Genomic DNA, 55,461 nt, shown 5'->3' with positions numbered 1-55,461 from the left:
TCTTCATCCGCTCCTTTGACTGACTCGTTTAGGAGCAGTATAGACAAGAATACAGGTTGATTAAACGTGTCGGAATTTCAAACTGAATTTATATACAAGCAATCACTGAACTTGTCGGTTACCGTGACACCACACGGAAATTTGATGTTCGGACGCTTATCCACTTTTTAGTGATAGCAGCTGTGAACGAATGGAAAAGCTTTCGACATGGAGCAGATGCGGCTGTTTCTTATAGGCTTCCAGCAATCGATCACTCGAACGTTGCCAATAAAGCCAAGAACGTTCCATATAAAGTGATGAAACGTCTCTTTTCCTTGATCGTTTCCAATGTAATCGTAAAACCCGTCGACCCTTAGATTTCCAAAGTCCCTCCGTATCGTGGATTCTACCACGATGACGGTTGGATAAACGTGTCTTCCATGGGCGGCTTACCATAGGAAACGCTTGGGTATGAAACTTCATATAGTGTACTCGCTTGGACTTGGATTGCCGATGGACGTCATCGAAACAATTGGGCTTCAACACGATGCCCTGCTGGAGAAGTGCTCACAGACAAACGCTACATTCTTGTCGAAGACCGAACCTATTTCAAAATCGAACGATTGGACAGTTTGTGGAGAACGGACAATATTTTATCAGTTGAATGAAAGACAATGTAGACCTTCATCGTCGTTACAGTTTGCGACGCTTGTCTTATTCTTCGTCTTCAGTCATCGAAGATCTCACACGTCAACTCGAAACACCGCAATGTTGTTCACAAAAACTGCATCGGGTCGTGGTTTTTCGAGATCATGAAGAGTGTTCTTCCGTTGGATCAAGCAATATCTCAACGTCCCTACGCTGTTTGAAACAACAGAAAATGCGGCATATAAGAGCCTTGTTAAAAAATCGTTCAAATTTATTCACGTATTCACGATTTTCCTGCTTTTTTATTGCGCATCATTATGAAAACGTTTTATAATGTAGTTGTCAGACTTCTGACCAATGAACAATTGGTGTGTTCGAAAAAAAATAAGGAAATGATAAAAAGAAACGCTATTTTGCGAAAATAGGAGGAATGTACGTGGCTCATACATATAAGCGTGTATTTTTAATCGTGATGGACTCTGTTGGCATTGGCGAAGCGCCGGATGCGGAAAAATATAACGACAAAGGCGCCGATACGCTCGGGCATATCGCTGAACATCGCGGCGGCTTGAACATGCCGAACATGGCGAAGCTTGGGTTAAGCAACATTCGCGAAATTAAAGGAATTCCAAAAGCGGAAAAACCGCTTGCGTACTATACAAAAATGCAAGAAGCATCCGCTGGGAAAGACACGATGACTGGTCACTGGGAGTTAATGGGGCTGCGCATCGATACGCCGTTTCAAGTATTTCCAGACGGATTTCCAAAGGAATTAATTGAGGAATTAGAAAAGCGGACAGGGCGGAAAGTAATTGGCAATAAACCGGCAAGCGGAACGGCAATTATCGAAGAACTCGGCAAAGAGCATATGGAAACAGGAGCATTGATCGTTTACACGTCTGCAGATTCCGTGTTGCAAATTGCCGCGCATGAAGAGGTCATTCCACTTGACGAGCTATACAACATTTGTAAAATCGCCCGTGAGTTGACGCTTGATGAAAAATATATGGTTGGCCGCGTCATCGCGCGACCGTTCATCGGCACACCAGGAAATTTCCAACGTACGGCAAACCGCCATGACTATGCGCTAAAACCGTTCGGGCGCACGGTCATGAACGAATTACAAGATGCGGGCTATGAGGTGATTGCGATCGGGAAAATTTCCGATATTTACGATAAAGAAGGCGTGACGAAATCGCTTCGCACAAAGTCTAATATGGACGGCATGGATAAGCTTGTCGATACGTTACGGATGGATTTTACTGGCCTTAGTTTTGTTAACCTTGTCGATTTTGATGCGTTATACGGTCACCGTCGCGACCCGAAAGGTTATGGCGATGCGCTCGAAGCGTTTGACGCACGCCTTGCGGACGTGTTGCCGCTTTTAAAAGAAGACGATTTATTAATCATTACCGCAGACCACGGCAACGACCCGGTGCATCACGGAACGGACCATACGCGTGAATATGTGCCGCTTCTTGTATATAGTCCAAGCATGAATGGCGGAAAAGAATTGCCGCTTCGCCAAACGTTTGCCGATGTCGGTGCGACGATTGCGGAAAACTTTCATGTCAACATGCCAAAATACGGAACAAGTTTTTTAGCGGAATTGAAGTAAGGGGGAACATTCGTGAATCGAGCAGCGATTGAACAAGCCGCACAATTTTTAAACGAAAAATTTTCAACACCGCCGCAAATTGGGCTCATTCTCGGTTCTGGCCTTGGCGTGTTGGCTGATGAAATCGAGAGTGCCGTGAAAATTCCGTATAGCGAGATCCCGCAATTTCCAGTTTCCACGGTGGAAGGCCATGCCGGACAATTAGTGTACGGCCAATTGGAAGGTGCGACCGTGCTGGCGATGCAAGGCCGTTTTCATTACTATGAAGGGTACAGCTTGGACAAAGTCACGTTCCCTGTTCGCGTCATGAAGGCGCTTGGCGTGGAGCAATTAATCGTCACAAACGCTGCCGGCGGTGTGAATGAATCATTTGCGCCTGGCGACTTAATGATTATTTCCGATCATATCAATAATATGGGAACGAACCCGCTCATCGGACCAAACGATTCGGCGCTTGGCGTCCGTTTTCCGGATATGACAGAAGCCTACAGCAAACGGTTGCGGAAGCTTGCGAAAGACGTTGCTGCCCGCTTAGGAATTCGCGTGCAAGAAGGAGTATACGTCGCAAATACGGGTCCGTCCTATGAAACGCCAGCAGAAATCCGCATGATTCGCGCGCTCGGCGGCGATGCGGTCGGCATGTCCACCGTTCCGGAAGTCATTGTTGCCCGCCATGCGAACATGGAAGTGTTAGGCATTTCTTGCATTTCCAATATGGCGGCCGGAATGCTCGATCAGCCGCTGACGCACGACGAAGTGATCGAAACGACGGAAAAAGTAAAAGCAGATTTTTTACGGTTTGTGAAAGCCATTGTGCGCGAAATGGCGCAAAACGAATGAGGTGAAAAGCGATGAGAATGGTCGATTTAATTGAAAAAAAGCGCGACGGTTATGCGTTAACGAAAGAAGAAATTCAATTTATTATTCAAGGCTATACAACCGGGGAGATTCCCGACTATCAAATGAGCGCGTTTGCGATGGCAGTATTTTTCCGCGGCATGACGGAAGAAGAAACGGCTGCGCTTACGATGGCGATGGTTCATTCCGGTGACACGATCGACCTGTCCGAAATTGAAGGCATTAAAGTCGATAAGCATTCAACAGGCGGCGTAGGCGATACGACGACGCTTGTGCTCGGTCCGCTTGTCGCTTCGGTCGGTGTGCCAGTGGCGAAAATGTCTGGTCGCGGTCTTGGGCATACAGGTGGAACGATTGACAAGCTAGAATCGGTGCCTGGTTTCCACGTTGAAATTAGCAATGAGGAATTTATTGAGCTAGTAAACAAAAATAAACTTGCCGTTGTCGGTCAGTCTGGTAACTTAACGCCGGCAGACAAAAAATTGTATGCATTGCGCGACGTGACGGCAACGGTTAATAGTATTCCATTAATCGCTTCTTCGATCATGAGCAAAAAAATTGCTGCCGGTGCCGATGCGATTGTGCTGGATGTGAAAACAGGAGCCGGTGCATTTATGAAAGAGCTCGATGATGCAAAAGCGCTAGCCAAGGCGATGGTCGAAATCGGAAAACGCGTCGGCAGGAAAACGATGGCGATTATTTCTGATATGAGCCAACCGCTCGGTTACGCGGTCGGCAACGCGCTTGAAGTAAAAGAAGCGATCGATACGTTAAGAGGAGAAGGACCAGCCGATTTGCAAGAGCTTTGCTTAGTGCTCGGCAGCCATATGGTCTATTTAGCAGAAAAAGCGTCATCGCTTGAAGAGGCGCGGCATCTATTAGAAAATGCGATCAAAGATGGTTCCGCGCTCGAAACGTTTAAGCGTTTTTTAACTGCGCAAGGCGGCGACGCGTCTGTTGTCGATGATCCATCGAAATTGCCGCAAGCGAAATATCAAATCGAACTCGAAGCAAAAGAAGATGGCTACGTGTCGAAAATTGTCGCTGATGAAGTCGGCACAGCAGCGATGCTTCTCGGTGCTGGCCGGGCGACGAAAGAATCGACGATCGATTTAGCTGTCGGCTTAGTGTTGCGGAAAAAAGTCGGCGATGCGGTGAAAAAAGGCGAATCGCTCGTTACCATTTATAGCAATACCGAACAAATTGACGAAGTGAAGCAACTATTAACAGAAAGCATTAAAATCTCATCAAACCGCGTGACACCACCGACACTCATTTACGACAAAATTTCGTAATAAAGAGGCTGATAAAGGCCTCTTTTTTTATGTCGCAAAACGCTGTGAAATTCTTTTATTTATTGTATAAAAACGTACAATTTGGAAAAAATGTCATGTATAAAGATTGGAGGGGTGGGAATGAAGAAAGCGATTGTGTATGTATGTGTACTAGTGTTCGCATGGACATTGCCGATATATGCAAATGTTCGTGCGGAAGTGAAAACGGTGAAATCAAACATTGAACTCGTTGACCAAGCGAGATCGGCAATTTTGATCGAGCGTGATACAGGGACGATTTTGTATGCCAAAAATGCTCACGAAAAATTGCCGCCTGCAAGCATGACGAAAATTATGACGATGTTATTAATTATGGAAGCAATCGATCAAGGACAGCTCAAGTGGAATGAAAAAGTGCGAACAAGCGAATACGCGGCATCAATGGGCGGATCGCAAATTTTTTTAGAGCCGGGTGAAGAAATGACAGTCGATGAACTGATGCGCGGCATCGCGATCGGTTCTGGCAACGATGCGTCTGTCGCGATGGCCGAACGAATTGCGGGTTCAGAAGAAGCGTTTGTGGAAATGATGAATAAAAAAGCAAAACAGCTTGGCTTAAAAGATACGGTCTTTAAAAATGCTACCGGTCTTCCTGCTGAAGGGCATTATAGCAGCGCCTATGATATGGCGATGATGGCCAAGGAACTATTAAAATATGACGAAATTACAAAATATACGGGAAAATATGAGGATTATTTGCGGGAAAACACCGATAAAAAATTTTGGCTTGTGAACACGAACCGACTTGTCAAATTTTATCCGGGGGTAGATGGAGTCAAAACAGGCTTTACCGCTGAGGCGAAGTATTGTTTAACCGCGACAGCGAAAAAGAATGGCATGCGCGTCATTGCTGTCGTGTTCGGGGCGCCGACGCCGAAAGACCGCAACGCGCAAATTACGAAATTGTTGGATTACGCATTTAGCCAATATCAAACACATCCGGTTTATAAGAAAAATGAAGTCATCGCAACCGCCAAAGTAAGTAAAGGGAAAAAGAAAGAAGTTGAACTTGTCACAGCGGAACCGATTTCGGTGTTAACGAAAAAAGGAGTTTCTATGAACGAGATGAAAAAGGTCGTGAAAATAAAAGAAGTAAAAGCGCCGATTCAAAAAGGAAAAGTGCTCGGAACGCTCATTTTAAAGCAAGACGGCAAAGAACTATTGCGCCGTCCGCTTGTGGCGAAACAGTCGGTTGCGGAAGCAAGCTGGTGGGATTTATTTAAGCAAACGCTACAAACGTTGACAAAATCAGCGTAGAGAGCCGTCAGTTTTTGTAGACTTCGTTCTATTTTTTTTGAATTGGCACTAGTTTTGTCAGATGGCAGGACTTCCCCTTCATTTTAGAGAAATAGTTCCCTATCTGAAATGACAAGGGGGAAAGTGCAGTGAGTTTGGCTATGGACTTTGAAGTGAGACAAAATGTGTTGCTCATCCGCCTTTCAGGGGAGCTTGATCATCATACGGCGGAAGAGCTTCGCGAAAAAGTGACCGATATGTTAGAAACGAAATCGATTCGTCATATCGTGTTCAATTTAGAACAGTTAACCTTTATGGACAGCTCCGGTCTCGGAGTGATTTTAGGGCGGTATAAGCAAATTAAAAACTTGGGCGGAGAAATGATCGTTTGCGCAATTTCTCCGACGGTGAAACGATTATTTGATATGTCCGGCTTGTTTAAAATTATCCGGCTTGAAGCGGATGAACAGTTTGCATTACAAACATTGGGGGTGGCGTGAATGAGAAATGAAATGCACCTCCAATTTTCCGCGTTAAGCCAAAATGAATCGTTCGCCCGGGTGTCGGTAGCCGCATTTGTGGCGCAGCTCGACCCGACGATGGACGAATTGACAGAAATTAAAACGGTCGTGTCCGAAGCGGTGACGAATGCGATTATTCACGGCTACAATAACGACCCGAACGGAATGGTGTACATTTCGGTTGTGATTGAGGATGGCGTTGTCCACATTACGATTAAAGATGAAGGCGTGGGGATTGTGGACATTGAAGAAGCGCGGCAACCATTGTTTACGACGAAACCGGAATTAGAACGGTCAGGAATGGGATTTACGATTATGGAAAATTTCATGGACGAAGTCACGATCCACTCAGAAGTGAATAAAGGCACGACGGTACATTTAACGAAATATATCACAAAGAGTAAAGCGCTATGCAATTAAGGGAGACATGCCTATGGATGTCGATGTCAAGCAAGAGCAGACGCCAATGAAAGATCATGAACTGAAAGAGCTCATCCGGCGCAGTCAACAAGGCGACCAAGACGCGCGTGATGAAATCATTGAAAAAAATATGCGGCTTGTTTGGTCTGTTGTCCAGCGGTTTCTCAATCGCGGCTATGAGCCGGACGATTTGTTTCAAATCGGCTGCATCGGCTTGTTGAAATCGGTCGATAAATTTGATCTATCGTACGACGTGAAGTTTTCGACGTATGCGGTGCCGATGATTATCGGTGAAATTCAGCGGTTTATCCGCGATGACGGAACGGTCAAAGTGAGCCGTTCGTTAAAAGAAACGGGCAACAAAATTCGCAAGGTGAAAGATGAGTTGTCGAAACAGTATGGTCGTGCGCCGACGGTGACGGAAATCGCTGATTATTTACAAATTTCACCGGAAGACGTCGTGCTCGCTCAAGAAGCAGCCCGCTCCCCGGCTTCCATTCATGAAACGGTGTACGAAAATGATGGCGATCCAATTACGCTTCTTGATCAAATCGCCGACCAAGGTGAAGAGTCATGGTTCGATAAAATTGTTTTGAAAAAAGCGATGGAAGAACTCGACGAACGGGAACGGCTCATCGTGTATTTGCGCTATTATAAAGATCAAACACAATCAGAAGTGGCATCTAGATTAGGCATCTCTCAAGTGCAAGTATCACGGTTGGAAAAAAAGATTTTACAGCAAATCAAACAAAGAATGGGTGAATGACATCCATTCTTTTTCTTTTTTATAGAATTGATGGTAATTGCGATGAAACCGCATGATTCCTTTTTTGTCCAAACATACTATTCATAAGAAAAAATTGATGTTCAAGGTGTGAGGTTAATGAAAAAAATTGTGTTCATAAAACTTCGCCATCGCATTCAAGTGAAGCCAAACGATGTTGTGTTCGTAGGTGATGTGGTCCAGATGATCGCGAACGATGATTATTTGCTTGAGCAGCTACAAAAGATTCCGCTATATCGCATCCAATCAAGCGATAAAAATATTGTCATTATAGATGCGATGAAAGTTGTCGAGGCGATCATGCGCTTCAATCCTGCGATAGAAGTGCAAACGATCGGTTCAGCGCAAACGATCGTAGAAATCATATATCGAAAGCGAAACGTTTCGTTTGCCTATTTTTTGCTCGTTTGGCTTCTTCTTTTTATCGGATCAGCGATCGCGATTATGAATTTCCATGAAGATGTCAGCATGAAAGAAACGCATCAACATCTTTATGCGATGATCACTGGTGAAAAAGTGGAGAAGCCGTTATTGTTTCAAATTCCGTATTCGCTTGGATTAGGGTTAGGCATGATTTTATTTTTTAACCATGTATTTCGCAAGCGATTGAATGAAGAACCGAGCCCTCTCGAAGTCGAAATGTTCAACTACCAGCAATCGCTTGACCAATACGTGATTTTACATGAAAACAAAGAAAGTATGAAGCGAATTGACGACGATTGACGTAATGCTTGTCATCATGTTCGGCTTTGCGGGAGGGCTGGCGGTCGGAACAGGCTTTGTCGCCTTTTTAGTCGTTCTTGGTGTCATCCCAAGGCTGACGCAATTAACGAAAACAATGAGATGGATTCATGTGTACGAATGGGGTGCAGTGTTCGGTGCAGTCGCTGGCGGGTGGATGAGCCTTCGCTCTACCGTTTTATATGCGTCTAAATATTGGCTCATTCCAATGGGATTGTTTAGCGGAGTGTTTATCGGAATGCTCGCGGCCGCGTTAACGGAAGTGTTGAACGTCTGGCCAATTTTAGCGAAGCGAATGGGAATGGCCGATAAAATCGTCTTATTATTAATGGCGATTGTATTCGGAAAAGTGTTTGGTTCGTTATTTTATTGGATTTATTTTGTGGAGGGGAGATCACCATGAGGTTACGCGACAACTATCAAAAGGCGGTGAAACAGTTTCAGCCAAAACCGCCGTATGTAGTGAACAGCTTGAAAGCATTTGTCAGCGGCGGCTTGTTGTGCGTTTTAGGAGAAGCGCTGAAAAAATGGTATATAAATGGGTTCGGTGTTTCACAGGAGGTTGCTGAACATTGGATGATGTTAACAGTGATCAGTTTGGCGATTTTGCTGACAGGCATCGGCATGTACGACACGTTTAGCCAGTTTGCCGGCGCCGGAGCCACTGCTTTGCTGAGCGGATTTGCCAACTCGCTTGTCAGCGCAGCGATGGAGCATCGCAGCGAAGGATGGGTCAGCGGTGTAGCGAACCATATGTTTAAAATTGGTGGCGCCGCGATCGTATACGGAATCGTGGTCGCTTACGTTTTAGGAGTGGTGTATTACATCATGTAAAGGGGGGGTTCTGTGAAACTTGTTGGCAAGCAAACATGGGTGTTTGAAGACGTCTATCTCCAAGCAACTGGAACGGCAGTAGGCCCTTTCGAAGCGGATGGACCGCTCGGCGAGCATTTTGATGTCGCATACCGCAATTTATATTGTGGCGAAAAAACGTGGGAGTTGGCGGAACGACGCTTAATGAAAGAAGCGATTGAAGTTTGCCTGCAAAAAGGCAACATAACGATGGATGAGATGGATGTTTTTTTGGCAGGAGATTTATTGAACCAAAATGTGACAGCTAACTATACAGCCCGTGAACTTCCGTTTCCGTTTTTATGCATGTTTGGTGCTTGCTCGACATCGATGGAAACGCTCGCGGTCGGTGCGGCGCTTGTTGATGGCGGCTTTGCAAGGCGAGCACTTACCGCGACAAGCAGCCATAACGCAACGGCTGAGCGGCAGTTTCGCTATCCGACAGAGCTAGGTGTGCAAAAACCGAAAAGCGCGACGTTTACAGTCACGGGGGCAGGAGCGGCGCTGATCGGCCGCAAAAAAGGCCGCTTTCGCGTTGCAGCGGCGACGATCGGAAGAGTGATTGATGCGGGGTTGAAAAATCTGCTCGACATGGGATCTGCGATGGCGCCGGCAGCCGCTCATACGATCGAGCAGCATTTTTTAGATTTACACCGCACGCCAGTGGATTACGACTTAATTGTCACCGGCGATTTGTCACGGGTCGGCAGCATCATTCTCAAGGAGTTGCTAATGGAAGCGGGGTACGATGTGACAACGAATTATAACGATTGCGGGTTGATGGTGTATCGACCGGATCAAGCGACGTTTGCCGGCGGGAGCGGTTGCGCTTGCTGTGCGGTCGTCACGTACGGCTATTTGTTGAAAGAGATGGAAAAAGGAACGATTCAGAGGATGCTAGTCGTTGCGACCGGCGCCTTATTAAGTTCGACAATGATTCAACAAAACGAATCAATTCCGGCAATCGCCCATGCAGTTGTGATCGAAGCGGTAAGGGGGTAACACGCGATGGAGTATTGGATAGCGTTTTTAGTCGGCGGTTTCGTTTGTGGGATCGCGCAACTGATGATTGACCGTACAAACTTTTCACAAATTCATGTGATCGCGGGGCTTGTCAGCGCCGGCGCAATATTGGGTGCGCTGGGATGGTATGACCGGTTGGTTGACATCGCCGGAGCCGGCGCTTTGTTGCCGATGAGCGGATTTGGGTTTTTGCTTGTGAAAGGAATATGGTCATATGGAGCGGAACACGGGTGGATGGGTATCGGTACAGGCATTTTTCAATTTGTAGGGCTTGAGCTTTCCTTTGCGATCGTCCTTTCGTTTTTTACTGCTCTCATTTGTAAACCGAGAGGGTAATGGAGATGAAAAAAAGACGAGTCATTGTCGTGACAGATGGAGATGAGTTTGCGTGGCGGACGATTCAACAGATCGCAAAAGAAGTGGGCGGCCGTTGCATTAGCCGCTCCCGCGGAAATCCGTCGGCGCTAACGGGAAAACAGCTCGTGTCTATCATTTTGCAAACGCCTCATGATCCTGTGTTTGTAATGTTCGATGATTGTGGTGCGATCGGGGAAGGAGCGGGAGAACAAGCATTAAAATATGTAGCGACACATGAGCAAATTGACGTGATTGGTGCGATTGCCGTTGCTTCGAACACGCATCAACGCGAATGGACAAAAGTTGATGTGTGCATTGATCGCGACGGGCAGTTGACGGAATATGGAGTGGATAAAGAGGGGATACGGGAATTAGAGATAGGACGTATAAACGGGGATACGGTGTATTGTTTAGAGCAGTTAAACATTCCGATTGTTGTTGGAATCGGCGACATCGGGAAAATGGGGTATCGTGATCATATTAAATACGGTTCGCCGATTACGAAAAAAGCGGTCGAGTTGATTTTAGAAAGGAGTGGGGAATTTGGCAGCGAAAACGAACGCCGTGCCGATTTTTGAAAAACTAGTCGATAATGAAGCATATTTGAAAGAGAAAATTGGGGTCGGAACGAGTTTTGATTTAGGAATACGGAAAGTCCATATATTAAAAAAGGAAGTGCATATTTATTACTGTAACGGTCTTTGCGATACGCAATATTTAATCGAATTGTTAAAGCAAATTGTGCAAATTAATGATAAGGAGCGGCAAACGGCACAGGCGAAGCAAATTCTCGAAAATCGCCTCGTTCATCAACAAGTAAGCCTCGTTGACAATTTAGACGAAGCGATCGATAAATTGTTGTCGGGACTCATTATTATTTTAATGGAAGGGGAAACGAACGGATTTGTCGTCGATGTGCGCAGCTATCCTGGTCGGCAGCCGCAAGAGCCGGATACGGAAAAAGTCGTTCGCGGGGCGCGTGACGGATATGTGGAAAACATCATCGTCAATACGGCGCTGACAAGGCGGCGCATTCGTGATGAGCGCTTGCGGTTTGAAATCATTCAAGTCGGCGAGCGCTCGAAAACGGACGTATGCATCGCCTACATTAAAGACGTGGCTGATCCAGGGCTTGTCAAACTTGTGAAAAAAGAAATTCAGCAAATTAAAATTGACGGGCTCACAATGGGGGACAAAACGGTCGAAGAATTTTTAGTGAAACAAGGATATAATCCGTATCCGCTCGTTCGTTATACGGAACGTCCCGATGTAGCTGCTACGCACTTGTTAGAAGGGCATGTGATCATTATGGTGGACACTTCGCCAAGCGTGATCATCACGCCGACGACGTTTTTCCATCACGTGCAACATGCGGAAGAATACCGACAAAATCCGGCGGTTGGAACGTTTGTGCGCTGGGTGCGTTTTTTAGGTATTTTATCGTCGTTGTTTTTGCTGCCGCTTTGGATTTTATTTGTTCTTGATCCGTCGCTATTGCCGGAAAAGTTGTCGTTTATCGGACCGAATAAGCATACACATATTCCAGTGATTGTGCAAATTTTTATCGCTGATTTTGGGATCGAGTTTTTGCGGATGGCCGCCATTCATACGCCGACGCCGCTATCGACGGCGATGGGGTTAATTGCGGCGGTGTTAATCGGGCAAATTGCGATCGATGTCGGCTTGTTTGTTCCGGAAGTCATTTTGTACGTATCTGTCGCGGCGATCGGATCGTTTGCGACACCGAGCTATGAGCTAAGCATCGCCAATAAAATTGCTCGGCTATTGCTCGTATTAGCAGTAGCTTTGTTTAAAGTGCCGGGACTTGTGATTGGCACGACGATTTATATGCTTTTATTAGTGCGCATTCGCTCGCTCAATACGCCGTATTTATGGCCATTTATTCCGTTTGACCCAGCCGCGTTTATGCAAATTGTCGTCCGCCGTTCCGTTGCTGGGGCGAAAGTGCGGCCGAGCATCGTTCATCCGCAAAACCGGCAAAAGCAGCCAACGTAAAAAGACGATCCAAGCAATAAAAAATTGTGGAAAACAATAAAAATATCAGGCGTGTTGATTAACCAATAAAAACGAGTTGACATCGCTCTATTCCTAGCTTTTCTGCCGTTGTCGACAAACGAACCGTTTGCCGACTGGGCATGCTGTAAACATGCCCTCCTCGAACAAAGAACGCTTTGCGGGCAAATGACATTTGCCCGCCGGCGTTCTTGTTCGAGGGATGTGGCAGAAAAGTTTGTGTTCAGCCATATGATTCTATGTTTTTTAGTAAATGGATAATCAACACCCGTGCAAAAATATTTATGTTGCAACTTTCTTTAAATTATGGTACGTTATACGTAATCTTTTTCCGCAGAAAGGGCAGTTAATATCATTTTGTTAACTGTCTTTTTTGCTTTCGGAACGAATAAAAATCAACGTTTTTGGATGGTTAATCTTTTGGAATGAGGGATCGGCATGTTTTTTCACGGAACGAGTCGTGTCAATGAGAGAGGACATTTAGAAATTGGTGGCGTTGACGTCGTGGATCTCGCTAAAGAATATGGAACGCCGTTGTATATTTATGATGTTGCATTAATTCGCACCCGCGCGCGCGCGTTTAAAGAAGCGTTTAAAAAGCATGGGGTGAAGGCGCAAGTTGCATACGCGAGCAAGGCATTTTCGACCGTAGCGATGGTTCAGTTAGTGGAAGAAGAAGGACTGTCGCTCGATGTTGTGTCGGGCGGGGAATTGTATACGGCGTTAAAAGCCGGGTTTCCACCAGAGCGTATTCATTTTCACGGCAACAACAAAAGCCGCGCAGAGTTGGAAATGGCGCTTGAGCATCGTGTTGGCTGCATCGTTGTCGATAATTTTTATGAATTGCAGCTGCTCGAGCAACTAAGCCGAGAACGGGAAACGGTGACCGACATTTTACTTCGGGTAACGCCAGGGATTGAGGCGCATACGCACGACTATATTTTAACGGGGCAAGAAGATTCCAAGTTTGGCTTTGACTTAAATAACGGCCAGGCGGAGGAAGCGCTGCGGCAAGCGCGGCGGTCGGGGGCGCTTTCTGTCCTAGGGATTCATTGCCATATTGGGTCGCAAATTTTTGAAACGACTGGGTTTGTATTGGCAGCGCAAAAGATTTTTCAAAAAATCGCGTATTGGCGGGAAACGTATGGATTTGTGCCACAAGTCGTCAACCTCGGCGGCGGCTTCGGGATTCGCTATACGAGCGAGGACGACCCGCTTCCTGCTTCGCAATATGTCGAAAACATTATTGAGGAAGTGAAGAAGCAAGTGGCGGAGTTAGGCATCGCAATGCCGGAAATTTGGATTGAGCCGGGCCGGTCGCTTGTCGGCGATGCCGGTACGACGCTTTATTCGATCGGCTCACGAAAAGAAGTGCCGAACGTGCGCCATTATGTGGCGGTCGATGGCGGCATGAGCGACAACATTCGCCCGGCGCTGTACGAGGCGAAGTATGAAGCGGTACTTGCCAACCGCGTGCTTGATGCAAACGAAGAAGTCGTCGCGATTGCGGGGAAATGCTGCGAGTCAGGCGACATGCTCATTTGGGACTTACCGCTCCCGAAGGCGGAGGCGGGCGACTATTTAGCCGTCTTTTGCACCGGTGCGTACGGCTATTCGATGGCGAACAACTATAACCGCATTCCTCGTCCAGCCGTCGTTTTTGTTGAAAATGGCGAGGCACAGCTTGTCGTCAAACGCGAAACGTATGAAGATTTAGTGCGACTTGATGTCCCGTTAAGGGCGAGGGTGAGGAAATAAGGATAAAACAGGCTTCCGTCGTTCCTGAAGCCTGTTTTTTGCTGTGCGCCGTTTTTTGATTTTACTTGCTCGGTATGTTTATTTGGTATATACAGTTATAATGTACTAAGTGTATAATAGTAATAACATAGTCATAAAGAAGGTTAAGGTGCATGAAACAATGTTAGCAGAAGAAAAATATTACATCCGGAAAATCAGTCAAGTTGGAAATAGTCTATCGGTAAATATTCCTGCAGAATTTGTTAAGGAAATGGAGTTAAGGAAGGGAGAAGAAGTGATTTTGATTTATAATCAGGAGAAGGGGGAAGTTACTATGCGTAAATCTATAAAAAAACTGCCAGAAGGAATTCGCCCAGAGGTTTTGCATGCTTTAAACAAAGCCGTTACCATATACGACCAAGCATTCAAAAACCTAAAAGAGAGATAAGCCGTTTCAAGTGATTTAGGGAGAAGCTATGCAAGTTCAGTATTTGACAGGTGAAGAGATTTTAGTAATCCACTATACGCTTATGGAACTTTATGGTGAAGGCGAGCAGAATGGAATCAAATTTCAAGCGAAGTTTGAATCGATGTTGGAGAGACCAAAAGGAATTTATTTCGGGACGGAATTATATCCCACCGTTATAGACAAAGCATGCTGTTATTATCATTCCATTGCAAGAGGCCATATCTTTCATAATGGAAATAAACGCACGGCATTAGCTGTATTTTTTACTTTTCTAGATATAAACGGGTATGAGTTACAAATGCCTGCTCAAGAGGCAGAAGATTATACGGTTCGGTTAGCGAATGATGATAAGTATCGCGGAAATGACTGCATTCAGAGAATGGTCGAAGAATTAGAGCCATATATCATTCCGAAAGAAGAATAAAATACATTGTCGTCGTTAAGCGCGAAAACGTAGGAAAATGTAGTGGGGCTAGATGTCTTTTGGAAATAAAATAAAAAGGCTGATGATTCAGCCTTTTTATTTTTGCGGTTCGGTTGATGTGAACGCTGATTTAATTGCGTTCCAAATTTCTTTCAAAATGTCAATAATGTTTTGGATAAACGTTTTCCCTTCTTCTGATTGTAAGAAGGTAGACAGTTTTTCTTTCGCTTTGCTCAGTTGGTCATTGACTTGATTCCAGTCAATATTTAAGTTTTTCATTTTGTTAAATAAGGAAATTAAGCTGTTGATTTCATCGGGTGTGAGCGTAATACCTAAATTTTTAGCAACTTTTTCAATAAGCGCACGCAAATCAGCTTCGGTTTGTGGCGGATTTTTTGCGATTTCTTCTTTCAATTTCGCTAAAAGAGCTACCGCTTGGTCGTTGCCGATTGATTTTCCAAGCTGTGCCGTTTTCACCATTTCTTCGTTCGCCACTTTTTTCACTTCGTCTGGTATGACCTTATCCGATGAAATTTCGTACGCTTTCATTAATCCAGTGAGCGCCGCCGTGCCGGATACAGGAAAAGGAGCGGTAATGTAGATACTGGCATCTTTGACGCCGGCTGTAATAAGCGCATTCGTATACATTTCTTTCGTTACCCATGTAATATTGTGCGTTTCTACATTAAGTCCCGAACCTTTCGCTCCGATCGTAATCATCGATGACGAAATCGCTTTTGTACCAATTTGCGCTTTCGGAATTAACCCGTCGAGATATTTATGCTCTTCGGCGTTGGAAACGGTGATTGTTTGCGCGTTTTGTGGCGCGTTCATTTCGTTTAATACTTGCTGTTTTTGTGCTTCCGTTAAATTTTCCCCTAACGTAATGATGACATCGCCTTCTGTTACATCTGCTGCGGCAAAGGCAGGAAACATCAGCACCATCGTGGCCGCTAGCCAGCCGGTAAACATTCGTTTCATCTAAACAACCTCCTTATCCTTCCTTATTACCATCATTCCTATTCTACAAACAAATCGGATAAGATAGAAGCGAAAAGCAACGTACTTTTTTTGTGCGCTAAACAATGGTATGATAGGGAAGAAAAGAAAGGGGACTGAGCATATGACAAAAAAAGGATATATTTTAATGGAAAACGGTGCGAAAATTGAATTCGAATTATTTTCGAACGAAGCGCCGAAAACGGTGGCGAATTTTGAAAAATTAGCGAATGAAGGATTTTATAACGGCTTAACGTTCCATCGCGTCATTCCGGGCTTTGTCAGTCAAGGAGGATGCCCGCGCGGAAACGGGACAGGCGATGCAGGGTACACGATTCCGTGCGAAACGGACAACAACCCACATAAACATATCGAAGGAGCAATTTCGATGGCACATCGCGGCCGCGATACAGGCAGCTGCCAATTTTTTATCGTTCATGAGCCGCAGCCGCATTTAGATGGGATACATACGGTGTTTGGCCAAGTAACAGTGGGAATGGATGCTGTGAAAGCGATGCGTAACGGCGACGTGATGAAAGAAGTGAAAGTATGGGACGAAGTGTAGCAAGAAAGGATGAGACGATGAAAAAAAATTGGGTATTATTTTTCATCCTTTTATTAGCAAGTTTTGCATGGGGAGCAGTGTATTGGCTGTTCGTAGCAAAATGATAGACATTTCGCTTTATTGTGATATAATGAATGAAAATATAATATAGCGACACATCCTTCGGGGCAGGGTGAAATTCCCGACCGGCGGTAATGAAACAGAACGTTTCTCAGCCCGCGAGCCGTACAGGCACGATCCGGTGCAATTCCGGAGCCGACAGTATAGTCTGGATGGGAGAAGGATTGCCGACAACTCACGCCGTTCATTGAAAAATGGGCATGGCGCTGGGTTATTTTTGCTATGCAAAAAAAGGCGATCTTCATATACATCTGCCCTAGGACTTTTTTCCTAGGGTTTTCTTTATGGCGAAAAAAGGAGGGATTCAATGCAGCACGATGAACGATATATGCGATTCGCATTGGAAGTGGCGAAAACAGGCCTCGGGCAAACGGCTCCCAACCCAGCTGTCGGTGCGGTCGTCGTAAAGAACGGTGAAATTGTCGGCTTCGGCGCCCATTTAAAAGCAGGTGAGCCGCATGCGGAAGTTCATGCGATTCGCATGGCCGGCGACAAAGCGAAAGGGGCGACCGTCTATGTGACGCTTGAGCCGTGCAGCCATTTCGGGAAAACGCCGCCGTGCGCCGATTTATTAGTCGAAACGGGCGTAAAGCGGGTCGTCATCGCAACGACCGATCCGAATCCGCTTGTAGCGGGGAAAGGGATTGAAAAGCTCCAAAACGCTGGCATTGACGTGACGGTCGGTGTTTTAAAGGAAGAAGCCGATGAACTCAACCGCATCTTTTTCCACTACATTACGACGAAAACGCCGTTTGTGACGTTAAAGTATGCGTGCAGCTTAGACGGAAAAATCGCGACGAAAACTGGTGACAGCAAATGGATTACGTCCGAAGAAGCGCGGCGTGACGTGCACAGCTATCGCGCGCTGCACGATGCGATTCTCGTTGGAGTGAACACGGTCATTGCCGATGATCCACGCTTGACGGTAAGGCTTTCGGAAGGGGGAAAAAACCCGATTCGCATCATTTTAGATACGCATTTGCGCACGCCGTTTCATGCCAATGTGATTCAGGACACGGAAGCGGAAACGTGGCTTATTGTCGGCAGTGACGTGCCAAAAGAGAGAATGGCGCTGTACGAAAAACCGCATGTGCGCATCATTCCAATGAACGCGCCGAACATCGATATTCGTGAACTGTTGCACATGCTAGCGGAACAGAAAGTGACGTCCGTCTTTGTCGAAGGCGGCTCACGTGTACATGACAGTTTTGTACAAGCTGGTGCGGTTCAGGAAATCGTGGCTTATTTTGCCCCGAAGATCATTGGAGGAAACGATGCGCGAACACCGGTTGGCGGAGTCGGTTTTGCGAAAATGGCAGATGTGCTGGAATTGACGATCAAACGCATTGAAACGATCGGATCCGATATAAAAGTCGTCGCGATACCAAAAATAAAGGGTGAGTCATGATGTTTACAGGGATTATTGAAGAAGTCGGAACAATTGAACAAATGAAGCAATCCGGAGAAGCGATTGTTTTTACGATTGGCGCCAAAAAAATTTTAGAAGATGTGAAGCTTGGCGACAGCATTGCCGTTAACGGGGTATGCTTGACGGTAACGTCGTTTACAAACCGCTCCTTTACCGTTGATGTCATGCCGGAAACAGTGCGGGCGACATCGCTCCGCACATTAATGCGCGGCTCGAAAGTGAATTTAGAGCGGGCGATGGCAGCGAACGGCAGATTCGGCGGGCACTTCGTTTCCGGACATGTCGACGGCATCGGTGAAATTATTCGCAAAGAGTCTGTAGCGAACGCGGTTTATTATGAAATTAAAGTGTCGAAACAGCTGCGGAACTATATGATTTTGAAAGGTTCCGTTGCCGTTGACGGGACAAGCTTAACAATTTTCGGGCTCACCGATGACACGTTTACAATTTCCCTTATTCCGCATACGAGGGCGGAAACGATTTTAGGAGACAAGCAAGTTGGAGATATTGTCAATATCGAATGCGATGTGATCGGCAAATACGTCGAGCAGTTCCTTCGCAAAAAAGAAGAAGAGCAGACTTCGCCGGCGATCACGCTTGAGTTTTTAGAAAAGCACGGCTACAAGTAATCAGGGGGGGAGTATATGTTCAATACGATCGAAGAAGCCATTTACGAATTGATCCAAGGAAACGTCATTATTGTTTGCGATGATGAAGACCGGGAAAACGAAGGCGATTTTGTCGCATTAGCGGAAAAGGCGACGCCGGAAGTGATCAACTTTATGATTAAATATGGGCGCGGACTTGTTTGTGTGCCGGTGACGGAGGAATTGGCAGACAAACTCGATTTAGCGCCGATGGTCAACCATAACACCGACCCGCATGGAACGGCGTTTACCGTTAGCATCGACCATAAATCGACGACGACCGGCATTAGCGCATACGAGCGATCGAAGACGATTCAAGAGCTTCTCAATCCGAATGCGAAAGCGAGCGATTTTAAACGTCCGGGCCATGTGTTTCCGCTTGTAGCGAAAAAAGGCGGTGTATTGCGCCGCGCCGGCCATACGGAAGCAGCGGTGGATTTGGCACGGTTGTGCGGGGCGAAGCCGGCCGGCGTCATTTGCGAAATTATTAAAGAAGACGGAACGATGGCACGCGTGCCGGATTTGCGCAAAATCGCCGATCAATTTGATTTGAAAATGATTACGATTAAAGATTTGATCCAATATCGAAGCCGAAAAGAAAAGCTTGTCAAGCGCGAAGTCGAAATTACGCTGCCGACGGAATTCGGTGAATTTAAAGCGATCGGCTATACGAATTCTGTAGATGGAAAAGAGCATGTCGCGCTCGTTAAAGGGGAAGTTATTCCGGATGAGCCGATTCTCGTTCGCGTCCATTCCGAATGCTTAACCGGCGATGTCTTTGGCTCGTATCGCTGCGACTGCGGCCCGCAGCTTCATGCGGCGCTTCGCCAAATTGAAGAAGAAGGGCGCGGCATCTTGCTTTACATGCGCCAAGAAGGGCGCGGCATCGGCTTATTGAACAAATTGCGCGCGTATAAGCTGCAAGAACAAGGCTATGATACAGTTGAAGCGAACGAAAAGCTCGGCTTCCCTGCCGATTTGCGCGATTACGGCATCGGTGCGCAAATTTTAAAAGATTTAGGCGTAACGAAAATGCGACTTTTGACGAATAATCCGCGCAAAATTGCCGGCTTAAAAGGATATGGCTTAGAAGTTGTCGAACGTGTGCCGTTGCAAATGCCAACGAAAAAAGAAAACGAAAAATATTTAAAAACGAAATACGAAAAATTAGGCCATATGTTGCATTTTTAACGTAAAGACGGTCGATCTTTTAGGATTTTTGTATTATGATGAAAACGGCTGACGGAAAAGATAGGAGGATATGGTGATGAGAATCATGGAAGGAAATTTAGTCGGTACAGGGTTAAAAGTCGGAATTGTCGTGTCGCGGTTTAATGAATTTATTACGAGCAAGCTATTATCGGGTGCTTTAGACGGCCTTAAGCGCCACGGCGTCGATGAAAATGATGTCGCAGTCGCATGGGTGCCGGGAGCGTTTGAAATTCCGCTTGTCGCAAAAAAAATGGCGGAATCGAAACAATATGACGCGGTCATTGCGCTTGGAACGGTCATTCGCGGCGCCACAAGCCATTACGACTACGTGTGCAATGAAGTGGCAAAAGGGGTTTCTCATGCGTCGCTATCGACGGGAACACCGGTCATTTTCGGCGTTTTAACGACCGATACGATCGAGCAAGCGATTGAGCGCGCAGGCACGAAAGCGGGCAACAAAGGATGGGAAGCTGCGGTCAGCGCGATTGAAATGGCTAACCTTCTTCGCTCTTTTTCATAGAAATAGTTCACAAGTAACACAATAGCGTTTATAATACGTAATGAGAAAACGACTTTTGTCCTTTTCTGCCGAAGAAAAGTATCGCCAGTAATGAGGGGTTCTTTATGTTAATTCGCTATCGAAAAAACTATGAGAAAATTGCCATGGGACTTCTGTCGTTTATGCCGACAGAAAAAGAGCTGAAAAAATTGCAACAAACGATTAAGGAATACGAGATGAATGAAAACTGGCAGCTGTTTTTATGGAAAGAGGAAGAAGATATTATCGGAATTATCGGAATTGTATTGCGCGATGAACACGTGGCGGAAATCCAGCATATTAGCGTCAACCCGTCCCATCGCCATCAAGGGATCGGAAAACAAATGGTCAAAGCGCTTAAAGAAATGTATCCGAACTATGAGTTAAAAGCCAATGAGTTTACGGCCGCATTTTTGGAAAAATGCGAACTGTAAAGGGATGTCTAGCTGTTAGGCATCCCTTTCTTTTTTTTCTCCTTGCGCGCAGCAAGGACATCGGAGCGGTCGCGCAACGCATGTTTATGAAGCAAAAACTCGTTGTCGAGATCGCTTTTGTTCCCCCAGACAAGCCTTCGCTGCTTGCATATCGTTTGGCACGTTTGCATCAGCGTTTCATCGGCGATCGGCAGGCAGATGCTTTCGTATCGCTCTCCTTTATCGATTTGCTCGATGTACCGTTTTAAGAGTGGAAGCAGTTCGGCATAATCAAGGCCGAGCTGTTCGATCGCTTCCTTTTCTTGTTCAACAAGCGCGATTGCTTTTTGCATCATTCGTTTCGCTCCAAGTACGTTTCCGCGCCGATGGTGATAGAGCGCTACCGCTATTTGAATGAGCGCCACCCACACCTGTTTTTTTTCATCGTTTTTCCAATGTTCTTCTAATATTTCGTGACATTCAAAATAATCGCGGTCGGTATGAAAATGAAGCAAATACTCGATATAGGCGTTTGGATACAATGATGATCCCTTCTTTCTATATGATATTTGTATTGTATCATAGGATCGGGAAAAATTTGCTTGGACAACGCACGATTATCATCTATACTTAACGGTAGTGTCATTGAAAATGGTGGGATGAACGTGCAGTATAAGGTGAAAATTGAAGTATTTGAAGGTCCGCTTGACTTGTTATTGCATTTAATTAACCGGTACGAAATTGACATTTATAATATTCCCGTGGCGGAAATTACCGAACAATATATGGCCTACATTCACGCGATGCAAGAATTGCAGTTAGATATCGCGAGCGAATATTTAGTAATGGCGGCGACGCTTTTGGCAATCAAAAGCAAAATGTTGCTGCCGAAACATGAAGAAGAGTTGCTCGATGAGGAAGTAGGCGATTTGGAAGAAGACCCGCGCGAAGAGTTAATGCAGCGTCTTCTTGAATATAAAAAATATAAAGAAGCGGCGCATGAATTGAAAAAGCGCGAAGAAGAACGGGCGCTGTTATTTACGAAGCCACCAAGCGATTTAAGCGTGTACGCATCAGAAATCGAAGCGGAAAAGCAGCCGCTCGATGTGACCGTCTACGATATGCTCGTCGCTTTTTCGAAGCTGTTGCGCCGCAAAAAACTGCAAAAGCCGCTCCGTACAAAAGTAGCTCGTCAAGAAATTCCAATTGAACGGCGAATGGAGGAAATTTTAAGCGAATTGCGGAAAGCGAAAAGGCGGAAAAACTTTTTCGATTTGTTCCCGTATTACGACCGCGAACATATTGTGGTGACGTTTTTAGCGATTTTAGAACTGATGAAAAAAAATTTAATCATCATCGAACAAGAGCGGAATTTTGCCGACATTTTCGTTGCGAGCAATGAGAGGGTGGGGCTACATGAAGATGAACGAGTATAAAGCGATCATCGAAGGCTTATTGTTTGCGGCCGGAGATGAAGGATTGTCGCTGAAACAAATCGCTTCCGTGTTAGAAATGACAGAAGAGCAGGTGCTGCCAATCATCGGTGAGCTCAAAGCGGATTACGACGAGCCGGGCCGCGGCATTCAGTTAATCGAACTTGCCGGTGTGTTTCAATTGGCGACGAAAAAAGAGCATGCACCGTATTTAAAAAAACTCGTCGAATCTCCCGGCTCTTCTTCTTTGTCGCAAGCGGCGCTCGAGACGCTGGCGATCATCGCGTATCGCCAGCCGATTACAAGGGCGGAAATTGAAGAAATTCGCGGTGTAAAAAGCGATAAACCGTTGCAGACGCTCATGGCGAAAGCGCTTGTGAAAGAAGTAGGAAGAGCGGAAGGGACGGGCCGGCCGATTTTATACGGAACGACGAAAGAGTTTTTGGATTACTTCGGGCTAAAGACGCTTGAAGAGTTGCCGCCGCTTCCGGAATTGCAAGACGATGATGAAACGGAACGGGAAGCCGATTTATTCTTTGAAAAATTTGCAGAAACATTGAAACAATAGCTGGCAAGTATGATAAGATAAAAGTAACGAAATTTTCTCTCTTTTTGCAAACAAAGGAGGCTATTGTATGCGAATTCGCCGCTGTCACGGGTATGAACTGGAAAAAGCGCAACCGAACACGTCCGAAGATTTTTTTAACCGGTCCGAGGTGACGTTTGTCGAAGACGGAGAGGAAAAGACGCTGCACGTGTTATATGTGCGCTATTTTGACGAATTGTTTCCGTCATTTACTCCGTATAAACAAAATCCGATTTTTACGGTGAACGGACGTGACGTCTATTTTAAAGATATTGTGGCGCTCGTATGCTTGCTGAAAAACCCGAGCTTCCGCCATCGAAAACGGGTGTATATCAATGAAGAAAAGGAATTTCACCGCTATTTTGAGCATATTGAATTTACAAAGCTTCAAGAAGTCTTTGCCGCTTTAGAAACAAAAGGGGAATATGAACTCGCATCGCCGCTTTTGTTTATCGTGCAACCATCATAAACATTGGGGGTCTTTTTATGGGAAATTCCATTGTCATGAATCAAACGAAGCAAGTGGAGGCGTTTTTGCAGCAAACCGTCCAAGCGATTGCGGGATATTTGAATGAAATAACGCTTACCGGTTTGTTGAACGAGCAAGAAAATGGAGACAAAGCGTATTACGAATTGCTACTGTCGAATTTGCGCCGACTCGTTGTGTATTGTGAAGAAGGATTGGAAGCATGCCGCATTGTGTTGAACGATGAACCGTTCCGCAAAGCCGCTGCGGAAAAGACACTGTATCGCATTTACCATTCGTGCATTACCGAATTTTTTGCACCAAAAAATGATGTGTGGTATGAAGACAGCCGTTCGGCGTATACGGGCCGAAACTCGATCAAATTCCGGCAAACGCCGCCTCCGTCGCTCAAAGCGCTAGTTGCATCGCTTGAAAGCAGTTTCCAAGCAATGCGCGAAGAACTTGAATTTTATGAAACAGATTACCGGACAAAAATGCTTCAGTCGAAATAATTAAGAAACAAGCTGCCTTTCCGATTGGGGAAGGTGGCTTTTTCTTTTTAAAAAGGGCGGGAACGATTTTTCCCCATCACTCATACGATAATGGCGGATAAAAATAATGAGGAGGTTGGCTATGGAACAGCAAGCGCAGTTTCAACAATATGTACATGAAGTGATGGAATGGGGAAAGCAACTACGCGAAGAGGGAAGTGCGGATGTGGAAGAGCTGCTTGTCCGCCTCAAACAGCATGAAGGTGAATGGAGCGAAGAAGAGATTTACGACATTCAAATGACAGTCGACGTGCTTTATGAAAAAGCGATGCAACTGTTTCAAGAACGTAACGAACAAATGACGGGACAAACAGAAGAATCAACATCGGAAAAAGTCGAATGGCAAACGCAGTTCCAACAATATGTTCATGAAGTGACGGAATGGGGAAAACAGCTGGCACAACAGTCGGGAGCACGCGGTGAAGTGGAAGATTTCCTTGTTCGCCTTGCACAACATGAAGGAGAATGGACGGAAGAAGCGATTTGCGAGATTCAAGGGATGGCCGATGCGCTTTACGAAAGAGCGCTGCAACTGTATCAAACGGAAGAGGAGTTGGAAGAAAAAACGGCCGACGTGACGGACGAGGCAATAGACGAAGAAATGTTGCGTCAAGAACATGACCGTATTTCTGCTGGAGGACATACGCTCCCACCGCTTCCGTATCGATATGACGCGTTGGAACCGCATATTTCCGGAGAAATGATGCAACTCCATCATACGAAGCATCATCAAAGCTATGTCGACGGTTTAAACAAGGCGGAAAAAATGATGCAAAAAGCCCGGGAAACGAACGATTACGAGCTGTTGACACATTGGGAGCGCGAAGCAGCGTTCCACGGTTCTGGCCATTATTTGCATACGATTTTTTGGTATAACATGACCCCAAAAGGCGGAGGAGAACCACAAGGAGCGCTGCTTGAACAAATCAAAGCCGACTTTGGCAGTATCGCCCGCTTTAAACAACATTTTACCGAAGCGGCCAAAAAAGTTGAAGGAGTCGGTTGGGCATTGCTCGTCTGGTCGCCGCGTGCCCACCGTCTCGAAATTTTACAAACCGAAAAGCATCAGTTCATGACGCAATGGGATACGATTCCGCTGCTTGTGTTAGACGTATGGGAACATGCGTATTATTTACAATATAAAAACGATCGAGCCGCCTATATTAACAGCTGGTGGAATGTCGTGAATTGGCGTGATGTGGAACGCCGGTTTGAACAAGCAAGTAAATTGCGCTGGAAGGCGTTTTGATGAACGAGAGGGAAGGCCTCCTCTTCTCGCTTAGACTTGTACAATTTTTGCGCATATCCTCCCTTTTGCCGCATACACTTGTACAAAACGGCAAAAGGGATGGGATTACATGGAGCAAAGGAAACGCTGGATCGTTTTCATCATAGTGTTGGCGCTCATTTTTTCATGTATTCCGAAGCAAACAAAGGCACAAGGTGTCAGCGCACAAAGTGCGATATTAATGGAACAAACGTCAGGGCGCGTATTGTTTGAAAAAGACGCCTATACAAAGCGGCGCATTGCTAGCATTACGAAAATTATGACAGCCATTATTGCGATCGAATCAGGAAAAATGAACGATACGGTGACGGTGAGTTCTCGGGCGGTGCGGGCGGAGGGGTCATCGGTTTATTTGAAGGAAGGCGAAAAAATTAAATTGCGCGACCTCGTCTACGGGTTAATGCTTCGCTCGGGAAACGATGCTGCTATTGCGATCGCTGAATACGTCGGCGGAAGCGTCGAAGGGTTTGTATTTTTAATGAACCAAAAAGCGGAAGAAATTGGGATGAGAAATACGCATTTTGCGAATCCGCACGGTTTAGATGATGTGGAAAACCATTATTCGACCGCTTACGATATGGCGCTTTTGATGCGTTATGCGATGCACAACGAAGAATTTCGCAAAATCTCTGGCACAAAAGTGTACCGCGCCCCGAATCCTGATGAAAAATGGGACCGGATCTGGCGCAACAAAAATAAATTGTTAACAAACCTCTATGAATATTGCACAGGTGGTAAAACAGGCTATACGAAACGGGCGAAACGGACGCTTGTAACAACGGCGGAAAAAGACGGAATGGAGTTGATCGCGGTCACGCTCAACGCTCCTGATGATTGGAATGACCATATCACCATGTATGAATACGGTTTCGAACATTATGTGCTCGCGAAAATCGCCAAAAAACGAATCGACCAAAAAGTGAATGACCGTTTTTACAAAAACCGCATTCAAGCAAGCCGTGATCTATTATATCCGGTAACGGAACAGGAGATCGCGAAGTTGCGCGTTCACATCCAGCTCATCAAACCGAAAAAACAATGGAAAGAAGATGAGCAACTCATCCCGACCGTCGTTGGCAAAGCAGTGTTGTATTTAGACGGTGAGCCGATCGATGAAGTACCACTTTTATATAAGCATAACCGTAACATGCAAGAGACATCGACCATTTGGAAGCTATTTTTCTTTTTAGGTGTGGGGCGCGATGGTTAATCTGATTTGGGCGATCATGGCGCTTGTCGGAATTGTCTTTGCGGCTGCGAACGGCACAATCAATGAAGTGAACGAAGCTGTATTTAAAGGGGCAAAAGAAGCCGTTACCATCGGTATAGGAATGATCAGTATTTTAGTGTTTTGGCTCGGCTTGATGAAAATTGCTGAAGACGCCGGATTGCTTGATAAGCTCGCTCATTTGTGCAAGCCGCTCGTGCGCTACCTGTTTCCGGAAGTGCCGGCCAATCATCCGGCGTTAGGCTACATCGTTTCCAATATGATCGCCAATATGTTTGGACTTGGTAATGCCGCAACCCCAATGGGGATTAAAGCGATGGAAGAGTTGAAAAAACTGAACGGCGATCAAGATACGGCAAGCCGCTCGATGATCACATTTTTAGCGATGAATACGTCCGGAATTACACTCATTCCTGCAACGGTTATTTCGATTCGCATGACATACGAATCGATGGCACCGGGCGAAATTATCGGTACGACGTTTGTTGCTTCCGCCATTTCCACCATTGGGGCGATTTTCATTGACCGGTATTATTATTGGAAACGAACGCGAGGTGGAAAGCGATGATGGGAATCGTTCAATCAATTTCGCTTTGGCTTATTCCGGCGATAATCGGTTTCATTCTTCTGTACGGAACGTGGAAAAAAGTGCCGACTTATGAATCGTTCGTCGAAGGGGGAAAAGAAGGCATTCACATTGCATTTTCAATTATCCCATATTTAGTGGGGATGCTTGTGTCGGTGTCGATTTTTCGTGCTTCCGGAGCGCTTGATTATATGATCGGGTTTGTCAAACCGATGGCTGAAGCGGTTGGCCTTCCGGCTGAAGTTGTGCCGCTGGCGATGATGCGCACCATTTCCGGCACGGCCGCTTTAGGAATGACAACTGATTTAATTGCGACATATGGCCCGGATTCATTTATCGGCAGGCTTGCCGCGACGATTCAAGGCAGCACGGAAACAACGTTGTACGTCTTAACCGTTTACTTCGGCGCTGTCGGCATCAAAAAGATGGGTGATGCGTTGAAAGTCGGCGTTTTAGCCGACATCTTAAGCTTTATCGTTTCCTTTTTAATTGTATTGCTTGTATTTGGAAAGTAGGCAACCGGTTTTGGTTGCTTTTTTGTTTGTTGAAATAAAGAAAGGTATGATAAAAAATAGTGTCGTATGCTTGTATCTTTATGTCGAAAAGAGTAAGATGAGTGAAGAGGTGAAAACGATGGAACGATTGCAAAAAGTGATCGCTCGTGCTGGAATCGCATCGCGAAGAAAAGCAGAAGAGCTGATTTTACAAGGAAAAGTGACAGTCAACGGCAAAATCGTGACCGAGCTTGGCGTTAAAGTCGGTCCGCAAGATAAAATCGAAGTGGAAGGGATTCCGGTCGAAAGAGAAGAGCCGGTCTATTACCTTCTTTATAAGCCGCGCGGTGTCATCTCTAGCGTGAAAGATGACAAAGGGCGGAAAGTCGTCACGGATTTTTTTAAAGATCTTAACCAACGCATTTACCCGATCGGACGGCTTGATTACGATACGTCGGGGCTGTTATTGTTGACAAACGATGGCGATTTTGCGAATCTTTTGATGCATCCCCGCTATGAAATTGAAAAAGTGTATGTAGCAAAAGTAAAAGGCATTCCGACACGTGAGCAGCTCAAACAACTCGAAAAAGGGATCATGCTCGAAGATGGAATGACCGCGCCGGCAAAAGTGAAAATGCTTTCGCTTGACAAGCGAAAGAAAACAGCGATTATGGAAATTCGCATTCATGAAGGACGTAACCGCCAAGTGCGCCGCATGTTTGAAGCGATCGGCTGCCAAGTGATGAAATTGAAGCGGGAACGTTATGCGTTTCTTGATTTAAAAGGACTGAACCCTGGCGATTACCGTGAGTTGTCGCCGCACGAAGTAAAACAGCTTCGCGCGCTTGCATTATCGGGAAGACATGCTCTAAAGTAAATATTTCTCAATTGTCACACAACATTCATATAATTTTCATTATATCCATAGTAGATATTGCTATAATGGTAGAGGGTATATCTTTCTTTTTGGGAGAGTTAGAGGGGTCAACTACCCCCACTTAGCTAACGCTTGAAGTGGAGGCCTGCAACTCCCCAGAAGTGCGAACGGGCATCAATCTCCTTCCTTGACTTGGGGTTGCATTAGGGGCAGGTTGACGACTACCCAACGACATAGGTCATGCCTATATCGCTACCGAGTGGCTCGGCATGTCTGTAGGCAGTACTTGACTTCCACGCACAACAGACGGATGTACGCTCTATTGTTTACGGTTGCAACGTTTCCTGCAACCAACTCCCTACATCGAGTAACGGGGATTGGAGTGTCTTGATACAACGGTTTTCTCCACATTCTTATTATATTATATACAAAAGAAAGGAGGATGGGCGATTCCTCCCCCACTTCCTCCCTTTGGTCGGTGAAGTGGGGGTCTCCTCGCCAAAGATGATGAAAAAACAGCGACTTGTTGTGCGTACGGTTATTTTATTGTTGTTGTTGAGCGCCGTCGGTTATACGATTTATTCAAGCATTTTTGCGGAAAAAACGGACATTAAAGTCGGTGCGACTGCCCCGGATTTCGTGCTGACGGATCTAAACGGAAAAACGCACCGCCTCTCCGATTACCGTGGCAAAGGGGTATTTTTGAACTTCTGGGGAACGTGGTGCAAGCCGTGCGAAAAAGAAATGCCGTATATTAACCGACAATATGCGGTCTATAAAAAACAAGGGGTTGAAGTGTTGGCGGTCAATGTCGGCGAACCGAAATTAAGCGTGCAAAAATTTGTCGACCGGTTCGGACTGACGTTTCCGGTTGTCATTGACCGCGAAGACCAAGTGATGAACGCCTATGAAATCAACCCGCTGCCAACGACGTTTTTAATTGATAAAGATGGAAAAATTAAACAAATTATTACTGGAACGATGACAGAAGAGATGGTCAAACAGTATATGGAAAGCATTAAACCGTAGGGAGTTTTTGTTATGGAACAAGTAAAATGCGAATGTGGTCACGTCAATCCATATGGCACTGCTTTTTGCGAATCATGCGGGAAGCCGATTGAAGAAACGACAAAGCCGCTATTGGATATGCGGTATGAAGGAAGCGCGCGGCGTTCCCAAACGTATAACAAAACGATCATAGATAAAATTTGGAATTTTTTCTCATCTGTTAAAGTCGGCGTATGGCTCATTGTCATTACGCTCATTGCGTCGGCAATCGGCACGATTTTTCCACAAGAAATGTATTTGCCGCCGAACGTAACACCGGCCCAATATTATGAAGATCAGTACGGGTGGGCAGGAAAATTATATTATGAGCTCGGGTTCAACAATTTATACGGTTCATGGTGGTACATGCTGTTGCTTGCCTCAATCGGCGTTTCGCTCGTCATTTGCAGCTTAGACCGGGTGATTCCGCTTTATCGCGCGCTGAACAATCAAGGAGTGGTGCGTCATGAAACCTTTTTGCGCCGCCAGCGCTTGTTCAGCATAACGAATGTGAACGATGAGCGCCTTTTCGAAACGGTGAAGGAGCGTCTAGCGAAGCGCCGCTATCACATCCGCGAAGAAAACGGTAACATTCTCGCCGAAAAAGGGCGCTTTTCGCGATGGGGCCCGTATGTCAATCATATTGGCTTAATCATTTTTTTAATCGGGGCGATGCTTCGCTTTGTGCCTGGAATGTACGTCGATAAAGTGCTCTGGATTCGCGAAGGTGAAACGAAAGAAATTCCGGGAACAAACGGGAAATATTTTTTGAAAAACGAAAAGTTTATTTTTGAAACGTACGAAAAAGGGAAAGAAAACGAAGTGTTTAATGCAGCGATTGACCGTGTCGGCAGCGGTATGGTCGCCAAAACATACCAGACGAATGCCGTTTTATATAAGCGTGTCGGTCCAGTCATCCCGGGAGATGAGCCGAAATTACAAAAAGTAAAAGAATATAAGATTCGTGTGAACGATCCGTTAAAATATGATCATTATGCGCTTTACCAAGTTGATTTTAAATTGAATGAACTAAGCAAAATGTCGTTTCAGCTCATCGACAAAAAAACGGGGACATCATTTGGAACGGTGACGGTCGATCTGCGCAATCCGACGTCTTCTTACAACTTGGGAAAAGGATATCGGGTGGAGCTGCTCAGCTATTTTCCTGATTTTTATTTTGATAACGACGGCAATCCGGCGACGAAAACAAAAATTCCGAACAATCCAGCGTTCGTTTTTAAAATGTACGCACCAGACAAGCCAAAAGGGGAAGTGAGTTTCGTAGCGATCCGCCAGACGATTGAGCCGTTTGGCAACAACAAGTACAAAATGGCGTTTGCTGGCATCGAAACGAGAAATGTATCCGCTTTAACGGTGCGCCGTGATTTTACGTTATGGATTTTAGGCGTGGGCGGAACGATTTTTATGATTGGTGTTATTCAAGGAATGTATTGGAACCATCGCCGCATTTGGCTTAAGCAAGTAAACGGGGAAGTATGGCTTGCCGCCCATACGAATAAAAACTGGTTCGGATTAAAAAATGAAATTAAATCGATCATCGAAGGAACGGGGTTAGCGATGCCGGTCGATCAGGCTGAAATGAAGAAGAAAGCAGCGCAAGGAGGAAACGAGCATGGTGCAACTCAGTAGCACATTGCTATATATCGCATTTGTTCTATATTTGATTGGAACGCTCTTTTTTGGCGGCACGATTCGCGATAAAAAAGGAGCATCGCGCACGAGCCGTTGGGCAACGATTGGGATTACGGTTACGATTTCTGGATTTATTTCCCAATTAGGGTATTTTATTTTAAGGTGGATTGCGGCGGGGCATGCGCCGGTCAGCAACTTATTTGAGTATACCACCTTTTTCGGAATGATGCTTGTTGCGGCATTTATTATTATTTATTTCATTTATAAAACAAGTGTGCTCGGATTGTTCACATTGCCGATCGCATTGCTCATCATCGCTTATGCCAGCATGTTCCCGCGCGAGATTACGCCGCTTATTCCGGCGTTACAGAGTGACTGGTTGAAGATCCATGTGACGACAGCGGCCGCTGGAGAAGCGATTTTGGCGGTTAGTTTTGCGGCAGGGCTCATTTATTTAATTCGTGCCGTCGATCAATCGAAGCCGAGCAAGCGCACGTTTTGGTTGGAGTTTGTGCTGTTTTGTTTGATTACGACGCTCGGTTTTGTCGCTGTTTCGAGCGCGTTTAGCATCGCTGGTTATGAGGCGAAGTTTAAATGGATTGACAAAAACGGCATGGAAAAAGAAGTAATCTATAATATGCCAGCACTCGTCGGCCCGAATCAAGGACAGTTAGAGAAAGAAAGCGCTGACCGTTTTCAACCGCTTGCCGAAATGCCAGCGATCATTAATGCGAAAAGGTTAAATACCGTCATTTGGTCGTTGTTTGGCGGAGCGGTGCTTTATTTGTTGTTCCGACTTGTGTTGCGCAAGCGCGTGGCCGCCGCTCTTCAGCCGCTTGTGAAAAACGTCAATTTAGATTTAACAGATGAAATTAGTTATCGTGCGGTGGCGATCGGGTTTCCGGTGTTTACGCTCGGAGCGCTTATTTTCGCGATGATTTGGGCGCAAATTGCGTGGACGCGCTTCTGGGGCTGGGACCCGAAAGAAGTATGGGCGCTCATTACGTGGCTGTTTTATGCGGCGTTTTTACACCTTCGTTTATCGAAAGGATGGCATGGGGAAAAATCAGCATGGCTTGCGGTCATCGGTTTTGCGATCATCATGTTTAACCTTGTTGCAGTCAACTTGGTGATCGCCGGCTTGCATTCGTATGCTGGTATGTAAAAAAAGGGGATGTCTCGCTTTTTATGGGACATCCTTTTGTTATGGAAATAAGGTAGATAAAATCACCGCATTTTTGTAAAATAGTGAGCAAGGGAGGATGTTCATATGGTGGATAAACAAGTGAAAATTTTAGTAGTCGATGACGAAGAACGCATTCGTCGCTTATTAAAAATGTATTTAGAGCGCGAAGAATATGCGATTGAAGAGGCAGATAATGGAGATGATGCGCTCAAAAAAGCGTTGGAAACCGATTATGATTTAATTTTGCTCGATTTAATGCTGCCGGGCAAAGACGGAGTAGAAGTATGTAAAGAAATTCGCGAAAAGAAAGCGACGCCGATCATTATGTTAACAGCAAAAGGCGAAGAAGCGAACCGCGTGCAAGGATTTGAAGCGGGGACGGACGATTATATCGTCAAACCGTTCAGCCCTCGCGAAGTTGTATTGCGCGTAAAAGCATTGTTGCGCCGCACGGCGAATGCAACATATATTCAGGCGGATACGACGGCGAAAGATGTGCTCGTATTTCCGCATTTAACAATTGATAATGACGCCCATCGTGTGACGGCCGATGGAAAAGAAGTGAACTTGACGCCGAAAGAATATGAATTGCTTTTGTTTTTAGCGAAATCGCCAGATAAAGTATTTGACCGCGAGCAGCTGTTAAAAGAAGTATGGCATTACGAATTTTTTGGCGATTTGCGGACGGTCGACACGCATATTAAGCGGCTCCGTGAAAAATTAAATAAAGTTTCGCCAACAGCGGCGAAAATGATTGTGACCGTTTGGGGAGTTGGCTATAAATTTGAGGTTGTGAACGAATGATGTGGTTTTGGCGAAGCGTTGTCGGAAAGCTATGGTTCACGATTTTGCTTCTTGTGTCGTGCGTCTTGTTTGTGTTAACGATGTTGCTGTTAAAGTTTTTTGAAACGTATCACGTGCAAGAAGCGGAAAAAGAGCTGACGCAGCTGGCGGTGAAAGTATCGGAAGTGATGGAAGAGCACGAAGATGAAGCGCTTGCTCGCTCCATCGCTTCGTCATTAGTTGGTCATACGTCAAGAGCGATCATCATGGTTGACAAAACCCATTATTGGTATTTACCGTCTCATTCCGAGCTTCGCAACTTGCCGTTATCGTTCATTGAAAAAGATGAAGAACTGAAGCAAGCATTCACGAAGCGAAAGCAAGTGAAAAAGAAAACGTACTTGCCGAACGTACAAGCACAAAACGATCGCAATAGCGAATGGCTCATTGTCGGTGTGCCGCTTTTAACAGCGGACGGAAAACAAGGAGCGGTGTTTGTCTACCAGTCGTTAAAAGCAGTTGAAGATACGACAAAGCAGACGACGAAATTTATTTTTCTGGCAGCGTTTATCGCGATCGTGCTCACGACGGTTTTTGCATTTTTTTTATCGACGCGCATTACCGCGCCGCTGCGCAAAATGCGCCAAGCCGCTTTTGAAGTGGCGCGCGGAAAATTCGATACGAAAGTGCCGATTTTAACTCATGACGAAATCGGCGAGCTGGCGATGGCGTTTAATCAAATGGGAAGGCGGCTGCAATTTAATATCAATGCGCTGAACCAAGAAAAAGAGCAGCTCGCGAGCATTTTAAGCAGCATGGCCGATGGGGTCATTACGTTTAACCGCGACGGGGAAATTTTAATTACGAATCCGCCGGCGGAGCGGTTTTTGCAAGCATGGTATTTTGAACAAGGAAACGAAAGAGAAATGATGGCCGCGCTGCCGCCGCAAGTAAAAGATTTGTTTACACGCGTAGTGAATGAAGAGCAAGAACAGGCAGCGGAAGTAACGTTGCAAGGACGGACGTGGGTCATTTTAATGACACCGCTTTACAGCCAAACGGCGGTGCGCGGGGCAGTCGCTGTGCTGCGCGATATGACGGAAGAGCGGAGGCTCGATAAGCTGCGCAAAGATTTTATCGCCAACGTGTCTCATGAGCTGCGCACGCCGATTGCGATGCTGCAAGGGTACAGTGAAGCGATCATCGATGATATTGCGGCAACGGATGAAGAAAAGAAAGAAATGGCGAAAGTGATTTATGATGAGTCGCTCCGAATGGGTCGGCTTGTTAATGACTTGTTGGATTTAGCGCGGATGGAAGCAGGGCATATGACGTTAAATGTCGAGACCGTTCAGCTACGACCGTATATCGAGCGGATTATTCACAAATTTCAAGGGCTGGCGAAAGAAAAGGAAATCGATTTATCCGCTGAGTTTCGTAGTGAAGACATGCATATGACGATTGATCCAGACCGAATTGAACAAGTGTTGACGAACTTAATTGACAATGCGCTTCGCCATACGAATGAACACGGAATGGTGAAAGTGATTGTCGAACGAAGCGGCGATGCAGTGACGATCCATGTCCAAGACTCCGGCTCTGGCATACCAGAGGATGATTTGCCATTTGTGTTTGAACGTTTTTACAAAGCCGATAAAGCGCGCACCCGCGGCCGTTCCGGAACGGGACTGGGCCTTGCGATTGCGAAAAACATCGTCGAAGCGCACAAAGGAACGATCACCGTCCACAGCAAACTCGGCGAAGGTACAACGTTTACGTTTACGTTGCCGGAAAACAAACATTAACAGAATCTCGCAAAAGACAAAGCGGATTACTTTTGTATTTCGGGTTGTTTACGGGTTAAATGTGAAACTGCAAAAATTGCTAAGAGGTGAGCGATGATGAGCCGCTCCCCATTTTTTTATTGCCAAACACTTCTTCTTCCTTTAATATTATAACTGTCAATTGTTCGATTATTTTATACAATTGCATACAAAGTAAAAAAGGTGTCGGAAAGACTTAATAGGGAATCTGGTGAAAGTCCAGAACTGTCCCCGCAACTGTAAATGCAGACGAAATGAAGTCACCACTGTACGGCAAGGCCGTATGGGAAGGTTCAAAGTAGGGTGAAGCATGAGTCAGTAGACCTGCCTTTTTTGCATAAGTTTCCTATCTTCGGGGAGTGAGATGGCGAAACGGCGAGGGATTTTATGCTCCCGTATTTTGTCGTTTCCCGCTCATTCCGTCCGGAGTGAGCGCTTTTTTTATTTCATACACATACATCTAGGAGGAGAAAGCATGAAACAGCTGAAGCATTACGCGTTGTTGCTTGTTTTTGTGTTGATGCTTGGCTTGATCGCCGCATGTGGTAGCAACGAAACAAGCAAACAAGCCAATGAATCCAACGCGAAACAAGAGACAAAAGCTGCCTTTCCAGTGACGGTCAAAGACGGATTAGGCGAGGATGTAACGATCAAAGCCGAACCGAAAAAAATCGTATCGCTCATTCCAAGCAATACGGAAATCGCCTATGCGCTAGGATTAGGCGGCAAAATCGTCGGAGTAAGCGATTTTGACAACTATCCAGAAGACGTAAAAAATAAAGAAAAAATCGGCGGCATGGAATTTAACGTCGAAAAAATTATTTCACTCAAGCCGGATTTGGTGCTGGCTCATGCATCAGGCGCCCATAACTCCAAAGACGGCTTGCAGCAACTAAAAGATGCGGGCATTACGGTGCTTGTCGTGAACGATGCGAAATCGTTTGATGATGTTTATCGCTCTATTGAACTGATCGGAAAAGCGACTGGAACGACAGAAAAAGCGAATGAAATCGTTGAAAATATGAAAACAAAATTGGAAGAGATTAAAGAAAAAGCGAAAAACGTGAAAAATCCGGTCAAAGTATGGGTCGAAGTATCTCCAGCGCCGGAAATTTATACGGCAGGAAAAGGCACGTTTATTGACGATATGTTACAAGCGATTTCCGCGAAAAACGTAGCCGGAGATCAAGAAGGATGGCCGATGTTTACGGAAGAAAAAGCGGTCGCATTAAATCCAGATGTTATTATTACGACATACGGCTATTATGTGAAAGATGCCGTAAACCAAGTGCTCGCTCGCCCTGCTTGGAAAGACGTTCCGGCCATCAAAAATAAACGAGTGTATGATGTGAATTCTGATTTAGTGTCACGTCCAGGCCCGCGCCTTGTTGAAGGGGTAGAGGAACTTGCTAAAGTCATTTATCCAGAAGTCTTTCAATAATGCCATCATTTATGCTGTTACGGGCGCATCGGTGGCGATATGTATGCTATTAGGGATATCGATAGGCTCTCTATCGATTCCCTTTTCTACTATTATCGATATTTTTTTATCGCAATGGTTTGGGGTTTCCGCCCCGCATCCGATTCCTGATAATCTCGTGCAAATCGTGATGGCGATTCGCCTGCCGCGCGTCGTTTTAGCGTTTTTCGTTGGCGCCTCGCTTTCGCTTGCCGGAGCGGCGTTTCAAGGGCTGTTAAAAAACCCCCTTGCCGATCCGTATACGCTCGGCGTATCATCCGGCGCTTCTGTCGGAGCGGTCATCGTTCTTTTTTTCCATTGGCAACTGCCGTGGATCGGCACGTTTACATTGCCGCTTGTCAGCATCGCTTTTGGACTGATCACTCTTTTTCTCGTTCTTTTTTTTGCGAGAGCGGTTGACCGCCGTCTGTCAGTCGAAACGATTATTTTAACCGGCATTATTTTTAGTGCATTTTTTAGTGCGCTCATTTCCCTTATGATCGCCTTGACGGGCGAAGAGTTGCGGCAAATAATCGGCTGGCTCATGGGAAGCGTGGCGATGCGCGGCTGGAATTATACGCTCATGATCGCTCCGTTTTTTGCCGTTGGCGGCTTGTTGCTGTTAATGAATAGCCGCGAACTCAATGCCTTTGCGTTTGGCGAAGCGATAGCGGCACATATTGGCGTCGATGTTGCGAAGCGAAAGCTGATCATTTTAACCGGCGCTTCGCTATTGACTGGCGCGGCCGTCGCTGTTTCCGGTGCGATCGGCTTTGTCGGCTTAGTCGTTCCGCATATGATTCGGCTTGTCATCGGGCCGAACCATCGCCTGCTTTTGCCGCTGTCGCTTTTGTATGGCGGTGCGTTTTTAGTGCTCGCTGACTTGGCGGCACGGACGATCATCTCGCCAAGGGAGTTGCCGATTGGAGTGATTACGTCATTGATCGGCGCACCGCTGTTTGCGTATTTATTTTTAAAAAGAACGAAAAGAAAGACGTGAGAACGATGTTAGAAGTCCATGATCTGTCGTATCGGTATGATGAAAAAACGGTGCTGCACGATGTAACATTTACGGTGGAAAAAGGAGAATTTTTTGGCATTTTAGGACCGAACGGCAGCGGCAAAACGACGTTGTTAAAACTGTTAAGCAAAGAGCTGGCGATGCAAAAAGGAATGATCACGCTCAACGGGACGCCGCTTGTTTCGTTTTCACAAAAAGAGTTGGCGCAGCTTGTGGCAGTGTTGCCGCAAAATGTAGAAACGTCGTTTGGCTATACGGTAAAAGAAACGGTTGAACTTGGGCGCTATGCACACCAGCGGGGATTGTTTCCAAAATGGACGGATGATGACGAACGAGCGGTCATCGAAGCGGTCGAACGAGTCGGCTTGCATGCGAAGCAACAACAAGGAATCGACCGTTTAAGCGGGGGAGAGCGCCAGCGTGTCTATTTAGCGCGGGCGCTTGCGCAACAGCCGAGCTTGTTGCTGTTAGATGAGCCAACGAACCATATGGATATGGCCCAGCAAATGAACTTGCTTGACCAGCTAAAACAATGGACAAATGAAAAGAGGCTAACCGTTGTGGCGATTTTTCATGACATCAATTTAGCGAGCTTATATTGTGATCGCCTTCTTTTGCTTCATGAGGGGAGAGTGGTATGCATCGGCGAACCGAGCGACATCATTGAAGAATCGGCGTTAAAGCATGTGTTCGATGCCGCTGTCCGGCGTCAAGCGCATCCGGTTGTGCCAACGCCGCTTGTTACGTTTTTGCCAAAAATCGAACCAATAAAAAAGGAGCGCGATGTTCTCGATTCGCTCAAGGTGACAAAAAGTCAGGAGCAAATCGTGGTAGCGGCATCCAAACCGTTTAAAACTTTATCATCCGCTGTTGTCGGTGCCGGGTTTCAATGGGCGACCCATTTTGTCAATCGGCATGTGCCAAACGATTATTGTTGCGATGACGCCGAAGAAGAAATGAAGCAATATTTAAAGGCACGCTCGTTTAATGTGCATCGGACGGTCGGCATGATGACCGCTGTATGTTTAGAAGATGCCGCTTACGTATATCGAAAGGAAGCCGATGTGGCGCTATATACGGTCGTCACAGCCGGAGTAGGCAATGCCGTCGATGCGGCAAAAGCATGGGAACATGAGAGTGTGGCGCAAACGATCGGAACGATTAACATCATCATATTGATTGATGGACAGTTAACAGATGCCGCATTCGTCCAAGCGATGATGACGGCAACTGAAGCAAAAGCGAAAGCGCTGTATGATGAACACGTTCTCGATCCAAACACGAACACGATCGCGACCGGCACGTCGACCGATTGCGTGGCGATTGCCGCTTCACAACAAGGAGCGGTGTTCGACTACGCGGGGACCGCAACGCCGCTCGGAAAAGCGATTGGCCGTTCCGTGTATAAAGCGACTGTAGAAGCGTTGCGAAAGTATCGAAAGCGAAGAGGCGATGTTGAATGTTGAATCACTTGTTAGCAATCGTTTTAGCAATAATCATCGACTTTTTGATCGGCGATCCGCGCTGGCTGCCGCATCCGGTGCGCGGAATGGGGCGATTGATTGCATGGCTCGATCGCCGATTGAACAAAGGGCGCTATCGGCGGATGAAAGGAATCATCACTTTGATGATCGTCATCAGCATCGTCTATGTGATTGGGTATGCGCTTATATACGAAAGTTACCGCCTTTCTACTGCATTAGGCATTGCTGTTGAAGCCGTTTTGATTTTTACGACGATTGCGGCAAAAAGTTTACAGGAAGCAGCATGGAACGTGCTTATTCCACTTGAGCAAGGTGATCTGAGGAAAGCGCGGCAAGAGCTTAGCATGATTGTCGGCCGGGACACGGAAGCGCTTGATGAACCGGAAATCGTTCGCGCCTGTGTCGAAACGGTCGCGGAAAATACGAGCGACGGGATTACCGCTCCACTTTTTTACGCGCTGATCGGCGGAGGCGCACTTGCGCTTGTGTATCGAGCCGTTAATACGTGTGATTCCATGCTTGGATATAAAAATGAAATGTATCGCGAGTTTGGCTGGGCATCGGCGCGCTTGGATGATGTATTTAATTATGTGCCGGCGCGCTTGACTGCATGGGTGATGGTCATTGTCAACAGCCGCTCCATTCGCCGATCGGCTCGGCTTCTGTTGCGCGATGCCCGCAAACATCCGAGCCCAAATAGCGGCTGGGGAGAAGCGGCAATGGCAGCAATTTTAGGAGTGCAGCTCGGGGGAATGAATACATATCAAGGAGTCGTCTCTCATCGTCCGAAAATCGGCGATGCCGTTTGCGAACTACAAAAACAGCATATTCGCAAATCCGTTCATGTCATGATTCGCACCGTTATCGTGTTTATTTTATTGCTTTCGATTGGAGGGGTGATCGTTGAATTGGCCATCACATGGAGCGAATCCGTACAAGCTATATAAAAGTCTCGATCTTCCGTTTCCAGATGTGTGGATCGATTTTAGTGTTAATACGAATCCGTATTCGTTGCCGCTTTCGCTATGGCCGACGCAAGCGGACTTTTGCCGTTGGGCAACGGAATACCCGGACCCTGATGCTTCGGAGCTAATAAACTATCTTTCTCGTACGGAGCGACTTTCAAGTGAGCAGCTGCTCATCGGAAGCGGCGCTTCGCAATGCATTGATCTTCTTGCCCGATTATTTTCCGGGAAACGTGTCGGCATTTTCGAGCCGACGTTTTCCGAATATCGCCGGGCATGTGAGGCAAATCGTTGTACGATTGTTTCCATCGTTTCTGATGAACAAAGAGACTGGGCGTATGATCAACAGCAGTTGCTCGAATTGGTCGAACAAGTCGATGTGTTGTTTTTATGCCATCCGAATAATCCGACGGGAACCGTGATGAAAAAAGAACAGCTGTATTCGCTTCTCGAAGCAGCGGAGCAAGCTGGAACGTTCGTTGTGATCGATGAAGCGTTTTATCATTTTTGGAATGGCGCATATACGGCGCTGGAATGGATTTCTTCGTTTTCGCGTCTGATTGTAATCCGTTCGCTTACGAAAATGTATCATTTAGCTGGTGTGCGCATCGGATACATTGCGGCGAACGAAGCGGTCGTTCAGAAGCTCAAAGCTTTTCAACCGCCATGGAGCGTCGGTCAAGTGGCGCAAAAGTTGGCGCTGCATTTCTTGCCGATGAACGAATTTGTGGTGCATGCGAGATGGATGATCGACCATGAGCGAAAGAGAATCACGGCAGTGTTGCAAAAAGCAGGCTATTACGTATCGCCGTCGGTCGTGAATTTTTATTTGTTGCGAGCGCCACACCAATCGGCAGAAAAATTGCTGTACGATTTGTTGCGCGAAGGCTTGATCCCGCGCCATACGAAAAATTTCCGCGGCTTGGACGGACATTATTTGCGATTAGCCGTCAAAACAAAAGGCGAAAACGACCAATTATTATCGTTTTTAACAAGGTGGCTGTCATGATTGTGTTCATTAGCGGCGGCGTGCGCAGCGGAAAAAGCAAAATGGCGGAACGGTGCGTGGCAGCGCTCGCTTCTTGTCGAGGGATCGTTCATTACATTGCGACGGCAAAAGTAACGGATGAGGAAATGAAAGAGCGCGTTGCCCGCCATCAACGAGAGCGAAGCATGCAACCGATACGATGGGTGACGTGGGAACAGCCGCTGCATGTGCACGAACTTCTTCCGCATTTTCAGAACGACGTCGTCTTGCTCGACTGTTTGACGAACTGGCTTGCGAACGAATTGTTTCATGAGGAAGGATGGGAGAAAGAAGAACGCTGTCGGCAAAAGGCGAAGCGAATATTGACAACGATCGCGCAGCTTGAATCTTCCAGCAACGCGCTTGTGATTGTGTCAAACGAGTTATTTTCCGGCGGAGTTCCGCAAGACATCGGGACGTATCATTTTATGAAAATGCTCGGCTGGCTGCATCAGCACATCGTCCACCTCGCTTCGCACGCGATTCTTGTGCAGCACGGCATTCCGATCGTGAAAAAGGGAGGAAGCTTGCCATGAAAGCGATAAGGCATGGATTGTTGTTGGCGTTGCAGTTTTTAACCGTTTTTCCGCTGCGTAAAGAAATTTCATGGGAACCGGAAACGGCGCGCTGGTCGGTGCGAATGTTTCCGATGGTCGGCTTGTTCATCGGGGGAGTGCTGGCTGTTTGGTATTGGCTTTTGTCATTGACGCCGGTGTCGCCATTGTTTCTTTCGCTTTCCCTTCTGTTTTTGTCCATTTTTTTGTCCGGAGGGCTGCATGCGGACGGGTGGATGGATGTGAGCGATGCGTTTTTTTCGTATCGCGATGCCGAAAGAAGGCTTGAAATTATGAAAGATTCGCGCGTCGGGGCGTTTGCGGTGTTATCAATTGTTTTTCTTTTATCGTTTCGGTTTTTATTTTTGTATGAAACGATTGTTAAGCACGTATCACCGATTGTGTTCATCATTATCCCGTTTCTTGCGCGCGTGTTGATGTCGCTGTTGCTTATATACGGACGTTTGGCCAAACCGACAGGAATGGCGGCGGCGTTTCGCGAGCATCTCACAAAAAGCGATGCCTATTTCATCGTTGTTATTTTATGTGTAGGGGTTGCAGGCTTTAGCTTTTTTCATCCTGTTGAAACAACTGTATTAGCGATGGGCGCTCTTATTAGCTTTTTTTGGGCGCGGTCGTTTTATGACAAGCAGTTTGGCGGTATTACCGGCGATATGCTTGGCGCATTTGTAGAAGGGACGGAGGCGTGGTTATGGTTCATCATCTGGCTTTTACCTTTCTTCGTCACGGAATAACGAAAGAAAATGAAGAAAAGCGCTATATCGGTTTTACAGACGTGCCGGTGACGGAACAAGAAATGAAACGTCTTCGGGAAGCGGACATTCGTTTAGGGTCTTATCCCGATCTGATTGTTACAAGCGATTTGCTGCGATGCCGGCAAACGTGCGACATGTTATTCGGGAATATGTCCATTCCGATTTACGAAATGAGAGAGTGGCGTGAAATAAATTTTGGCGATTGGGAAGGAAAAACGTTTGCGGAGTTGAAAGAAGTAAAAGAGTACAGCGAGTGGCTCGAATCACCGTTTTCTGTCGCTCCGCCAAACGGGGAACATTATCGCGATTTTCAGCAGCGGGTCGAACAGGCGCTCACGCAGACGATCAAGCTTGCTGAACAACACGCTGTTTCACACATTTTGGTGATTACGCACGGAGGTCCGATTCGCTATTTATTAGAGCAGTACGCGCCGTTGGAACGCCCGTTTTGGGAATGGCTCGTTCCGTTTGGTGGCGGGTTTACATTGCAGTCGACGATAGAGCGATGGAAGGAGCGAAAACGATGCATTTCGTTGTCGGAGGTGCCTTTCAAGGGAAACGGAAATGGGTGCGCGGCTATTACGAGCTAGATAAAGCGACTTCGCATCGCTGGTGCAACGGCTATGAACAAGACGCGTTTTTTCCGGACGAAATGAAAGAGCGCATTGTCGTATTTGAAGGGTTGGAAGCACTTATTCGCCGCCTGCCGGATCGCGTGTATTGGGAGTCGTTTTTTCAAACATGGCATGAGTGGGAACAAGAAAAGGACGAACGATGCGTTATTTGGATCGGCTGCGATATTACGCAAGGGATTGTACCGATCGCCAAAGAAGAGCGGCATTGGCGCGATGTGACCGGATGGTGTTACCAACAATTATCTAGACGATGCGACCGCGTTGACCGCCTATGGTGCGGGCTGGCGGAACGAATGAAATAAAGGGGGGGGGAACCGAGCATGAGGTTGTATACGAGAACGGGAGACAAAGGAAAAACGAGCTTGATTGGCGGGCGCGTCGATAAAGATCATTTGCGCGTTGAAGCGTACGGGACGTTAGATGAAGTCAATTCGTTCGTCGGGCAGGCGATGACGTTGCTTGCTGGGGAGCAATTTCAAGACATTTACGCCGAACTGCAAAAAATTCAGCATGAATTGTTTGATTGCGGCGGCGATTTAGCGATTGTGAACGAAAAGCTTCCGTATAAAGTGACGGCGGAAATGGTGGCGTTTTTAGAACAACGGATCGATGAATACATTAAAGAAGCGCCGCCTTTGGAAAAATTTATTTTGCCGGGTGGATCGGAAGCAGCAGCCGCCATTCATGTCGCCCGCACGGTCACAAGAAGGGCGGAACGCTGCATCGTGTCGCTTAGCAAAGCCGAGCCGATCAACGAGATTGTGTTGCAATATGTCAATCGCCTTTCCGACTACTTTTTTGCGGTGGCCCGCGTCATTAATGCCCGCTTAGGCGTCCGCGATGTCGAATACGAACGAAGCGCCATTGTGTTTCGCGAGAAGGAAGATTAGTAACCGCTCCGTTCTTAAGAGTTTTTCGTACGTTGAATATATAATAAGGAAGAATATCACGTCATATTCTTCCTTTTTTGTTATACAATTTTTAAGATGATGTTGTAACAAAAGCGGTTTTTTTCACGACTAACGCTGTAGAACGGGAGGGGAATGGATGGATTCCGTTTTTGATGAACTGTATGAAAAATACCATCAAGATTTGTTTCAATTTTTATTTTATATGGTGCGGAATCGGGAGCAAGCGGAAGATCTTGTTCAAGAAGTATATGTGAAAGTGTTGCGTTCATATGAGCGATTTGAAGGACGAAGCAGCGAAAAAACGTGGCTGTTATCAATTGCAAAGCATGTGGCGATTGATTTTTTTCGCAAACAGAGAAGCTGGCGCGAAAAAATGATGACAACGTTCGATTGGATGTCGCAACCGCTTCATGATCCCTACCCTCTGCCGGAAGAGATCGCTGTTCAAAAAGAAGAAATTCAGCTCATGTACCGCTGTTTAGGAAGATGTACGATCGATCAGCGGCTCGTCGTCGTGCTTCGGTTTATTCAAGGGCTGTCGGTAGCGGAAACGGCCGAAACGCTAGGCTGGACGGAAAGCAAAGTAAAAACAACGCAGCATCGGGCGTTAAAACGTCTCAAGCAGCAAATGGAAGAAGAAGCAGCAAAGGGAGGGTGGCATCATGAGAAAATCCCAATGGAATGAGGAAGACATTCGGTTGGTCTTACAGCGAATGCCAATGGTGAGCGATCGCCGCTCGAAAGACGAAATATATCGGCAAGTACGGATGATGGAAAAAAACAAGCGAATCGTTCCAACGCTTGTTTCGATTGCGGCGGCTTGTTTGTTTGTTGTGATCGGTGTATCGTTTTATTCCTCTTCATTGTCAACAAAAGAAAAAAACGCCGAACAGAAGCAGGAAATGTCGATCGCGATGAGAACGGGAGAATCTGCGAAAAAGCAAAACATGATGATGCAAACCGATCAAGCGGACGTTATTTCTTCGCGCATCATCACGAACGGAGAAGCGGTCGTTTTCGGTCTCCCGGATGCAAGCGCGCAAACAGTCATTCCTGTCAGCATTCCCGTATCAAATGAACAAATATTCCGCGACAAGCAAATCGAAGCGGCGAAAGCGCAGCTTACAGACCAATGGGGGCTGGACAGCCGCTGGTTTGAAGGAGTGACGATGTCGGTTTCGCCTGAACGTCCGAACGTATGGATCATTCGCATTCCAAAAACACACCCTGTTTTCTCGGGAGGTTCTGCGAATGAAGTGATGTTTCTTTCGAGCGTGGAAGAGACGGTGCGCTGGATGGGAGGAACAAGCGTACAATTTTTTACGGGAGATCAAAAAGGAATCGATTTGCCGAATACCGGCCATCTTGAATCAATAACGATTCCACAAAAAAAACGGGCGTACTATTTTTATCAGTTAGATGACTCCCATCCGCTGCTTCTTGCACCGTCATTACAAGAGTTTGCGACAATTGAGAAAGCGCTTGAAAGCATGCAAAACGTTACGGGTGATCTATTTCGTCCTTCGATTTCGCAACAAGTGCATATTGCTTCAGTACAAAAACAAAACGACAACCTCATTGTTCAATTTGCTAGTAATTCGTCATTTGCGGATCCCGCTACTTCTCAATGGATGCTCGAGGCAATCTTGTTGACAGCAAAAGAATTCCGTTTTCGGTACGTGACGTTTACAGGCGGGAACGTCGATCATATTGGCCCGTACCGGTTCAACGAAAAAATCGAAGTGCCGGTCGCGCCAAATCCTGTGCCGGTTCACTAACTGTTCGACAGGTGCCCTAAAAATAAGAGGCACCTGTTTTTAGTTATTTTTTCTCAACGATATTTTTCTTCGGCGAAACGTATAAATTTTTCAATCGTCCATAGCCTGTGCTGATGTGTTGCTGGATAAAATGAATGATACGGTTTGGGAACGACTAGAATTACTTTTTCTTCTGCCATTTCATCTAATTGGTTTGGAGATATCCCTTGTTGTAGCGTTAATAAGTGCTTTTCTTTTATCCTGTCTGCTTCATTAAGTATTTGTCTCCATCGATCTTTGCAAGTAGTTTTTACTCCTAAGAAGATTAAATCTGTTTCAGGAAACGAAAAATTTGCATATGCTTCGTTTGAAGGAAATAAAAAATCCGGTTTTTTATTTCCTTCCGATTTGCCTGGATGGCTAAATGGAATGTTATAGGAGGCTAACAAAAAATCAACATGATGCTCTAAAGATTTTCCAGCTCGGCTTTTCCTTCTGTTTAATACACTATTTGCAACCGTAATAAGTGTTTCTAAATCATTAAAAGGTTTTGTGAGATAGTCTTTATATACATTTTTTTCAATCGCCCTAAATACATTATACTCTGTTTTTACCCATTCTAGGAGGATATGGTCAGGTGAAAATGCTTTTTTCTTATATACGCGTTTATGTACTGCTCTTGCTGTTTCAGCAAGTTGAATCGTTTCAGGGAAATCATGAAATAATGAGGAAATTTTCTCAATTTCTTGCTCAAGTTTTTCAGATAAGTCAATATCTTTTATCTTTCCCTCATCGTATACTGCATGATTTTCCATAATGGATAAAGAAAATGTATTCAAAAATAGTTCAATCTCTTCTTCTGTGTCTAAAATCCAAACTTTAAAATTCTCTTGGTCAACCGGAATAAAGATGATTAAATTTCCGACTTGCTCTTCTTTGTGGAAAGGTGATTGATTCCAAAATCTAGTAAGTCTATATTCATTTCGTGTTCCCTTACCATAGTAAATGACTCGGCTTTCAAATGGGATATAACCTTCAATATAGATTTTTATAAATTTATCTTTATTCTCTCCTTTTCTCCCTTTTTCCTCAAAAAAGATATGCCAAGCTTGTTTTGTGATGTAAATACCTGCTTGGTGGGCTCCTGTCAAATCAACATCATTAGCAGAAATTATTTTGCAATAAAAGCGACCAAACTTTTTGGCCGCTCCAATTGCACTCATCAGTTTTTCGGAATTATTTTGTTGCATATTCGATCTTTCCCTCTTTCACATTCAGATTGTTTTCGATCACTTCATCCTTTTCGATAGCTTGGATCATTTTTTCTGCAATTAATCTTACGACGGGAACAGCAACGCTATTTCCAAACTGTTTATATGCAGCTGTATTGCTAACTACAATCTTGAATGTTTCTGGGAATCCTTGTAAACGAGCGCATTCTCGTGGAGTCAATCTCCTAGGATTTTTCCCTTTTTGAGGAATTAAAATTTCGCTTCCGTCTTTATAGTATCGAGCAGATAACGTTCTGCTATAAGAATTAAGATCAGCTATTCCATATCCAAATCCGTTTCCTTTTTTGGCATGTTTCTCTTTATATGATTGAAGATATTCCCATAATTTATCTGATAAAGTATATTTATCTTCTACATTTTCTTCTAAAATCGAACGAAGTGCAGGTCCTTTTTCGGGGATTTTAGGAAATTCAAATTTAATAGGTTTTTTAAAGCCGACAATGTAGATACGTTCACGATTTTGCGGGACAAGTCCCTTTGCATTTAATATCGCATCATACACTGTATAACCTAGTTCGTACTCTAACACATTTTTTATGATGCGATATGTCCTACCTTTATCATGGCTTTTTAAATTTTTTACATTCTCTAACAAAAACGCTTGCGGTTGTTTTTTCTTTAGGATACGCGCAATATCAAAAAACAATGTTCCTTGTGTTTCATCGAGAAAGCCATGCGGTCTCCCCAATGATTTTTTTTTGCTGACACCTGCAATAGAGAATGGTTGACACGGGAAACCAGCTAACAAAATATCGTGGTCTGGAATATCTTTTGCGTCAATCTTTCTGATATCTCCATGCGGTTTTTCGCCAAAATTGGCTATATACGTTTCCTGTGCTTTTATATCCCATTCAGATGAAAATACACAAATACCATATGGTTCGAAAGCAAGCCGCATACCTCCGATACCAGCAAAAAGATCAATAAACCGGTACAACAAATGGAACACCTCCAGCGAACATTTGTCCTAGGTTCATTATATCAAATTTTGTTGTTGAGTGGTTGGCGAAGTGTTAAAATATTAAAGCCGATTTTGGCAATACCCTGAAAGAGAGGGTTGATACAAGTGGCAACAATCGCAATTTATTATCAAATGAAGGAAAATCAAAAAATAGAAGAAGTAATTGCGTTCATCAATGATTTTATCCGACAATTAGAAACGGATCATGTAATAAAAGGTGTATTTATCGATCAACATGCGGAGAGAAGTGAGTTTTATGAATTACTTCACTCAGCGTCAAGTAAAATGGATATCATTGTCCTTGAAAAACCGTTAGAAGATGAATTTGATGAAAAGCTATTGCTGGAGGTGGCCAAAATAGAAAATATACAGATTAAATACTTTAGCGAATTACTATAAATCCCTGTCGAACAAAACCAGTTCTAATCGTTCCCTTTTTCACATAATACATATATGGTTGATATCACGAAAGGGAGGAATGAAGTGATGGAAGATGTGATAAAACGATTGCTTGCGGTGGCGGGGATGGTCGTGTGCATTCGCTTGTTATTTATGATCGGGCTTGCTAGTTAACATTTTGAAAATGAGTAAAAGTGATTGTCCTTCCGCGTGTAAATGGATATAATTGAGAAGAAAAACGTAGTGGGGAGGAGACCACCATGCTCACAGACTATCATAACCATTTAGAGCGGGGAACATTGACGCTTGATTATTTAAAGAAATTTACGGACGAAGCCGCGCGAAAAGGAATTCAGCACTTCGGCATTTCGGAACATGCGTATCATTTTTATCAAACGAAAAACATTCTTTCGAATCCGTGGATCGAAGAGCGAAGATATTATGACATGGCCGATTATGTCCGCTTATTTCACGAAGCGTGGAATGCAGGAATCGATGTAAAAATGTCGATTGAAATGGATTATACGCCGGGGAAACATGCGGAGATGGCCGAGTTTATTCGCGCATATGATTTTGATTACGTCATCGGTTCGATTCATTGGGTCGATGATTTTGGCATTGATTTGGCGGAATACAGAAAAGAATGGGAGCGTCGCGATTTATATGATACATACCGCAAATATTTCGATCAGGTTGTCACATTGGCGGAGTCGAACTTGTTTGATATTATTGGCCATTTAGATTTAGTGAAAATTTTTAAATACGTTCCGGAAGATGAAGAGTTTTTGCTTGAGCAATACGACCGGGCGACAACGGCGCTCGCCAATTCGAAAACGTGCGTGGAAATCAGTACCGCCGGCTTGCGTAAACCAGTTGGCGAACTATATCCGGATCCGCGTTTATTGCAAATGTGCTATGACAAACGCATTCCGATCGTGTTTTCATCCGACGCCCACGTGCCGGAACATGTCGGCGCCGACTTTGACAAAGCGATTGCGCTTGCGAAAAAAGTCGGCTATACCGAACTCATGACGTTCCATAAAGGTGAACGAAAAGCAGTACCGTTGGGGTAAAAAAGAAGCGGCGAACGCAAATAGAAAAGGAATGGGTATCCCCATTCCTTTTCTATTTATCTCTTATACTTCCAGCTTCTTCGCAGCCTCAATATCTTCAATTTCTGTTAGTTTTTCTAATATTTCATCATCGAGCGGCTTGTCAAGGGTAAGCATCATGATTGCTTTTCCGCCAACTTGCTGGCGGCCGACTTGCATCGTCGCGATGTTGACATCATGGCTGCCTAATACGTTACCGACTTTTCCGATCATTCCCGGTTTATCTTGATGTTGAATGTAAAGAAGGTATCCTTCCGGCGCAAAATCGATCGAGAATCCGTCAAAATGAACGATGCGGTCGCCGTAGTTTGGAATGTGCGTTCCTTTAATCGTAAACACTTTGTTTTCGCCATACACAGTTAAAGAAATGCAGTTCGCATAGCCGTGCGTTTCATCGGAAAATTTTTCGCCGAACGTAATGCCGCGCTCTTTGGCTACCATGGCCGCATTCACCTCGTTGACCGTTGAAGCGACGCGCGGTTTCAAAAAGCCCGCAAGCAAGCTTCGCGTAATGTACGTCGTTTCTAAATCAGCCACTGTTCCCGCATACGTGACCGTAATTTCTTGAACAGGAATATTCATATATTGCGAGGCGACAATGCCCATTTTTTTGGCAAGGTTATAGAATGATTGAATTTTTGCGTACACGTCTTTCGACAATGTTGGCAAGTTAATCGAAGACGTCACCGGCTTCCCTTCTAAAAATTGCAGCACTTCTTCAGAGACTTGCGCTGCAACGTTCAGTTGCGCTTCGACCGTTGATGCACCAAGATGCGGCGTGACAATGACATTGTCAAAGGAAAGAAGCGGATGATCGCCCGGCGGTTCTTGTTCGAATACGTCAAGAGCGGCGCCGGCTACGTGCCCGTTTTCTAAAAATTTGACAAGTGCCTGTTCATCGATAATGCCCCCGCGAGCGCAGTTGAGAAGATAAACCCCTTTTTTCGTTTTGGCGAGATTTTTTTCGCCAAGTAACCCTCTCGTTTCTTTTGTGAGAGGCGTATGTACCGTAATGATATCGGAAAGAGCGAGCACTTCATCGAGAGTGCAAACGGAAACGCCAAGTTTTTCGGCCCGTTCTTTTGTTAAAAACGGATCGTATACATGAACTTGCATACCGAATGCACGCGCCCGTTTCGCTACTTCCGAACCGATGCGGCCAAAACCGATGATGCCTAAATGTTTGCTGTATAACTCGTTGCCGACAAAAGCGTTGCGGTTCCATTCGCGCGATTTCACAGAAATGTGCGCTTGCGGAATGCGGCGGACAAGGGCGGCCATCATCGCAAACGTATGTTCAGCAGTGGAAATTGTGTTGCCGTTTGGCGCATTAATGACAACGACACCATGTCGCGTCGCGGCATCAATATCAATGTTATCGACGCCGACACCGGCACGGCCGACAATTTTTAAATTCGGCATCTTTTGCAGCAGTTCTTCGGTTACTTTTGTTGCGCTGCGCACGAGCAATGCGTCAAATTCATGCAGACGGTCTTCAACTTCCGTGACCTTTTTTTGCACGATTTCGATTTGTTCGGATTTTCGGAGAGGAGCCAAACCTTCCTCACTCATAGAGTCTGACACTAAAATGCGAAACAAGATGATGCACTCCTTTCTGCAACAACAATTTTAAATTTCTGATAATTTTTTATCATTGGAATTAAATTTCTGATAATTTATCACAGGAACTAGCGTCTGTCAATGAAATCAGAAGAAGTCATACAAATGTAAACGTTTTTAACAAGAATGTTCGGAATTTGACCAAAAAAACCAAGTGAACAGATGTCCACTTGGTTTTTTGTATTATTTATTTTTTGCTTCATTGTAGCGGGTGATGCACTCGTCGATGAGCTTTGCCGCTGCTTCTGGGCCTTCCCATGTGCCAATTTCTGTTTTTTTGCCTTGTAGATCTTTATATCGTTCAAAGAAATGAGCGATTTCTTTTAATTTATGCTGCGGAAGGTCTTCAATGCTGCGAATTTCGTCGAAACGAGGATCTTCAACCGGGACACCGATTAATTTTGCATCTTCTTCGCCGCTGTCGATCATGTTTAAATAACCGATGACGCGCGTGTCGATGACGCAGCCTGGGAATGTCGGATTTGTCGTAATGACTAAAATGTCAAGAGGATCGCCGTCAAGCGCAAGCGTATTTTCTAAATAGCCGTACTCCGCCGGATAAAACATCGGCGAGAATAAGACGCGATCGAGTTTAAAAATGCCACGCTCTTTGTCATATTCGTATTTGTTCTGACTGCCTGTCGGAATTTCAATAAACGCTTCTACCACTTTGTTTTCAAAAGCCACCGTCATTTTCCTCCTTAACTGATATGTATACTTCTTTATTATAAAATAGGGTGACAAAAGCTAGCAACATAAAAACCCCTCTTGCGAAAACAAGAGGGGAGAATTTTACTCAAATTTATTAGGATCGCCATCGAACGGCTCATCAGCCACTTTAATAGAATCCGTTGGGCAACCTTCAAAAGCATCCATCATGTCGTCGATTAAAATATCCGGCACTTCGACGATTCCTTGGTTGTCGTCAAGCGTCACGTATGCGATACCTTCATCATCGTAGTCGTAAATGTCTGGAGCAGCTGCACCACAGGCACCGCAGGCAATACAAGTTTCTTTGTCAACAATCGTATACTTTGGCATGAAAAAACCTCCCCAATTCGATTTGCGTCGGCACGTACCGCGCGCTATGTAAGTAGAAAACACATTCCCTATCCCTATAATAAAGCGCTTTGACAAACTTTTCAATAGAAAAGTCAGGTGAGAATGGCTTTCATAGCAGCAACGATGATAGCTTCTCCATTTTTCGATAAGTTCAAACATTGATCATCTTTTGGTAAAATCGATATATATCCGCTAGAAAGGCGGTGTGTACATGAATGACGTATTGCCACTTTTGCTTCTATATTGTTTGCATCGGTTCAACGGAGAGCGCTCGCTATCAGCGGTATATCATTTGTTATCCGGGAAAAAGTCGGCACAAACGTTGCAAGACAGCAAATGGTTTCAGCTTGAGCATTTATTCGGGGTAGGCAAAGACATATCGATGCATGAATTAGAGCAAACGGTGCATGAACTTGTCGCAAAAGAGTGGCTCATTCCGGTCGCCGAACGGTCGTACACATTAACAAAAAGAGGTATTGAGCAACTTGAACAATGGCTTCCTTCGGCCCGTTTTTTCAACCATCTCAATGGCTTTTTATATCATTCGGTGGATGCGCTTTTTTGGTATCGGCTGTCTTTAGTCGTGCAGACCATTTCTAACATTATCCATAAGCGTCCATTTGAACCGATTCATCGGCATGAAGCGACTTTAGCATGGGTGAAGCGGTATTTGTTTTCGCAAAAACGGTCGATAAGTGAATTGGCACAGGCGCTTTATCAAGAGCTTCATGCCCTTTTTTCTTCGCTGCCGGAGGAGGAAGCGACGATCGCGACACTGCGCTTCACAAGCTTTGAACGAATCGGTTGGACGAATGAACAGCTTTCTCTATTTTTACAAAAAGACCCTCTTTACATTCAATTAACGTTTCAACATATACTGCATTATATGATGAAAAGAGCGGAGCGTGAACCGTTGGCGTTCCCCATTTTGCATGATTTTGTGAAAGATCTTGTTTCCCCGGTTTCTTTAACGTTATCAGCGCAAAAAACGTACGAATGGTTATGTAAAGGAAAAACGATTGAAGAAATTGCCCACATTCGGGGGTTAAAGCGAAGTACGATTGAAGACCATATTGTGGAAATTGCGGCAAATGTGCATGAATTTTCGATTGAACCGTTTGTGGATTCCAAAACGAAGCAACGTGTTTTAGAAGAAGCGAAGCGGCTTAAGACAAGGCAATTAAAAAAAATTCGCGATGCTGTCGGCGATCATGTGAGTTATTTTGAAATTCGTCTCGTGTTGGCAAAGGTAGGGGAGATCGGTGCATCTTGAACAACTTCTTGAAAAAACGTTCGGTTATCGCTCGTTCCGTTTAGGACAAAAAGAAATCATAGAAGATGTCGTCAGCGGGCGTGATGTATTGGCGATGCTCCCGACAGGCGGAGGCAAGTCGCTTTGTTATCAGCTTCCTGGTTATATATTGTCCGGAAGTGTGCTCATTGTTTCCCCGCTCGTTTCGCTTATGGAAGATCAGGTGCAACAGCTGAGAAAGCGTGGGGAAAAGCGGGTCATTGCCTTAAATAGCTTTTTGCCGGACGACTTGAAAAAAGCGGCATTGGCTAATTTGCGGCGCTTTCGCTTCATTTATGCATCACCGGAAATATTGCAGTCGCCGAATTGGTTGCATGCGCTAAAAAAAGTGGGCATTTCTTTATTTGTCGTGGACGAAGCGCACTGCATTTCGCAATGGGGTCATGATTTTCGGCCAGACTTTTTAAGGCTAGGAGAGATTAGAAAGCAATTAGGCCATCCGCCTTGTTTAGCGTTAACGGCGACTGCAACGCCGGAAGTCGTGAACGATGTGGTCGAAACGCTGCAGCTTACAAACGTCCGAAAGCATATTTATCCCGTCGACCGCCCGAATATTGCCATCAAAGTTGAATGTGTGCCGTCGGTTGACGAAAAACTGGAGCGGCTGTTTCATTACGTCAAAACATTGCAAGGACCAGGGATCATTTATGTATCGAGCCGGCAATGGGCGGAAGCGATCGCTCGGAAGCTGCAGACGGAAGGAATCGAACACGTCGCATATTATCATGGTGGAATGGATCCAGAGCAGCGTATGCTCGTTCAGCAGCAGTTTTTATGTGATCAGCTGCAAATCGTTTGTTGCACGAACGCGTTTGGCATGGGGGTTAATAAAGAAAACATCCGCTACGTCATTCATTTTCATCTTCCTGGGCAAATGGAAGCATATGTGCAAGAAATTGGACGAGCGGGGCGTGATGGTAAAAATAGCATCGCCATTTTACTGTATACCCATGGCGATGAGGACATGGTACAATCCCTTATAGAGGCAGAATTGCTGTCAGAAGAACAAATTCGGCTGTTTGTGGAGCACATGACGTTTTCACACATTGAATTATCGCTGCAGCGGCTTCGCACGATGTTAGGATTCAGTGATATCCAATGGCGAATGTTGCAGTATATGTTTGAAAAAGAGCGAGCTTCTGCGAGCGCACCCGAAGAAATGAAAGTGAACATATTTCAGATGACGGAAGAGAGAAGGCGGTGGAAGCGAAACAAGCTACAGCAAATGCGCGCATGGCTGTTTTGCTCGTCATGTCGCCGCGAACAGATCGTTTCGTATTTTGACCAGCATCTTGCGCAAAAGCCAGAGAAGTGCTGTGATATATGCGGATTTCCGCTGGATGAATACGGACTGAAACGACACGATCAAACAGCATGGACGTTTTGCGGATGGGAAGAAGAGTTGAAACGAATGTTTTTTTGAAATGAGAGGAATGGCGATGAAACGGCAAAGCGAACAAGTTCGTTCAATGAGCGATCGGGAAGTGTTGTTGCATTTATATATCACGCAGTTTTTATTATTGGCGGCTGCCGGCTTAATGAGCTGGTGGCTTTTCGATGGATCATCGTTTCAGCGGCTTTTTCGCGTGGATGTTCCGATGATTGTTCAATATGGTGGCGGCGGGGCGCTTGTGGTGTTAGCGCTTGATTTCCTCATGATGCGCTATTTGCCGAAAAAGTGGTACGATGATGGCGGCATTAACGAAAAAATATTCCGAACTCGTTCGATTCCGCATCTGTTTTTGCTATGCATGTTGATAGCCTTCAGCGAAGAGCTGTTGTTTCGTGGCGTCATTCAAACGAGTTTCGGGTTGCTTATGGCGAGTGCCATTTTTGCCGCTTTGCACGTCCGCTATTTATCAAAATGGTTTTTATTTACGACGGTGGTGCTGTTAAGCTTTTTCCTTGGTTATTTGTACGATGTGACGGAAAACCTTTGGGTAACAATTTTCGCCCATTTTCTTATTGATTTTGTGCTAGCGGTTCACATTCGCCTTACTTATCTTCAAGGAAGGCGTCATGAAGATTGGGGTGAACAACATTGAAACGTGCTCACGACCGAGCAGAGCAGCTGCGGAAGCAAATCGAAGACCGGAAACAAAAAAAAGAAACGGAGATCGACGTACTGTCGCTTCCGCCGCGCAGTGAAGTGCAC

Annotated in this window: 62 protein-coding genes, 1 pseudogene and 2 riboswitches (1 of these 65 only partly in view); of the genes and pseudogenes, 56 read left to right on the top strand and 7 right to left on the bottom strand. The window is 45.5% G+C overall.

Annotated features, from left to right (window positions below; all coding sequences use genetic code 11):
- Positions 1-86: 86 nt before the first annotated feature.
- The 18 genes and pseudogenes from HNQ34_RS17400 to HNQ34_RS02795 form a co-directional block, all read left to right on the top strand.
- Positions 87-879: pseudogene (locus HNQ34_RS17400) on the top strand (transposase); the annotation flags it as partial.
- 178 nt (positions 880-1,057) lie between these two features.
- Complete coding sequence (gene deoB / locus HNQ34_RS02875) at positions 1,058-2,245, top strand: phosphopentomutase (protein ID WP_183251264.1); 1,188 nt, start codon at positions 1,058-1,060, stop codon at positions 2,243-2,245.
- Between the two features lie 12 nt (positions 2,246-2,257).
- Positions 2,258-3,085, top strand: coding sequence for a purine-nucleoside phosphorylase (locus HNQ34_RS02870; protein ID WP_183251262.1), 828 nt, complete (start codon positions 2,258-2,260; stop codon positions 3,083-3,085).
- An 11-nt stretch (positions 3,086-3,096) separates the two neighbouring features.
- Complete coding sequence (locus HNQ34_RS02865; protein WP_183251260.1) at positions 3,097-4,398, top strand: pyrimidine-nucleoside phosphorylase; 1,302 nt, start codon at positions 3,097-3,099, stop codon at positions 4,396-4,398.
- Between the two features lie 120 nt (positions 4,399-4,518).
- Positions 4,519-5,694 carry a D-alanyl-D-alanine carboxypeptidase family protein gene (locus HNQ34_RS02860; RefSeq protein ID WP_183251258.1) on the top strand — a complete coding sequence of 392 codons (1,176 nt, stop codon included), beginning with the start codon at positions 4,519-4,521 and terminating at the stop codon, positions 5,692-5,694.
- 128 nt (positions 5,695-5,822) lie between these two features.
- A complete protein-coding gene (gene spoIIAA, locus HNQ34_RS02855) occupies positions 5,823-6,173 on the top strand; it encodes an anti-sigma F factor antagonist (protein WP_183251257.1) in 351 nt (116 codons plus the stop codon).
- A complete protein-coding gene (spoIIAB, locus tag HNQ34_RS02850) occupies positions 6,174-6,614 on the top strand; it encodes an anti-sigma F factor (RefSeq protein WP_183251255.1) in 441 nt (146 codons plus the stop codon).
- Between the two features lie 13 nt (positions 6,615-6,627).
- A complete protein-coding gene (gene sigF, locus HNQ34_RS02845; protein ID WP_183251253.1) occupies positions 6,628-7,380 on the top strand; it encodes an RNA polymerase sporulation sigma factor SigF in 753 nt (250 codons plus the stop codon).
- 117 nt (positions 7,381-7,497) lie between these two features.
- Positions 7,498-8,121 (top strand): stage V sporulation protein AA, encoded by a 624-nt coding sequence (locus HNQ34_RS02840; protein ID WP_183251251.1) that lies wholly within the window; start codon positions 7,498-7,500, stop codon positions 8,119-8,121.
- Between the two features lie 4 nt (positions 8,122-8,125).
- On the top strand, positions 8,126-8,542 hold the full coding sequence (locus HNQ34_RS02835; RefSeq protein ID WP_183251350.1) for a stage V sporulation protein AB: 417 nt from the start codon (positions 8,126-8,128) through the stop codon (positions 8,540-8,542).
- Complete coding sequence (locus HNQ34_RS02830; RefSeq protein ID WP_183251250.1) at positions 8,539-8,973, top strand: SpoVA/SpoVAEb family sporulation membrane protein; 435 nt, start codon at positions 8,539-8,541, stop codon at positions 8,971-8,973. Before HNQ34_RS02835 ends, HNQ34_RS02830 begins: the two co-directional genes overlap by 4 nt.
- 12 nt (positions 8,974-8,985) lie before the next feature.
- Positions 8,986-9,993, top strand: a complete 1,008-nt coding sequence (spoVAD, locus tag HNQ34_RS02825; protein WP_183251248.1) for a stage V sporulation protein AD — start codon at positions 8,986-8,988, stop codon at positions 9,991-9,993.
- Positions 9,994-9,999: 6 nt separating this feature from the next.
- Complete coding sequence (locus HNQ34_RS02820) at positions 10,000-10,350, top strand: SpoVA/SpoVAEb family sporulation membrane protein (RefSeq protein WP_183251246.1); 351 nt, start codon at positions 10,000-10,002, stop codon at positions 10,348-10,350.
- A gap of 5 nt (positions 10,351-10,355) precedes the next feature.
- Positions 10,356-10,949 (top strand): stage V sporulation protein AE, encoded by a 594-nt coding sequence (locus tag HNQ34_RS02815; RefSeq protein WP_183251244.1) that lies wholly within the window; start codon positions 10,356-10,358, stop codon positions 10,947-10,949.
- Positions 10,915-12,387: a spore germination protein gene (locus HNQ34_RS02810; RefSeq protein WP_183251243.1), complete on the top strand. Its 1,473-nt coding sequence runs from the start codon at positions 10,915-10,917 to the stop codon at positions 12,385-12,387. The genes HNQ34_RS02815 and HNQ34_RS02810 overlap by 35 nt, the downstream gene beginning before the upstream one ends.
- A 456-nt stretch (positions 12,388-12,843) precedes the next feature.
- Positions 12,844-14,163: a diaminopimelate decarboxylase gene (gene lysA / locus HNQ34_RS02805; protein ID WP_183251240.1), complete on the top strand. Its 1,320-nt coding sequence runs from the start codon at positions 12,844-12,846 to the stop codon at positions 14,161-14,163.
- Positions 14,164-14,323: 160 nt separating this feature from the next.
- Positions 14,324-14,590, top strand: coding sequence for an AbrB/MazE/SpoVT family DNA-binding domain-containing protein (locus HNQ34_RS02800; RefSeq protein ID WP_183251239.1), 267 nt, complete (start codon positions 14,324-14,326; stop codon positions 14,588-14,590).
- 28 nt (positions 14,591-14,618) lie between these two features.
- A complete protein-coding gene (locus HNQ34_RS02795) occupies positions 14,619-15,035 on the top strand; it encodes a type II toxin-antitoxin system death-on-curing family toxin (RefSeq protein WP_183251238.1) in 417 nt (138 codons plus the stop codon).
- 96 nt (positions 15,036-15,131) lie between these two features.
- Here the strand turns inward: HNQ34_RS02795 and HNQ34_RS02790 are convergent, their stop codons facing one another.
- Positions 15,132-16,016 (bottom strand): DUF1002 domain-containing protein, encoded by an 885-nt coding sequence (locus tag HNQ34_RS02790; protein WP_183251236.1) that lies wholly within the window; start codon positions 16,014-16,016, stop codon positions 15,132-15,134.
- A gap of 142 nt (positions 16,017-16,158) precedes the next feature.
- Here HNQ34_RS02790 and HNQ34_RS02785 point away from each other — a divergent pair, with 142 nt between their 5' ends.
- The 6 genes from HNQ34_RS02785 to HNQ34_RS02760 all read left to right on the top strand — a co-directional run bounded on the left by HNQ34_RS02785 (position 16,159) and on the right by HNQ34_RS02760 (position 20,979).
- Positions 16,159-16,599, top strand: coding sequence for a peptidylprolyl isomerase (locus HNQ34_RS02785; protein WP_183251235.1), 441 nt, complete (start codon positions 16,159-16,161; stop codon positions 16,597-16,599).
- A gap of 154 nt (positions 16,600-16,753) precedes the next feature.
- A riboswitch (FMN riboswitch) is annotated at positions 16,754-16,887 on the top strand.
- Between the two features lie 139 nt (positions 16,888-17,026).
- Positions 17,027-18,127, top strand: a complete 1,101-nt coding sequence (ribD, locus tag HNQ34_RS02780) for a bifunctional diaminohydroxyphosphoribosylaminopyrimidine deaminase/5-amino-6-(5-phosphoribosylamino)uracil reductase RibD (protein WP_183251233.1) — start codon at positions 17,027-17,029, stop codon at positions 18,125-18,127.
- Positions 18,127-18,777, top strand: coding sequence for a riboflavin synthase (ribE, locus tag HNQ34_RS02775; protein ID WP_183251231.1), 651 nt, complete (start codon positions 18,127-18,129; stop codon positions 18,775-18,777). The genes ribD and ribE overlap by 1 nt, the downstream gene beginning before the upstream one ends.
- Positions 18,778-18,792: 15 nt before the next feature.
- Positions 18,793-19,986, top strand: coding sequence for a bifunctional 3,4-dihydroxy-2-butanone-4-phosphate synthase/GTP cyclohydrolase II (locus HNQ34_RS02770; protein ID WP_183251229.1), 1,194 nt, complete (start codon positions 18,793-18,795; stop codon positions 19,984-19,986).
- A 76-nt stretch (positions 19,987-20,062) separates the two neighbouring features.
- The gene (ribH, locus tag HNQ34_RS02765) at positions 20,063-20,527 is read left to right on the top strand and encodes a 6,7-dimethyl-8-ribityllumazine synthase (protein WP_183251228.1); all 465 of its coding nucleotides are present in this window, start codon (positions 20,063-20,065) and stop codon (positions 20,525-20,527) included.
- 104 nt (positions 20,528-20,631) lie between these two features.
- Positions 20,632-20,979, top strand: a complete 348-nt coding sequence (locus HNQ34_RS02760; RefSeq protein ID WP_183251226.1) for a GNAT family N-acetyltransferase — start codon at positions 20,632-20,634, stop codon at positions 20,977-20,979.
- Between the two features lie 8 nt (positions 20,980-20,987).
- Here the strand turns inward: HNQ34_RS02760 and HNQ34_RS02755 are convergent, their stop codons facing one another.
- Complete coding sequence (locus HNQ34_RS02755; protein WP_183251224.1) at positions 20,988-21,500, bottom strand: DUF309 domain-containing protein; 513 nt, start codon at positions 21,498-21,500, stop codon at positions 20,988-20,990.
- Positions 21,501-21,617: 117 nt separating this feature from the next.
- Between HNQ34_RS02755 and HNQ34_RS02750 the strand changes: the two genes are divergently transcribed.
- From HNQ34_RS02750 to HNQ34_RS02625, 26 genes are all read left to right on the top strand, one after another.
- Positions 21,618-22,394 (top strand): segregation/condensation protein A, encoded by a 777-nt coding sequence (locus tag HNQ34_RS02750; RefSeq protein WP_183251348.1) that lies wholly within the window; start codon positions 21,618-21,620, stop codon positions 22,392-22,394.
- Positions 22,375-22,959, top strand: a complete 585-nt coding sequence (gene scpB, locus HNQ34_RS02745) for an SMC-Scp complex subunit ScpB (RefSeq protein ID WP_183251222.1) — start codon at positions 22,375-22,377, stop codon at positions 22,957-22,959. The genes HNQ34_RS02750 and scpB overlap by 20 nt, the downstream gene beginning before the upstream one ends.
- A 67-nt stretch (positions 22,960-23,026) precedes the next feature.
- Positions 23,027-23,446 carry a hypothetical protein gene (locus HNQ34_RS02740; protein WP_183251220.1) on the top strand — a complete coding sequence of 140 codons (420 nt, stop codon included), beginning with the start codon at positions 23,027-23,029 and terminating at the stop codon, positions 23,444-23,446.
- A gap of 17 nt (positions 23,447-23,463) precedes the next feature.
- Positions 23,464-23,955 (top strand): YpuI family protein, encoded by a 492-nt coding sequence (locus tag HNQ34_RS02735; protein WP_183251218.1) that lies wholly within the window; start codon positions 23,464-23,466, stop codon positions 23,953-23,955.
- A 121-nt stretch (positions 23,956-24,076) separates the two neighbouring features.
- On the top strand, positions 24,077-25,243 hold the full coding sequence (locus HNQ34_RS02730) for a superoxide dismutase (RefSeq protein WP_183251216.1): 1,167 nt from the start codon (positions 24,077-24,079) through the stop codon (positions 25,241-25,243).
- Between the two features lie 109 nt (positions 25,244-25,352).
- A complete protein-coding gene (locus HNQ34_RS02725; protein WP_183251215.1) occupies positions 25,353-26,492 on the top strand; it encodes a D-alanyl-D-alanine carboxypeptidase family protein in 1,140 nt (379 codons plus the stop codon).
- Positions 26,485-27,078: a nucleoside recognition domain-containing protein gene (locus tag HNQ34_RS02720; protein ID WP_183251213.1), complete on the top strand. Its 594-nt coding sequence runs from the start codon at positions 26,485-26,487 to the stop codon at positions 27,076-27,078. Before HNQ34_RS02725 ends, HNQ34_RS02720 begins: the two co-directional genes overlap by 8 nt.
- On the top strand, positions 27,078-27,611 hold the full coding sequence (locus tag HNQ34_RS02715; protein WP_183251346.1) for a spore maturation protein: 534 nt from the start codon (positions 27,078-27,080) through the stop codon (positions 27,609-27,611). Before HNQ34_RS02720 ends, HNQ34_RS02715 begins: the two co-directional genes overlap by 1 nt.
- 118 nt (positions 27,612-27,729) lie before the next feature.
- The gene (rluB, locus tag HNQ34_RS02710) at positions 27,730-28,467 is read left to right on the top strand and encodes a 23S rRNA pseudouridine(2605) synthase RluB (RefSeq protein WP_183251212.1); all 738 of its coding nucleotides are present in this window, start codon (positions 27,730-27,732) and stop codon (positions 28,465-28,467) included.
- Between the two features lie 504 nt (positions 28,468-28,971).
- Positions 28,972-29,496 (top strand): thiol-disulfide oxidoreductase ResA, encoded by a 525-nt coding sequence (resA, locus tag HNQ34_RS02705; protein ID WP_183251210.1) that lies wholly within the window; start codon positions 28,972-28,974, stop codon positions 29,494-29,496.
- 12 nt (positions 29,497-29,508) lie between these two features.
- On the top strand, positions 29,509-31,164 hold the full coding sequence (gene resB, locus HNQ34_RS02700) for a cytochrome c biogenesis protein ResB (protein WP_183251208.1): 1,656 nt from the start codon (positions 29,509-29,511) through the stop codon (positions 31,162-31,164).
- On the top strand, positions 31,148-32,332 hold the full coding sequence (ccsB, locus tag HNQ34_RS02695) for a c-type cytochrome biogenesis protein CcsB (RefSeq protein WP_183251206.1): 1,185 nt from the start codon (positions 31,148-31,150) through the stop codon (positions 32,330-32,332). The genes resB and ccsB overlap by 17 nt, the downstream gene beginning before the upstream one ends.
- A gap of 105 nt (positions 32,333-32,437) precedes the next feature.
- The gene (locus HNQ34_RS02690; protein WP_221277233.1) at positions 32,438-33,157 is read left to right on the top strand and encodes a response regulator transcription factor; all 720 of its coding nucleotides are present in this window, start codon (positions 32,438-32,440) and stop codon (positions 33,155-33,157) included.
- The gene (locus HNQ34_RS02685) at positions 33,157-34,941 is read left to right on the top strand and encodes an ATP-binding protein (RefSeq protein WP_183251343.1); all 1,785 of its coding nucleotides are present in this window, start codon (positions 33,157-33,159) and stop codon (positions 34,939-34,941) included. Before HNQ34_RS02690 ends, HNQ34_RS02685 begins: the two co-directional genes overlap by 1 nt.
- 182 nt (positions 34,942-35,123) lie before the next feature.
- A riboswitch (cobalamin riboswitch) is annotated at positions 35,124-35,305 on the top strand.
- A gap of 129 nt (positions 35,306-35,434) precedes the next feature.
- Complete coding sequence (locus HNQ34_RS02680) at positions 35,435-36,400, top strand: ABC transporter substrate-binding protein (RefSeq protein ID WP_183251204.1); 966 nt, start codon at positions 35,435-35,437, stop codon at positions 36,398-36,400.
- Entirely contained in the window at positions 36,366-37,418 is a 1,053-nt protein-coding gene (locus tag HNQ34_RS02675) for a FecCD family ABC transporter permease (RefSeq protein ID WP_409978341.1), read from the top strand. Before HNQ34_RS02680 ends, HNQ34_RS02675 begins: the two co-directional genes overlap by 35 nt.
- 5 nt (positions 37,419-37,423) lie before the next feature.
- A complete protein-coding gene (locus tag HNQ34_RS02670) occupies positions 37,424-38,905 on the top strand; it encodes an adenosylcobinamide amidohydrolase (protein ID WP_183251201.1) in 1,482 nt (493 codons plus the stop codon).
- The gene (gene cbiB, locus HNQ34_RS02665; protein WP_183251338.1) at positions 38,902-39,870 is read left to right on the top strand and encodes an adenosylcobinamide-phosphate synthase CbiB; all 969 of its coding nucleotides are present in this window, start codon (positions 38,902-38,904) and stop codon (positions 39,868-39,870) included. Before HNQ34_RS02670 ends, cbiB begins: the two co-directional genes overlap by 4 nt.
- Positions 39,827-40,897: a threonine-phosphate decarboxylase CobD gene (cobD, locus tag HNQ34_RS02660; RefSeq protein WP_183251200.1), complete on the top strand. Its 1,071-nt coding sequence runs from the start codon at positions 39,827-39,829 to the stop codon at positions 40,895-40,897. The genes cbiB and cobD overlap by 44 nt, the downstream gene beginning before the upstream one ends.
- On the top strand, positions 40,894-41,451 hold the full coding sequence (locus HNQ34_RS02655; protein WP_183251198.1) for a bifunctional adenosylcobinamide kinase/adenosylcobinamide-phosphate guanylyltransferase: 558 nt from the start codon (positions 40,894-40,896) through the stop codon (positions 41,449-41,451). Before cobD ends, HNQ34_RS02655 begins: the two co-directional genes overlap by 4 nt.
- Positions 41,448-42,224, top strand: coding sequence for an adenosylcobinamide-GDP ribazoletransferase (gene cobS, locus HNQ34_RS02650; RefSeq protein ID WP_183251196.1), 777 nt, complete (start codon positions 41,448-41,450; stop codon positions 42,222-42,224). The genes HNQ34_RS02655 and cobS overlap by 4 nt, the downstream gene beginning before the upstream one ends.
- Positions 42,182-42,835, top strand: a complete 654-nt coding sequence (locus HNQ34_RS02645; RefSeq protein ID WP_183251195.1) for a histidine phosphatase family protein — start codon at positions 42,182-42,184, stop codon at positions 42,833-42,835. The genes cobS and HNQ34_RS02645 overlap by 43 nt, the downstream gene beginning before the upstream one ends.
- Complete coding sequence (locus tag HNQ34_RS02640) at positions 42,769-43,182, top strand: bifunctional adenosylcobinamide kinase/adenosylcobinamide-phosphate guanylyltransferase (protein ID WP_183251193.1); 414 nt, start codon at positions 42,769-42,771, stop codon at positions 43,180-43,182. Before HNQ34_RS02645 ends, HNQ34_RS02640 begins: the two co-directional genes overlap by 67 nt.
- An 18-nt stretch (positions 43,183-43,200) precedes the next feature.
- A complete protein-coding gene (locus HNQ34_RS02635) occupies positions 43,201-43,770 on the top strand; it encodes a cob(I)yrinic acid a,c-diamide adenosyltransferase (protein WP_183251191.1) in 570 nt (189 codons plus the stop codon).
- A gap of 157 nt (positions 43,771-43,927) precedes the next feature.
- Complete coding sequence (sigX, locus tag HNQ34_RS02630) at positions 43,928-44,476, top strand: RNA polymerase sigma factor SigX (RefSeq protein WP_183251189.1); 549 nt, start codon at positions 43,928-43,930, stop codon at positions 44,474-44,476.
- A complete protein-coding gene (locus HNQ34_RS02625; protein WP_183251187.1) occupies positions 44,454-45,569 on the top strand; it encodes a UDP-glucose 6-dehydrogenase in 1,116 nt (371 codons plus the stop codon). The genes sigX and HNQ34_RS02625 overlap by 23 nt, the downstream gene beginning before the upstream one ends.
- Before the next feature lie 53 nt (positions 45,570-45,622).
- Here the strand turns inward: HNQ34_RS02625 and HNQ34_RS02620 are convergent, their stop codons facing one another.
- Both HNQ34_RS02620 and dcm read right to left on the bottom strand, forming a co-directional pair.
- Entirely contained in the window at positions 45,623-46,798 is a 1,176-nt protein-coding gene (locus HNQ34_RS02620; RefSeq protein ID WP_183251185.1) for a type II restriction endonuclease, read from the bottom strand.
- A complete protein-coding gene (gene dcm, locus HNQ34_RS02615) occupies positions 46,785-47,780 on the bottom strand; it encodes a DNA (cytosine-5-)-methyltransferase (protein WP_246363692.1) in 996 nt (331 codons plus the stop codon). The genes HNQ34_RS02620 and dcm overlap by 14 nt, the downstream gene beginning before the upstream one ends.
- A gap of 126 nt (positions 47,781-47,906) precedes the next feature.
- On the opposite strand from dcm, the gene HNQ34_RS02610 reads away from it, so the two are divergent.
- Both HNQ34_RS02610 and HNQ34_RS02605 read left to right on the top strand, forming a co-directional pair.
- Positions 47,907-48,200: a hypothetical protein gene (locus tag HNQ34_RS02610; RefSeq protein ID WP_183251183.1), complete on the top strand. Its 294-nt coding sequence runs from the start codon at positions 47,907-47,909 to the stop codon at positions 48,198-48,200.
- A 260-nt stretch (positions 48,201-48,460) separates the two neighbouring features.
- A complete protein-coding gene (locus HNQ34_RS02605) occupies positions 48,461-49,273 on the top strand; it encodes a histidinol-phosphatase (RefSeq protein ID WP_183251181.1) in 813 nt (270 codons plus the stop codon).
- Positions 49,274-49,336: 63 nt separating this feature from the next.
- On the opposite strand, the gene serA is transcribed toward HNQ34_RS02605, so the two are convergent.
- From serA to HNQ34_RS02590, 3 genes are all read right to left on the bottom strand, one after another.
- Complete coding sequence (gene serA, locus HNQ34_RS02600) at positions 49,337-50,911, bottom strand: phosphoglycerate dehydrogenase (protein ID WP_183251180.1); 1,575 nt, start codon at positions 50,909-50,911, stop codon at positions 49,337-49,339.
- A gap of 204 nt (positions 50,912-51,115) precedes the next feature.
- Positions 51,116-51,619: an inorganic diphosphatase gene (locus HNQ34_RS02595; protein WP_183251178.1), complete on the bottom strand. Its 504-nt coding sequence runs from the start codon at positions 51,617-51,619 to the stop codon at positions 51,116-51,118.
- 105 nt (positions 51,620-51,724) lie between these two features.
- Entirely contained in the window at positions 51,725-51,973 is a 249-nt protein-coding gene (locus HNQ34_RS02590) for a ferredoxin (protein WP_181554223.1), read from the bottom strand.
- A 232-nt stretch (positions 51,974-52,205) separates the two neighbouring features.
- Between HNQ34_RS02590 and HNQ34_RS02585 the strand changes: the two genes are divergently transcribed.
- The 4 genes in view from HNQ34_RS02585 to HNQ34_RS02570 are tightly spaced (at most 16 nt apart) and all read left to right on the top strand, a layout consistent with a single transcriptional unit that may run on beyond the window.
- A complete protein-coding gene (locus HNQ34_RS02585) occupies positions 52,206-53,267 on the top strand; it encodes a YpbB family protein (RefSeq protein ID WP_183251177.1) in 1,062 nt (353 codons plus the stop codon).
- Positions 53,257-54,729: a RecQ family ATP-dependent DNA helicase gene (locus HNQ34_RS02580; RefSeq protein WP_183251175.1), complete on the top strand. Its 1,473-nt coding sequence runs from the start codon at positions 53,257-53,259 to the stop codon at positions 54,727-54,729. The genes HNQ34_RS02585 and HNQ34_RS02580 overlap by 11 nt, the downstream gene beginning before the upstream one ends.
- Before the next feature lie 16 nt (positions 54,730-54,745).
- Positions 54,746-55,351, top strand: a complete 606-nt coding sequence (locus HNQ34_RS02575) for a CPBP family intramembrane glutamic endopeptidase (RefSeq protein WP_183251174.1) — start codon at positions 54,746-54,748, stop codon at positions 55,349-55,351.
- Positions 55,348-55,461: the beginning of a LysM peptidoglycan-binding domain-containing protein gene (locus HNQ34_RS02570; protein ID WP_183251172.1), read on the top strand. It continues 483 nt past the right edge of the window; 114 of the gene's 597 nt are visible here — the first part of the coding sequence; its start codon is at positions 55,348-55,350; the stop codon falls past the right edge of the window. Before HNQ34_RS02575 ends, HNQ34_RS02570 begins: the two co-directional genes overlap by 4 nt.

The sequence above is a fragment of the Anoxybacteroides tepidamans genome, from assembly GCF_014201465.1.
Lineage (GTDB): Bacteria > Bacillota > Bacilli > Bacillales > Anoxybacillaceae > Anoxybacteroides > Anoxybacteroides tepidamans.
This window is presented reverse-complemented; position numbering and strand designations above follow the sequence as displayed.

Bases quoted from the DNA above. Each gene is read 5' to 3' on its own strand.
- HNQ34_RS02865 (WP_183251260.1), top strand. From the start codon at position 3,097: ATGAGAATGGTCGATTTAATTGAAAAAAAGCGCGACGGTTATGCGTTA.
- ribH (WP_183251228.1), top strand. From the start codon at position 20,063: ATGAGAATCATGGAAGGAAATTTAGTCGGTACAGGGTTAAAAGTCGGA.
- HNQ34_RS02725 (WP_183251215.1), top strand. From the start codon at position 25,353: ATGGAGCAAAGGAAACGCTGGATCGTTTTCATCATAGTGTTGGCGCTC.
- rluB (WP_183251212.1), top strand. From the start codon at position 27,730: ATGGAACGATTGCAAAAAGTGATCGCTCGTGCTGGAATCGCATCGCGA.
- HNQ34_RS02815 (WP_183251244.1), top strand. From the start codon at position 10,356: ATGAAAAAAAGACGAGTCATTGTCGTGACAGATGGAGATGAGTTTGCG.
- HNQ34_RS02645 (WP_183251195.1), top strand. From the start codon at position 42,182: ATGGTTCATCATCTGGCTTTTACCTTTCTTCGTCACGGAATAACGAAA.
- HNQ34_RS02795 (WP_183251238.1), top strand. From the start codon at position 14,619: ATGCAAGTTCAGTATTTGACAGGTGAAGAGATTTTAGTAATCCACTAT.
- HNQ34_RS02735 (WP_183251218.1), top strand. From the start codon at position 23,464: ATGGGAAATTCCATTGTCATGAATCAAACGAAGCAAGTGGAGGCGTTT.
- HNQ34_RS02670 (WP_183251201.1), top strand. From the start codon at position 37,424: ATGTTAGAAGTCCATGATCTGTCGTATCGGTATGATGAAAAAACGGTG.
- HNQ34_RS02770 (WP_183251229.1), top strand. From the start codon at position 18,793: ATGTTCAATACGATCGAAGAAGCCATTTACGAATTGATCCAAGGAAAC.
- HNQ34_RS02655 (WP_183251198.1), top strand. From the start codon at position 40,894: ATGATTGTGTTCATTAGCGGCGGCGTGCGCAGCGGAAAAAGCAAAATG.
- sigF (WP_183251253.1), top strand. From the start codon at position 6,628: ATGGATGTCGATGTCAAGCAAGAGCAGACGCCAATGAAAGATCATGAA.
- HNQ34_RS02785 (WP_183251235.1), top strand. From the start codon at position 16,159: ATGACAAAAAAAGGATATATTTTAATGGAAAACGGTGCGAAAATTGAA.
- HNQ34_RS02820 (WP_183251246.1), top strand. From the start codon at position 10,000: ATGGAGTATTGGATAGCGTTTTTAGTCGGCGGTTTCGTTTGTGGGATC.
- sigX (WP_183251189.1), top strand. From the start codon at position 43,928: ATGGATTCCGTTTTTGATGAACTGTATGAAAAATACCATCAAGATTTG.
- lysA (WP_183251240.1), top strand. From the start codon at position 12,844: ATGTTTTTTCACGGAACGAGTCGTGTCAATGAGAGAGGACATTTAGAA.
- HNQ34_RS02835 (WP_183251350.1), top strand. From the start codon at position 8,126: ATGCTTGTCATCATGTTCGGCTTTGCGGGAGGGCTGGCGGTCGGAACA.
- HNQ34_RS02640 (WP_183251193.1), top strand. From the start codon at position 42,769: ATGCATTTCGTTGTCGGAGGTGCCTTTCAAGGGAAACGGAAATGGGTG.
- HNQ34_RS02620 (WP_183251185.1), bottom strand. From the start codon at position 46,798: ATGCAACAAAATAATTCCGAAAAACTGATGAGTGCAATTGGAGCGGCC.
- cobS (WP_183251196.1), top strand. From the start codon at position 41,448: ATGAAAGCGATAAGGCATGGATTGTTGTTGGCGTTGCAGTTTTTAACC.
- scpB (WP_183251222.1), top strand. From the start codon at position 22,375: ATGAAGATGAACGAGTATAAAGCGATCATCGAAGGCTTATTGTTTGCG.
- HNQ34_RS02575 (WP_183251174.1), top strand. From the start codon at position 54,746: ATGAAACGGCAAAGCGAACAAGTTCGTTCAATGAGCGATCGGGAAGTG.
- HNQ34_RS02720 (WP_183251213.1), top strand. From the start codon at position 26,485: ATGGTTAATCTGATTTGGGCGATCATGGCGCTTGTCGGAATTGTCTTT.
- HNQ34_RS02690 (WP_221277233.1), top strand. From the start codon at position 32,438: ATGGTGGATAAACAAGTGAAAATTTTAGTAGTCGATGACGAAGAACGC.
- HNQ34_RS02730 (WP_183251216.1), top strand. From the start codon at position 24,077: ATGGAACAGCAAGCGCAGTTTCAACAATATGTACATGAAGTGATGGAA.
- HNQ34_RS02860 (WP_183251258.1), top strand. From the start codon at position 4,519: ATGAAGAAAGCGATTGTGTATGTATGTGTACTAGTGTTCGCATGGACA.
- HNQ34_RS02585 (WP_183251177.1), top strand. From the start codon at position 52,206: ATGAATGACGTATTGCCACTTTTGCTTCTATATTGTTTGCATCGGTTC.
- HNQ34_RS02840 (WP_183251251.1), top strand. From the start codon at position 7,498: ATGAAAAAAATTGTGTTCATAAAACTTCGCCATCGCATTCAAGTGAAG.
- ribE (WP_183251231.1), top strand. From the start codon at position 18,127: ATGTTTACAGGGATTATTGAAGAAGTCGGAACAATTGAACAAATGAAG.
- HNQ34_RS02760 (WP_183251226.1), top strand. From the start codon at position 20,632: ATGTTAATTCGCTATCGAAAAAACTATGAGAAAATTGCCATGGGACTT.
- HNQ34_RS02635 (WP_183251191.1), top strand. From the start codon at position 43,201: ATGAGGTTGTATACGAGAACGGGAGACAAAGGAAAAACGAGCTTGATT.
- ccsB (WP_183251206.1), top strand. From the start codon at position 31,148: ATGGTGCAACTCAGTAGCACATTGCTATATATCGCATTTGTTCTATAT.
- resB (WP_183251208.1), top strand. From the start codon at position 29,509: ATGGAACAAGTAAAATGCGAATGTGGTCACGTCAATCCATATGGCACT.
- resA (WP_183251210.1), top strand. From the start codon at position 28,972: ATGATGAAAAAACAGCGACTTGTTGTGCGTACGGTTATTTTATTGTTG.
- ribD (WP_183251233.1), top strand. From the start codon at position 17,027: ATGCAGCACGATGAACGATATATGCGATTCGCATTGGAAGTGGCGAAA.
- HNQ34_RS02625 (WP_183251187.1), top strand. From the start codon at position 44,454: ATGAGAAAATCCCAATGGAATGAGGAAGACATTCGGTTGGTCTTACAG.
- HNQ34_RS02790 (WP_183251236.1), bottom strand. From the start codon at position 16,016: ATGAAACGAATGTTTACCGGCTGGCTAGCGGCCACGATGGTGCTGATG.
- HNQ34_RS02830 (WP_183251250.1), top strand. From the start codon at position 8,539: ATGAGGTTACGCGACAACTATCAAAAGGCGGTGAAACAGTTTCAGCCA.
- HNQ34_RS02800 (WP_183251239.1), top strand. From the start codon at position 14,324: ATGTTAGCAGAAGAAAAATATTACATCCGGAAAATCAGTCAAGTTGGA.
- HNQ34_RS02685 (WP_183251343.1), top strand. From the start codon at position 33,157: ATGTGGTTTTGGCGAAGCGTTGTCGGAAAGCTATGGTTCACGATTTTG.
- HNQ34_RS02715 (WP_183251346.1), top strand. From the start codon at position 27,078: ATGGGAATCGTTCAATCAATTTCGCTTTGGCTTATTCCGGCGATAATC.
- HNQ34_RS02740 (WP_183251220.1), top strand. From the start codon at position 23,027: ATGCGAATTCGCCGCTGTCACGGGTATGAACTGGAAAAAGCGCAACCG.
- deoB (WP_183251264.1), top strand. From the start codon at position 1,058: ATGTACGTGGCTCATACATATAAGCGTGTATTTTTAATCGTGATGGAC.
- HNQ34_RS02750 (WP_183251348.1), top strand. From the start codon at position 21,618: ATGAACGTGCAGTATAAGGTGAAAATTGAAGTATTTGAAGGTCCGCTT.
- HNQ34_RS02680 (WP_183251204.1), top strand. From the start codon at position 35,435: ATGAAACAGCTGAAGCATTACGCGTTGTTGCTTGTTTTTGTGTTGATG.
- spoIIAB (WP_183251255.1), top strand. From the start codon at position 6,174: ATGAGAAATGAAATGCACCTCCAATTTTCCGCGTTAAGCCAAAATGAA.
- HNQ34_RS02605 (WP_183251181.1), top strand. From the start codon at position 48,461: ATGCTCACAGACTATCATAACCATTTAGAGCGGGGAACATTGACGCTT.
- HNQ34_RS02590 (WP_181554223.1), bottom strand. From the start codon at position 51,973: ATGCCAAAGTATACGATTGTTGACAAAGAAACTTGTATTGCCTGCGGT.